General features: G+C 51.9%; 50 protein-coding genes (1 of these 50 running past the window's edge). 24 read left to right on the forward strand and 26 right to left on the reverse strand.

The annotated features are described in order from the left end of the window. Nucleotides 1-2259 precede the first annotated feature (2259 nt). Both ACTUJZ_RS13050 and ACTUJZ_RS13055 read right to left on the reverse strand, forming a co-directional pair. Nucleotides 2260-4617, reverse strand: a complete 2358-nt coding sequence (locus ACTUJZ_RS13050) for a DNA polymerase II (protein ID WP_463636772.1) — start codon at nt 4615-4617, stop codon at nt 2260-2262. After that, entirely contained in the window at nt 4614-6398 is a 1785-nt protein-coding gene (locus tag ACTUJZ_RS13055) for a GGDEF domain-containing protein (RefSeq protein WP_463636773.1), read from the reverse strand. The genes ACTUJZ_RS13050 and ACTUJZ_RS13055 overlap by 4 nt, the downstream gene beginning before the upstream one ends. A 390-nt stretch (nt 6399-6788) precedes the next feature. On the opposite strand from ACTUJZ_RS13055, the gene ACTUJZ_RS13060 reads away from it, so the two are divergent. Continuing rightward, nucleotides 6789-7799: a patatin-like phospholipase family protein gene (locus ACTUJZ_RS13060; protein ID WP_463636774.1), complete on the forward strand. Its 1011-nt coding sequence runs from the start codon at nt 6789-6791 to the stop codon at nt 7797-7799. 3 nt (nt 7800-7802) lie between these two features. On the opposite strand, the gene ACTUJZ_RS13065 is transcribed toward ACTUJZ_RS13060, so the two are convergent. From ACTUJZ_RS13065 to ACTUJZ_RS13110, 10 genes are all read right to left on the reverse strand, one after another. Then, complete coding sequence (locus tag ACTUJZ_RS13065) at nt 7803-8870, reverse strand: HupE/UreJ family protein (protein WP_463636775.1); 1068 nt, start codon at nt 8868-8870, stop codon at nt 7803-7805. Nucleotides 8871-9485: 615 nt separating this feature from the next. Beyond that, complete coding sequence (locus ACTUJZ_RS13070) at nt 9486-9974, reverse strand: Ig-like domain-containing protein (RefSeq protein WP_463636776.1); 489 nt, start codon at nt 9972-9974, stop codon at nt 9486-9488. A 9-nt stretch (nt 9975-9983) separates the two neighbouring features. Beyond that, on the reverse strand, nt 9984-11567 hold the full coding sequence (locus tag ACTUJZ_RS13075; RefSeq protein WP_463636777.1) for a DUF4331 domain-containing protein: 1584 nt from the start codon (nt 11565-11567) through the stop codon (nt 9984-9986). Between the two features lie 132 nt (nt 11568-11699). After that, the gene (locus ACTUJZ_RS13080) at nt 11700-12101 is read right to left on the reverse strand and encodes a CheB methylesterase domain-containing protein (protein ID WP_463636778.1); all 402 of its coding nucleotides are present in this window, start codon (nt 12099-12101) and stop codon (nt 11700-11702) included. Beyond that, a complete protein-coding gene (locus ACTUJZ_RS13085) occupies nt 12007-12387 on the reverse strand; it encodes an Hpt domain-containing protein (RefSeq protein ID WP_463636779.1) in 381 nt (126 codons plus the stop codon). The genes ACTUJZ_RS13080 and ACTUJZ_RS13085 overlap by 95 nt, the downstream gene beginning before the upstream one ends. Before the next feature lie 15 nt (nt 12388-12402). Then, the gene (locus ACTUJZ_RS13090; RefSeq protein ID WP_463636780.1) at nt 12403-12768 is read right to left on the reverse strand and encodes a response regulator; all 366 of its coding nucleotides are present in this window, start codon (nt 12766-12768) and stop codon (nt 12403-12405) included. A gap of 37 nt (nt 12769-12805) precedes the next feature. Further along, on the reverse strand, nt 12806-13975 hold the full coding sequence (locus ACTUJZ_RS13095) for a methyl-accepting chemotaxis protein (RefSeq protein ID WP_463636781.1): 1170 nt from the start codon (nt 13973-13975) through the stop codon (nt 12806-12808). A gap of 306 nt (nt 13976-14281) precedes the next feature. Continuing rightward, nucleotides 14282-15031: an endonuclease/exonuclease/phosphatase family protein gene (locus tag ACTUJZ_RS13100; RefSeq protein ID WP_463636782.1), complete on the reverse strand. Its 750-nt coding sequence runs from the start codon at nt 15029-15031 to the stop codon at nt 14282-14284. After that, nucleotides 15019-17202, reverse strand: coding sequence for a VTT domain-containing protein (locus ACTUJZ_RS13105; protein WP_463636783.1), 2184 nt, complete (start codon nt 17200-17202; stop codon nt 15019-15021). The genes ACTUJZ_RS13100 and ACTUJZ_RS13105 overlap by 13 nt, the downstream gene beginning before the upstream one ends. A gap of 317 nt (nt 17203-17519) precedes the next feature. Continuing rightward, on the reverse strand, nt 17520-18119 hold the full coding sequence (locus tag ACTUJZ_RS13110; protein WP_463636784.1) for a porin family protein: 600 nt from the start codon (nt 18117-18119) through the stop codon (nt 17520-17522). Nucleotides 18120-18753: 634 nt separating this feature from the next. On the opposite strand from ACTUJZ_RS13110, the gene ACTUJZ_RS13115 reads away from it, so the two are divergent. Both ACTUJZ_RS13115 and ACTUJZ_RS13120 read left to right on the forward strand, forming a co-directional pair. Beyond that, nucleotides 18754-21600, forward strand: coding sequence for a TonB-dependent receptor domain-containing protein (locus ACTUJZ_RS13115; RefSeq protein WP_463636785.1), 2847 nt, complete (start codon nt 18754-18756; stop codon nt 21598-21600). Nucleotides 21601-21751: 151 nt separating this feature from the next. Next, a complete protein-coding gene (locus ACTUJZ_RS13120; RefSeq protein WP_463636786.1) occupies nt 21752-21970 on the forward strand; it encodes a VF530 family protein in 219 nt (72 codons plus the stop codon). Between the two features lie 53 nt (nt 21971-22023). Here the strand turns inward: ACTUJZ_RS13120 and ACTUJZ_RS13125 are convergent, their stop codons facing one another. Continuing rightward, nucleotides 22024-23745, reverse strand: a complete 1722-nt coding sequence (locus tag ACTUJZ_RS13125) for an AMP-binding protein (protein WP_463636787.1) — start codon at nt 23743-23745, stop codon at nt 22024-22026. A 301-nt stretch (nt 23746-24046) separates the two neighbouring features. On the opposite strand from ACTUJZ_RS13125, the gene ACTUJZ_RS13130 reads away from it, so the two are divergent. Further along, the gene (locus ACTUJZ_RS13130; protein WP_463636788.1) at nt 24047-24202 is read left to right on the forward strand and encodes a hypothetical protein; all 156 of its coding nucleotides are present in this window, start codon (nt 24047-24049) and stop codon (nt 24200-24202) included. A gap of 84 nt (nt 24203-24286) precedes the next feature. Here the strand turns inward: ACTUJZ_RS13130 and ACTUJZ_RS13135 are convergent, their stop codons facing one another. After that, a complete protein-coding gene (locus ACTUJZ_RS13135; protein ID WP_463636789.1) occupies nt 24287-24838 on the reverse strand; it encodes a hypothetical protein in 552 nt (183 codons plus the stop codon). Nucleotides 24839-25071: 233 nt separating this feature from the next. After that, complete coding sequence (locus tag ACTUJZ_RS13140) at nt 25072-26034, reverse strand: carbohydrate kinase family protein (protein ID WP_463636790.1); 963 nt, start codon at nt 26032-26034, stop codon at nt 25072-25074. A 134-nt stretch (nt 26035-26168) separates the two neighbouring features. Here ACTUJZ_RS13140 and ACTUJZ_RS13145 point away from each other — a divergent pair, with 134 nt between their 5' ends. Both ACTUJZ_RS13145 and ACTUJZ_RS13150 read left to right on the forward strand, forming a co-directional pair. Further along, the gene (locus tag ACTUJZ_RS13145) at nt 26169-27347 is read left to right on the forward strand and encodes an ROK family transcriptional regulator (protein ID WP_463636791.1); all 1179 of its coding nucleotides are present in this window, start codon (nt 26169-26171) and stop codon (nt 27345-27347) included. A gap of 99 nt (nt 27348-27446) precedes the next feature. After that, nucleotides 27447-27737, forward strand: a complete 291-nt coding sequence (locus ACTUJZ_RS13150) for a putative quinol monooxygenase (RefSeq protein WP_463636792.1) — start codon at nt 27447-27449, stop codon at nt 27735-27737. Nucleotides 27738-27767: 30 nt separating this feature from the next. Here the strand turns inward: ACTUJZ_RS13150 and cyoE are convergent, their stop codons facing one another. From cyoE to ACTUJZ_RS13185, 7 genes are all read right to left on the reverse strand, one after another. Continuing rightward, nucleotides 27768-28652: a heme o synthase gene (gene cyoE / locus ACTUJZ_RS13155; protein WP_463636793.1), complete on the reverse strand. Its 885-nt coding sequence runs from the start codon at nt 28650-28652 to the stop codon at nt 27768-27770. 51 nt (nt 28653-28703) lie between these two features. Beyond that, nucleotides 28704-29060 carry a cytochrome o ubiquinol oxidase subunit IV gene (gene cyoD / locus ACTUJZ_RS13160; RefSeq protein WP_463636794.1) on the reverse strand — a complete coding sequence of 119 codons (357 nt, stop codon included), beginning with the start codon at nt 29058-29060 and terminating at the stop codon, nt 28704-28706. After that, entirely contained in the window at nt 29060-29695 is a 636-nt protein-coding gene (gene cyoC / locus ACTUJZ_RS13165) for a cytochrome o ubiquinol oxidase subunit III (protein ID WP_463636795.1), read from the reverse strand. The genes cyoD and cyoC overlap by 1 nt, the downstream gene beginning before the upstream one ends. Continuing rightward, on the reverse strand, nt 29692-31680 hold the full coding sequence (cyoB, locus tag ACTUJZ_RS13170; protein WP_463636796.1) for a cytochrome o ubiquinol oxidase subunit I: 1989 nt from the start codon (nt 31678-31680) through the stop codon (nt 29692-29694). Before cyoB ends, cyoC begins: the two co-directional genes overlap by 4 nt. 2 nt (nt 31681-31682) lie before the next feature. Continuing rightward, the gene (gene cyoA, locus ACTUJZ_RS13175; protein WP_463636797.1) at nt 31683-32633 is read right to left on the reverse strand and encodes a ubiquinol oxidase subunit II; all 951 of its coding nucleotides are present in this window, start codon (nt 32631-32633) and stop codon (nt 31683-31685) included. A gap of 168 nt (nt 32634-32801) precedes the next feature. Continuing rightward, entirely contained in the window at nt 32802-33218 is a 417-nt protein-coding gene (locus ACTUJZ_RS13180) for a hypothetical protein (protein WP_463636798.1), read from the reverse strand. A 355-nt stretch (nt 33219-33573) separates the two neighbouring features. After that, on the reverse strand, nt 33574-34881 hold the full coding sequence (locus ACTUJZ_RS13185; RefSeq protein ID WP_463636799.1) for a mechanosensitive ion channel family protein: 1308 nt from the start codon (nt 34879-34881) through the stop codon (nt 33574-33576). A 523-nt stretch (nt 34882-35404) separates the two neighbouring features. Between ACTUJZ_RS13185 and ACTUJZ_RS13190 the strand changes: the two genes are divergently transcribed. Further along, nucleotides 35405-36208, forward strand: coding sequence for a PEP-CTERM sorting domain-containing protein (locus ACTUJZ_RS13190; RefSeq protein WP_463636800.1), 804 nt, complete (start codon nt 35405-35407; stop codon nt 36206-36208). A gap of 66 nt (nt 36209-36274) precedes the next feature. On the opposite strand, the gene ACTUJZ_RS13195 is transcribed toward ACTUJZ_RS13190, so the two are convergent. After that, the gene (locus ACTUJZ_RS13195) at nt 36275-37048 is read right to left on the reverse strand and encodes a hypothetical protein (RefSeq protein WP_463636801.1); all 774 of its coding nucleotides are present in this window, start codon (nt 37046-37048) and stop codon (nt 36275-36277) included. A 192-nt stretch (nt 37049-37240) separates the two neighbouring features. On the opposite strand from ACTUJZ_RS13195, the gene ACTUJZ_RS13200 reads away from it, so the two are divergent. Together ACTUJZ_RS13200 and ACTUJZ_RS13205 are read left to right on the forward strand one after the other, a co-directional pair. Beyond that, entirely contained in the window at nt 37241-38932 is a 1692-nt protein-coding gene (locus ACTUJZ_RS13200) for an acyl-CoA dehydrogenase family protein (protein WP_463636802.1), read from the forward strand. Continuing rightward, on the forward strand, nt 38922-40487 hold the full coding sequence (locus ACTUJZ_RS13205; protein WP_463636803.1) for an AMP-binding protein: 1566 nt from the start codon (nt 38922-38924) through the stop codon (nt 40485-40487). The genes ACTUJZ_RS13200 and ACTUJZ_RS13205 overlap by 11 nt, the downstream gene beginning before the upstream one ends. Before the next feature lies 1 nt (nt 40488). Here ACTUJZ_RS13205 and ACTUJZ_RS13210 read toward each other — a convergent pair whose 3' ends face one another. Next, nucleotides 40489-41349 (reverse strand): helix-turn-helix domain-containing protein, encoded by an 861-nt coding sequence (locus ACTUJZ_RS13210; RefSeq protein WP_463636804.1) that lies wholly within the window; start codon nt 41347-41349, stop codon nt 40489-40491. A gap of 131 nt (nt 41350-41480) precedes the next feature. On the opposite strand from ACTUJZ_RS13210, the gene ACTUJZ_RS13215 reads away from it, so the two are divergent. The 4 genes from ACTUJZ_RS13215 (at nt 41481) to ACTUJZ_RS13230 (ending at nt 45290) form a co-directional block, all read left to right on the forward strand. Then, complete coding sequence (locus ACTUJZ_RS13215) at nt 41481-43286, forward strand: acyl-CoA dehydrogenase (RefSeq protein WP_463636805.1); 1806 nt, start codon at nt 41481-41483, stop codon at nt 43284-43286. A gap of 20 nt (nt 43287-43306) precedes the next feature. Continuing rightward, nucleotides 43307-43789 carry a MaoC family dehydratase gene (locus ACTUJZ_RS13220; RefSeq protein WP_463636806.1) on the forward strand — a complete coding sequence of 161 codons (483 nt, stop codon included), beginning with the start codon at nt 43307-43309 and terminating at the stop codon, nt 43787-43789. Then, nucleotides 43779-44699 (forward strand): SDR family NAD(P)-dependent oxidoreductase, encoded by a 921-nt coding sequence (locus ACTUJZ_RS13225; RefSeq protein ID WP_463636807.1) that lies wholly within the window; start codon nt 43779-43781, stop codon nt 44697-44699. Before ACTUJZ_RS13220 ends, ACTUJZ_RS13225 begins: the two co-directional genes overlap by 11 nt. Before the next feature lie 129 nt (nt 44700-44828). Beyond that, nucleotides 44829-45290 (forward strand): host attachment protein, encoded by a 462-nt coding sequence (locus ACTUJZ_RS13230; RefSeq protein ID WP_463636808.1) that lies wholly within the window; start codon nt 44829-44831, stop codon nt 45288-45290. Nucleotides 45291-45330: 40 nt separating this feature from the next. Here ACTUJZ_RS13230 and ACTUJZ_RS13235 read toward each other — a convergent pair whose 3' ends face one another. Both ACTUJZ_RS13235 and ACTUJZ_RS13240 read right to left on the reverse strand, forming a co-directional pair. After that, a complete protein-coding gene (locus ACTUJZ_RS13235) occupies nt 45331-45825 on the reverse strand; it encodes a hypothetical protein (protein WP_463636809.1) in 495 nt (164 codons plus the stop codon). After that, entirely contained in the window at nt 45822-46076 is a 255-nt protein-coding gene (locus ACTUJZ_RS13240) for a hypothetical protein (RefSeq protein WP_463636810.1), read from the reverse strand. The genes ACTUJZ_RS13235 and ACTUJZ_RS13240 overlap by 4 nt, the downstream gene beginning before the upstream one ends. A gap of 141 nt (nt 46077-46217) precedes the next feature. On the opposite strand from ACTUJZ_RS13240, the gene ACTUJZ_RS13245 reads away from it, so the two are divergent. From ACTUJZ_RS13245 to ACTUJZ_RS13295, 11 genes are all read left to right on the forward strand, one after another. Further along, the gene (locus ACTUJZ_RS13245) at nt 46218-46724 is read left to right on the forward strand and encodes a Dps family protein (protein WP_463636811.1); all 507 of its coding nucleotides are present in this window, start codon (nt 46218-46220) and stop codon (nt 46722-46724) included. Nucleotides 46725-46890: 166 nt separating this feature from the next. Further along, nucleotides 46891-47025 (forward strand): hypothetical protein, encoded by a 135-nt coding sequence (locus ACTUJZ_RS13250; protein WP_463636812.1) that lies wholly within the window; start codon nt 46891-46893, stop codon nt 47023-47025. 384 nt (nt 47026-47409) lie between these two features. Next, nucleotides 47410-48591 (forward strand): acetate kinase, encoded by a 1182-nt coding sequence (locus ACTUJZ_RS13255; protein WP_463636813.1) that lies wholly within the window; start codon nt 47410-47412, stop codon nt 48589-48591. Between the two features lie 14 nt (nt 48592-48605). Continuing rightward, the gene (pta, locus tag ACTUJZ_RS13260; RefSeq protein WP_463636814.1) at nt 48606-50744 is read left to right on the forward strand and encodes a phosphate acetyltransferase; all 2139 of its coding nucleotides are present in this window, start codon (nt 48606-48608) and stop codon (nt 50742-50744) included. A gap of 167 nt (nt 50745-50911) precedes the next feature. After that, complete coding sequence (locus ACTUJZ_RS13265) at nt 50912-51088, forward strand: hypothetical protein (RefSeq protein ID WP_463636815.1); 177 nt, start codon at nt 50912-50914, stop codon at nt 51086-51088. Between the two features lie 288 nt (nt 51089-51376). Continuing rightward, a complete protein-coding gene (betT, locus tag ACTUJZ_RS13270; protein ID WP_463636816.1) occupies nt 51377-53443 on the forward strand; it encodes a choline BCCT transporter BetT in 2067 nt (688 codons plus the stop codon). A gap of 234 nt (nt 53444-53677) precedes the next feature. Then, nucleotides 53678-54607: an esterase/lipase family protein gene (locus ACTUJZ_RS13275; protein ID WP_463636817.1), complete on the forward strand. Its 930-nt coding sequence runs from the start codon at nt 53678-53680 to the stop codon at nt 54605-54607. Next, a complete protein-coding gene (locus ACTUJZ_RS13280) occupies nt 54607-55545 on the forward strand; it encodes a lipase secretion chaperone (protein WP_463636818.1) in 939 nt (312 codons plus the stop codon). The genes ACTUJZ_RS13275 and ACTUJZ_RS13280 overlap by 1 nt, the downstream gene beginning before the upstream one ends. A 106-nt stretch (nt 55546-55651) precedes the next feature. Then, nucleotides 55652-55861 carry a hypothetical protein gene (locus tag ACTUJZ_RS13285; protein ID WP_463636819.1) on the forward strand — a complete coding sequence of 70 codons (210 nt, stop codon included), beginning with the start codon at nt 55652-55654 and terminating at the stop codon, nt 55859-55861. A 179-nt stretch (nt 55862-56040) separates the two neighbouring features. Beyond that, nucleotides 56041-57273 carry an MFS transporter gene (locus ACTUJZ_RS13290; RefSeq protein WP_463636820.1) on the forward strand — a complete coding sequence of 411 codons (1233 nt, stop codon included), beginning with the start codon at nt 56041-56043 and terminating at the stop codon, nt 57271-57273. Nucleotides 57274-57379: 106 nt separating this feature from the next. After that, nucleotides 57380-57671: the 5' portion of an amidase gene (locus ACTUJZ_RS13295; RefSeq protein WP_463636821.1), read on the forward strand. The gene runs 1340 nt beyond the window's last position; the window shows 292 of its 1632 coding nt (coding positions 1-292); it begins with the start codon at nt 57380-57382; its stop codon lies off the right edge, out of view.

Raw genomic sequence — 57671 nt, forward strand, 5'->3', positions numbered from 1 at the left:
TCGCCCAGTGTGGGCCCAGCCCCATGTGAGAGCTTATCTGGCTTTATACTACTAAGTTTCATCCACAAATTAGGGCGGTCATCGCGGCGCAGGCCGCGATCTCCTACAGTACTTAGGGTGTTTCAAACATCCCCGTCATCGCGGTGAAAACCGCGATCTCCTACAGTACTTAGGGTGTCTCTAACTTGAAGAGTTCATAGCTGAAGATGGTAGTAAACCAAGGAGATCCCGGCTGCTGCCGGGATGACGAATGGCGGGATGAAGAATAGTAAGAATCGGGATAACAAACATCCTCGGCATCGCGGTGACAACCGCGATCTCCTACAGTACTTAGGGTGTCTCAAATAACAAGAGGGTGTCTCAAATAACAAGAGGACAGGGTTGGTCATGGCAGTAGCCCAAGGAGATCCCGGCCTGCGCCGGGACGACTAAAATTATAGCCGGAATGACAAACATCCTCGTCATCGCGGTGAAAACCACGAGCTCCTGCAGTACTTAGGGTGTCTCTAACTTGAAGAGTTCATAGCTTAAGATGGTTGTAAACCAAGGAGATCCCGGCTGCTGCCGGGATGACGGCTATGAACTTAGGGTGTTTTCAATTACAAGCGGATGTGGCGGACCATGCGAAAAACCCAAGGAGATCCCGGCCTGCGCCGGGACGACTAAAATTATAGCCGGAATGACAAACATCCTCGTCATCGCGGTGACAACCGCGATCTCCTACAGTACTTAGGGTGTCTCTAACTTGAAGAGGTCATAGCTTAAGATGGTTGTAAACCAAGGAGATCCCGGCTGCTACCGGGATGACGGCTATGAACTTAGGGTGTTTTCAATTACAAGCGGATGTGGCGGACCATGCGAAAAACCCAAGGAGGTCCCGGCCTGCGCCGGGACGACTAAAATTATAGCCGGAATGACAAACATCCTCGTCATCGCGGTGAAAACCACGATCTCCTGCAGTACTTAGAGTGTCTCCAACATGAAGCGTTCATGGCTGCCAATGGCAGTATTCCAAGGAGATCCCGGCCTGCGCCGGGACGACTAAAATTATAGCCGGAATGACAAACATCCTCGTCATCGCGGTGACAACCGCGATCTCCTACAGTACTTAGGGTGTCTCTAACTTGAAGAGGTCATAGCTTAAGATGGTTGTAAACCAAGGAGATCCCGGCTGCTACCGGGATGACGGCTATGAACTTAGGGTGTTTTCAATTACAAGCGGATGTGGCGGACCATGCGAAAAACCCAAGGAGGTCCCGGCCTGCGCCGGGACGACTAAAATTATAGCCGGAATGACAAACATCCTCGTCATCGCGGTGACAACCGCGATCTCCTACAGTACTTAGGGTGTCTCTAACTTGAAGAGTTCATAGCTTAAGATGGTTGTAAACCAAGGAGATCCCGGCTGCTGCCGGGATGACGGCTATGAACTTAGGGTGTTTTCAATTACAAGCGGATGTGGCGGACCATGCGAAAAACCCAAGGAGGTCCCGGCCTGCGCCGGAACGACTATTATTTATAGCCGGGATAACAAATATCCTCGTCATCGCGGTGACAACCACGATCTCCTGCAGTACTTAGGGTGTCTCTAACTTGAAGAGTTCATAGCTGAAGATGGTAGTAAACCAAGGAGATCCCGGCTGCTGCCGGGATGACGAATTGCGGGATGAAGAATAGTAAGAATCGGGATAACAAACATCCTCGTCATCGCGGCGCAGGCCGCGATCTCCTACAGTACTTAGGGGGTCTCAAATAACAAGAGGACAGGGTTGGTCATGGCAATAGCCCAAGGAGATCCCGGCCTGCGCCGGGACGACTAAAATTATAGCCGGAATGACAAACATCCTCGTCATCGCGGTGAAAACCACGATCTCCTGCAGTACTTAGGGTGTCTCCAACATGAAGCGTTCATGGCTGCCAATGGCAGTATTCCAAGGAGATCCCGGCTGCTGCCGGAATGACGGCTATGAACTTAGGGTGTTTTCAATTACAAGCGGATGTGGCGGACCATGCGAAAAACCCAAGGAGATCCCGGCCTGCGCCGGAACGACTATTATTTATAGCCGGGATAACAAATATCCCCGTCATCGCGGTGGAAACCGCGATTTCCTGCAGTACTTATGGTGTCTCAAATAACAAGAGAAAAGGTCTGGCCATGCCAGCAACCCCAAGGAGGTTCCCGTCCTGCGCCGCGACGTCGAATGATGGAGCCGGGAGAACTGACTAGTGGAAACCAACCTACGCTGGAAGAAAATGGCCTTAAAACAGTCCTAGCTGGTCGTTGATGATAGATTCAAAACTGATGCCGATGCTGGGCAGTATGCTTTCGGCGATGGGGCGGATCTGTTTTTCAATATAATGCTCATAATCCAGCGGAGCGTGGGCGAATTCCTGAGTTTGCGGACCGGCTTGAGTGATGACATAGGTAACCGCTGAGCGATTTCGATACAACGCTTTGCCGGTTTGTTGTTCGGCCCACTGGGCTGCTTTGACATGGGGTGGAGTAGAGCGTGTATATTGATTTAACGGTTTGCGCAGCCGTTTGCGGTAGACCAAGGCGTCGTTGGCTTCTCCCTGCCTGATGCTATCAAGCACGTCGCGGATGTAGGCCTCTACCGGTTGGTTATTGAACACTTTTAAATACAACTCCTGCTGAAAATCTTTGGCCAGTTGTGTCCAGTCTGAGCGTACATGCTCCAGCCCTTTAAATATCAGTTGCTGGCTGTCGCCGTCAACAATAAGGCCGGCGTAGCGTTTTTTACTGCCTGTTGCTGCCCCACGTATCGTGGGCATAAAAAATTTATCAAAGCAGGTTTCAAATTCCAGCTCTAAAAAGCAGGGCAGATCAAAATCCTGCTTTAATTTATCCTGCCACAACTGATTGATATCCTGCTGCAACTGCAGGCCGATTTGCTTGGCTGTCTGGGCATCAGCCACGCCGTCTAAATGCACGAAGGTGGAATCGGTGTCACCATAAATAACCTTATGGCCACGAGCTTCAATCCACTGTGCGGTTGTTTGCATAATCTGGTGCCCTCGCAATGTAATACTGCTGGCAAGACGAGGATCGTAGAATGGGCATCCTCCACTGCCCAGTACCCCGTAAAAAGAGTTCATCAGGATCTTGATGGCCTGAGAGCGCGGCGCATCCTGCTGGCGTTTGGCTTCATCTCGCTGGGCCCATAAGTTGGCGATAATATCTGGCAAGAAGTGCTGATCTCGTGAAAAACACGCGCCTTTAAATCCTTCAATACTGTGATCAGGATTTTTTAGACCTTCGGCTAAGCCCATGGGGTCGATCTTGAAGGTGCGGATGATTGAGGGGTACAGGCTTTTAAAATCTAATACCAGCACGTAATCATACAAACCGGGGTGAGAGCTCATTACATATCCGCCGGGGCTGGCCAGCCCACCGTCTACAGGGCGGATACCGCTGATATATCGGCGCCGGTGAAGTCGGGGCAAATACACATTAATAAAAGCAGCCACAGAACCGCCTGGCCGGCTCATATCCAGTCCGGTCAGGGTACCGCGCAGGACCAAAAAATCGATGAAGCGAGTATGGGCTGCAATAGCGTTGACTAATACACAGTCATGGTGATTGTAGGCAGCCAGTTGAGCCGGATCGTTGGCATAGAGTGCCTTGATCGCACTAAGCTGGTCCTGATCATGTACCAGTTTTTGCTCACCCAGCAGCTCCTCTGCCACCGCATTGAGAGAAAAGCTGTCGAAGTGATAGGTCATGGTTTTAAGGGCGTCAATGCCGTCAATAATGCATCGGCCGGGAAGATCGATGCTGCACTGACCACTGTCCCACTGCCTGACCTGCATTAGCGTTCCGCCGCGCCCCATTTCCAATGCCACATTGTGTCGGGCGGCGCGTCTGGCCAGAATAGCACAATCAAATTGCTTGACGTTCCAGCCTAATACTAAGTCTGGGTCAAAGGCAGTGATGCGCTGGCACAGCACCCGCAATAAACTGGCTTCATCATCGACACAGCTCAGCGCAAAGGACGCACCAGCCGGCGGCGTGACCGGGTGCTTGGAAATTAAAATAACCTCATTCAGGATATCGCCGGCCAGCGCTACCGAGAACAGCTGCTCGTGCTCATCACATTCGATATCCAGACTCAGCGCAGATAATGCTGGCTGATAAGGACTGCCTTTGACCTGCGCATCGACCAGTCGCCCGGTCTGTTTTATGCCCCGAAACTTGATACTGCCAAAGGCAAACCGTTCCATCAAAAAACGATCAGTGAGACGGATATCGCCCTCGTAGATGACTAGCCCGTTTGCCTCAAAGGTTCGTCGTAATTCATAGCCGGCATGCTCGGTGGCCAGCCGAATCAGCGAGACAGGCTGTTGTTCCAGTGTTTTAAATTGACTACTTTCAAGGGTGGCGGCCAGTTGGTGCTGCTGAATTAATCTCTGCGCTTCAGCCTGCGCGCTGGACAAAATAAAACAGACATTGGTTTGCGGCGGTGAGATTAAACAGAGTGGGCCGTGATCTGTGGTCAGCCACAACTCAACGCAATCCTGGCCTGCCTGACGCACCAGACGACGGCTGAGAATGTAGCCGCGACCAGTTTGCCACTGGCTTGAGTTATCTGCATTCATTGTGACCGGGCAGGGTGCCGGTATAAGCAGATACGGTCACGGCCTGCTTCTTTAGCAGCATACAAGGCTTCATCGGCCATCGCCATCAGGGCCGAGCCAGATTGAGAGTGTTCGCCACTGACCAGGCCAATAGACACCGACAAGGTGATTTGTTCACGATCAATCAGCGCAGGTACGTTTTTTACCGATTCGGCAAAGCGGGCCAGAAGTTTACGTGCATCCTCCAACGAGGTATGTGGAAAAGCAAATAAAAACTCTTCGCCGCCAATCCGACCCAGAATATCGGTGCCACGAAAGGTTTGACGCGCAAGGCTGGCAAAGCCCTTTAGAATGTCATCACCAGCCTGATGACCATACTGGTCGTTAATTTGTTTGAAAAAGTCGAGGTCCAGAATCGCCAGGCTAATATAATCATTGTGGCGGTGGGCAAGATGCAGTTGCTGGTCAATGTCTTCCAAAGTTTTGCGGCGGGTCAGTAAACCGGTCAAGCCATCATGATTGGCCAGATTTTCGAGGCGTCGGTGATGACGTTTACTGATTCTGTGCTGCCAAAACAGCAACAAGCTGATGATGATCAGCAAGAACGCCACGATTGCCATGTACTGCTGTTGTTCACGCTCCTGTTCCAATTCAGCTTGCTGGCGCAGGTTTTGTTCTTGCAACAAGGCATTTTGCGCACGTTGTTTTTCTGTTTCAAAAGCCGTTTTCAGCTTGATCAGCCGCTGGCTGTTTTTTTCCCGTTGTAGGCGCTGATCATCTTCCATCATGGTCAGCAACAACAAATAGGCATCTTCAAAATCACCACGCGCAGCCAACACTTCTGCTTTGAGGTTATTGATTTGGATCTGATGCGGCAAAAACGCATCACCCTGAGCAATTTCGCCAGCAGAGCGAATCAATTCCATCGCTTGTTCATTCTCAGCAGTGATTAAGGCAATTCGTGCTTGTAACAGTAAAACGCCAATTTGCTGGTAGGGATTGTTGGCTTCTCTGAACAGGCGTAACGCGTCGTCCAGATAGGTTCGGGCCTCGGCCAAATCGCCACGTTCAATCAATTGTTCGGAGATTTGCTGATAGCTGTATGCGGCGCCCTGTATATCCCGGATATCGATGGCCAGGCGAGCCGATTCTATTAATAAGCGTAGACCTTTTTGGCGGTTGTTGAGTTTCAGATGGCTGCGGCCCAGACCAAACAGCGTATTGGCCAGTTCAAGGCGTAAGTTGCTCTGGCGATAATATTGCTGAGCGGCTTCAAAATAAGGAATAGCCAGCGAGGGCTCATCCCGGTATTCGTACACCAGTGCAATCATGCCGCTAAAATCCTGCGGCCGGATGCGCAACGCTTCACGTTCAGCCAACCGGTAACCAGCCTGAAACTTAGCCAGCGCTTCGTCGGTCTCGCTTAAGGTCAAACTCATATAGCCAGCCACGCTAAAAGCATACGCCAGCAATTCAAACGACTGATTGTGCTGCGCCCATTTAATTGCATCGGTGACCTGCATCTCGCCCTCACGCGCTCTGCCCAAGCCCTTTAGCGCCTCGGCCCGGGCAAGTTGCAGATACGCATGCAGCCAGGGTTGTGCATCTTTTTCTACCAGGGTTAAACCGGCGTTGCTTTTTTGCAGCGCTTTTTCGTGCAGCATCAGTGATGAATAAGCTCGGCTGGCTACAAAGTGTAGCCCGGCAAGGTGAAGCAGCGAGTGCTCCTGGTCCAGTTGCGGCAAAATGGTATCCAGTACCTGCTGTGGATCATCGCGTACTTCTTTTAGATGTTTCAACACCGGAACGGGCCATTCTGTTAACGGCCGCTGGGCCGCGCTGGCCGGAATGCTATGCCAGGCCAAGCAAAGCAATAACAATACTGCAATAAAAGATGAATTTGTGGCTGATTTTATCAAACCTACTACTCTGGCCGGCCGAATACGGCTTCGTATAATAGAGGGGTGATGCGCACCATACAATGCTTTGTACCGTGTTTCTGGCTGTTGAATTTGCAATATAGGTACCGGCACCGATAAGTGATCCAGGCCGGGTTAAAAACTATGCAGCCGGAGGTGGGCAGAATGACAGCCGGGAGGCCATCTTTTACGGTGACCATCTGTACCAAAGGCGGGTTGACTGCTAAACCGGTCAGCGTATGGTGGTGATAATACCAGGCCAGAGAATAAACCATGAGCAGAGTCATATTAGCGATTGATGGCGGAGGAATACGAGGGGCTGCGGCTACTCAGTTTTTGACGCGGGTCGAACAGCGTTTACAACGTGAACACGACACCAGTTTGCGCCATTGTGTGGATTATTATGCTGGCACCAGTACCGGGGCCATTATCGCGCTGGCGCTGGCCACCACCACGATGCCGATTGACAAAATTAACCGGTTGTACAATCCACGCAGCGGGCGCGCAATTTTCTCGCCTAATCGCGGCTGGTTTGAAATTGACGGGATCAATGCGCCGCGTTATGCCGGCAGCGGCAAAACACGGTTTTTAAAGCGCTGGTTTGGTCAGGCCTCGCTGGCTGGCGCCGGGCAAACCGGGCGACATGTGCTGTGTGTCTCGTATAGCGTTGAGCAGAATCGGCCGGTGGTGATCAAAAGTCATCATCCTGACCATCATGAGCTAACCAGTTTTGCGGTTGCCGATGCCTCCTCGGCAGCGCCCACCTATTTCCCCAGCCGACCACTACCAAGTTTGCCCGGAAAGCGTCAGCAATGGCTGATTGACGGTGGGGTGGTGGCGAATAATCCTACCTTATGTGCCATTGCTGAAAGCCAGCGATTATGGCCCCAGATCCCTATGAGCGATGTGCGGGTATTATCGATAGGTACCGGCAAACGCACCCGAAAAATCAATGGTCCCGCCACCCAGGACTGGGGTGCGCTACAGTGGATGCGCCAGGGCGATTTAATTGATGTGTTATCAGATGAACAGCTGATTGCTTATCAGGCCAAAGCGATATTGGCAGAGGGTCATTACATTCGGGTCAACTCGGCGATGGAAAAGCAGCCGGGGTTATCCCACCCGCCCGACGATGCCATGGATGATGTCAGCCCGGATAATCTGACATTGCTCAAAGCCATGGGGGATTTTTGGTATCAGCACTACGGCGACCAGGTGGTTGCCTTTTTGCTGGGTGATTATCAGGGCCCGTCGTTGGATGCCATTCCTGCGCCGGGTGGCTGAGAATCACCACTGGGTGTAAGCCAGGCCAACCGCTATCAGCGCCAGCACCGCTGAACAGGTTGGCATCATCCAGCGCGCGTACCAGCGATTATTTCCCAACAACAGTAACATTGGTATAAGCAGAGCGCAGATCACTAGTAAGCCCGCTACCAGCCCCAAACAAAAGGCCAGGATGTTGAACAGGACGGGCAGGGTATTGCTGGAAAATGAGCTGCTCACCCCAACGCTGTGCTGAACAAAGCTGATGGCATGCAGCAGGCCCAAGGCAAAGGCCAGCATGGCATTGTATTTAAGCACCGGCCAGATGTTATTGGCGGCTACCAAAATTACCGACAAAGCAATAGCGACCGACAGCCAGTGGCCGGGCGCTGGCTGCCACCCAGCAGAAATCATGGTTAAGACGGCCCCGTGGGCTGCAGTGAAAGCCAGTGTTATCACCAGGGCTCGCCAGACCAGACTTGCTGGCTGTAAGCCCGGCTTCCAGCGAATGCCATGGCGGGACAAATTGAGGGTCAGCAGCGCTACGATGAAAAAAATCAGCTGCTGGGGGCCGGCCCATACATGCAACAGGCCTTGTTGGATGAAGTTGATCTCCTGTTGTATCCACATAAGGTTGGCAGGGCTGTTCACCACAAATGTCGAGCGAGCATGCTTGAGGGTAAAGGAGGCGGCCTGGCCGTCAAATGTTGTTTGGGCGAGCACTTGGTCATGCTTTTGCAGCGCCGGGTAAGACACCGCGAGCGGGCCTGGTTGCCGACACCCCACTGTAAATGGCTGGCGGATGAACAGGCGGCCATCCCGTTGCGCCAGGCCGGGCGACTGCATTGAATACGCACAGGCAATGTTGCCAGAGCGCATGCTCACCTGCTGGCTGACCAGCTGATGCAGCATGGTCGCCCGGGCGCGCAGTTCAGCGGGGGATACAATGTTGTCTTGATTGGTATCAAGACTAAACTGTTGTTCAACAGTGGTCGAGGACAACCACACCTCGGCTTTAAACTCACGGGTCGACTCCCCCTCCACCGTGAGGTAAGTGGTGTCTGCACTAACGGTATGGCTAACAAGCACCATTACCCATGCCAAAAGCCAGCTTACAATTGCTGCAGAGATATAGCTAGGCACAAGCAGGCGCCTGCATCCGATCGGGGAAGTGAGGGCACTGTCCAGGCAACCCAAGAGTTACCAGCGGGCCGAGTTTCGCAACCCAAAGCAAGAGCTGTGGAGGTGTCTGGGGTGGCCTGGTATTGACAATATTCATCTTTATAATTTGCCCTGGGTAAACACAGGCCTTTAAAAAATGGCGACTTCACCCAGCAGGTAATTCGCATGCTGGATACCTAATTGGTAACCATATCGTGTATTCGTCGCAAATGAGTTTTATTCTCATTAATATTGTGTAACTTTCACTACGAAAGCAGCCTGCCGCGGCAGATTTATGGGTTCAACTGGCTGATAGTTATAGCCATTTCTTATCAGAGATGATGTGTTAAACATTTTACAGCTTAATCAATAATGTGTGCTCAATAGCCAACTATGCTCATAGTTGGAACAGTTGTTTGTCAGATAGGGAATCACGGGAGGGGAGCTGTCAGAACAAAGGGCAGTGCAGTTTAACGTGATTATCGAAAGTGGCGCGTACGAAAATTATTGCTCAAATAAACAGGGCCATCCCTGGCCCAGGTTTTGTTATTGATTTATCAGGTCATCAAACGCTGTAGGGTCTTCAACATCCTGTTGAAAGTCACGCCCATTGACTGGCAACGGAGTATCGGTTGCAGATTGTGCAAACGCTGCCCGCACATAGCTGGATACTGCCACCTGCTGCGCCTCTACGGTGATGGTCACAGTGGCTTCTACAGGATCATTCACACCATCTGAAACGGCAAATACAAAGCTGTCTTCGCCAGTTTGCTCATCACCGGGTGTATAGGTAAAGCTGCCATCTTCATTGAGCGTAACGCTTCCCAATGATGGCTCCTGGACTACCGAGAAACTCAGCGGATCACCATCAGCATCGCTGGCAGTTAACTGGTCAGAAAAAGCAGTTCCCACCTCGGTAGCAAAGCTTTCGGATACCGCATCCGGAGAGGTGTTGACCGTATCATCGTCATCGTCGCTATCAAAGCACCCAGTCAGCAGCAAAGGTGTTAGGGCCAGAAAATAAACTTTTTTCATACCGCCTCCTTATTCTGCCGAGCCAGAAATTGGGGTAGTCAGATACGGGAAGCTGGTATCAAACATACTCGCATCGATAGGTGCGCCATCGGTAAATGACACATTACCGACACTGGCATCTTCAGGGGCACACAAACCCAGGTCAGTATCCTCACCATTTACTGGTACCGGGTAACACAGACGGCCCATCACTACACGAAGTGCGATATCTACCACATCATCACCAGGACGACGGCCATTGGGAAAACCCGCCAAATCATCACCCACCACGCCAAATGCTGATTGCTGGTCAGCCGGGGTAGCCGCAATACCGGTGTTTAAACGTAGTACTTCTGAAGAGGTTACCGTGGCTTGCTGGTTTACCCCTTCCACGCCAGTTAAAAATGCGGCAATCAAGTCATTACGCGGAAAGTTGGTGGGCGCCAGAGTTTCGATATTGGCATTTAATGTTTGGTTAACTGGCTCTTTGAATAAGATATTGAGCAGTTCGGGCAGAGCAGGGTGAGTCACATAATCTGCAAACTGACCGTCACCGGATGGCGCAGACGAGGAAAAGCGATCTTTATCCGCGATACCAATCACTAATTCGTTGACTAACGGGCTGCCCAGCCGGGAGACCTGTGTCATGGCTCCGCCGTTTACAGCAGGTTTTTCATAGGTGGCGTTAGGGTTAAGGATGCGTGCCTGCGGCAAACTTGCCGTGGTCCAGCCACCAATAACACCATTGCCGTCACCGGTGACACAGTTGGCTGGTACTTCCACTGCAATTGACGTGACATTTTTATCCTGTAGGTCATCGTTTACTTCGGCCTGGGTAATACCGCCTGGGAAGCCGCCTGCATCACCGGCTCCCGGCGCACTATCACCCTCAATGGGCACATAATTCACCAGGTCAAAGGTATCTCCCAGGTTTACCACAAAGGGATCTTTACGCTGGCCGACAAACACCCGGCCCTGGGTATCACAATTTTCAATGGAGAATGAGTAAACAAACTGGCCGGCATAATTTTGGTAAGCATTGTCACCAGCAAAGGTTTTATCACCAATGTAATCAAGCGGCTTTTTGAAGCTGTCACCTTCAGCGGGCATTATTTCGCTGCGCGTGCCATTGCGAACATCCCCCTGGATCATGGTCATCGTGTACGATTCCATAAAATTAGCTGCAGAGGCATCCTCAGCTGAGACCGGGCCGACATTTTTCAGCGGCACCTTAATCATTTTCTGGTCGCCTTCCGGGCCCACCGGCAGAGCAATGCCTTCGCCGTCAGCGCCTAATGACTTGCTAAAGTTGAACACAAAACTGATGTCTTCCACAGCATCGCCATCATTATCAATATGAATAGCGTAGCTGGCGGCCGGATCCATCGGGAAATAATTCGGACCGCCGTACGCATCTTGCAGCGGAATATAATTCGCGATCATGGTTACAAAGCCTTCACGACCACTTTCATAACTGTTAAACATATAAAAATCTGTGGCATCGACCGTGGGCATCTGGGTCAGATGAGGGGCTTCGCGGTGGCTGGAAGCCTGAGCCGCTGTAACAATAAGTGCACTACTTAGGGCAGCAGCGATGGTAGTAACTTTGTGCATGGTGTGTCCTTTTTATTAAGGGTTCACTACACAGTAACGTACGGGGTCGCAAAAAGATGTGAAAATCGTTAACGATTGGGTTAAGTTTTCTTAACCTTCGGCTAGGTGTAAATCCCTATTGCCAATGGGTATTCATAGCCTGCTAGCCGCACTAACTTTGTTAAAGTGCGCCTCAAGGTGAGCCGGAATAGCATTTAAATCCAGCTGCTGACATGCAGCGCCAGCTTCCCAGGCAACTTTCGGCATCCCGTATACCACGCAGGTGGCTTCGCTTTGGCACAGGGTGTACGCGCCTTTGGCTTTTAGCGCTAACATGCCCGTTGCGCCATCCTTACCCATGCCGGTAAGAATCACCGCAACGGCATTGCTGCCAGCACTTTCAGCCAGCGTGGTAAACATTACATCTACCGACGGTTTGTGGCCGCTAACCCGGTCGCTGTCAAGCAAGGCAATACGGTAATCGGCCCCGCTTTTTACCACTGTCAGGTGACGATCGCCCGGTGCGGTAAGCGTGTAGGATAGCTTTGAGCACATCCGCCGTGTTGAGCAGCAGATCAATTTCTGCCTGGCCTAAATGAATACGCTGATGGCGCGCTTCATCGAGCAGGTTTTTCATCACATGGGTCAGTCCGGTCAGCGCGTCAAAGCCAAAAATACCCGCGCCGCCTTTTATCGAATGGGCCGCGCGAAAAATGGTATTGAGCTGCTCGGCGTCCGGCTGTGCAATATTCAGATTCAGCAGTTCCTGCTCCATTACTTGCAGGTGATCGCTGCTTTCATCAAAAAACGTGCTCTGAAATTGCTCGATGTCTATACTCATGCGCCGCGGACTCCGTTAGTTCAACACTTTGCTGGCCACAGCCAACAGTTTGTCCGGATCAAAGGGTTTCACCATCCAGCCAGTGGCGCCGGGAGCTTTGCCTTTTGCTTTCATGTCATCGCCGGCCTCGGTGGTCAGCACCACGATAGGGGTGGCGGTATAGGCGCCCAGTTTGCGCAGTTCGCGGATGAGTGAGAGGCCATCCATGCGCGGCATATTCTGGTCGGTGAGCACAAAGTCAAAGCGATTAAATTTGCACTGATCCAGCGCATCCTGGCCGTCCACCGCGGTGCTCACAGTGTAGCCGGCAGATTGCAGGGTGACCTCAACCATCTGACGGATAGAAGCAGAGTCATCTACGGCAAGAATTTTTTTACTCATAACAAACAACCTTCGGGGCTTAAATGGTGGAAAAAAGTTAAAACAGTTCCACTTCACCAGCGGCGATGCTGGTGGCAGAGACCGGGTTATGACCCGGGTTGCCCCGGGCTTTGAGTTGCTGCTGGTGGTCGGCCAGCCGCTGGGTAACGCGCTCCACGGGTTCACGTTGCAGCGCCAGAATTTGTTCGTTGGCAAAACACAGGGTTTCGTGGGTATACCGCAGATTCTGGCCATTGATATCGCCAAATTGTAAGCCGCGTACAGAGTCTGCCAACGCGCGGTCCAGGCGGGTGCCGATTTGCTCCAGCTGCTGGGTGGTATGGCTATCGGCTTCCGCTTTGGCAATGATGTGGTCCAGTTCGGCCTGAATGGTATGTTTGGCGCGATGAATATAGGTGGTGTCCTGAGCCGCTAGCTCGCGCACATCCCGGGTCAGTTCATCAATCTGGCTGCTCATCGACTCCATCTGTTTTTTGATGACCCCGCTAAACTGGGTCGAGCGGGTGGATAATGCCCGTACCTCATCCGCCACCACCGCAAATCCGCGGCCAGCCTCACCGGCCCGGGCTGCTTCAATGGCCGCATTTAATGCCAGCAGGTTGGTTTGTGCAGAGATATCGTCTATGTCAGCGAGGGCCTTGCGCACGGTAGGCATGGTCTCGTACATCTTATTGACCTTCTCCAGGATAACTTCCGTGTGCGAGGCAATTTGCTGGATAGAGGCTAAAAACTGGTCGAGCGAGGTTTCGGTCGCCGCGGCAAAGTCTCGCATACGGTCTGCGTAGATCTCCTGTGAATCGCTGCCGGAATGGATCAGGGCACTGATACTGGTATTCTGTTTTGTGACCATCGCTTGCAAGGTGGCAAATGCTTCGCTTAGCGTCTCAACAGCACTGTTTTGCGTGCTCAAAACTGCGGTCAGGTTGGCCTCGCAGCCGCTGATCACCTCGTGCAGCTGTTGGTAACAGGGGGACGGAGCGGTTGTGGCTGGCGCTGGCGCTGCAGTATCCTTTTGTGGTGCAGGACTGGCAGGACCTTGCACAATCAGTGTGATTAACGCACCACTACTGCTGATTAATACTGCCACGTAGGGTAGACCGAGGTACACCAACACCACGCCGGCGATGATACCGGCAAAAAGCAGGCTGACCGCCACGCTGGACGCGGCTTGCCCGGATTGTTGATGCACATGTTTGCTGCTGAACATAAAGTCACCTGTACGGTTACCACCTGGTAAAACGATGCTGGGGAACATCGCTAGCGTCATTGCTTGAGGCCGGCTGGGGGCCGGGCCACAGGTTCACTTCTTTATCGGCCAGCAAAACTCGCTAGATAAGCCTGCTGCCGCTGAAGAGGTACTTTAAAAGTTATAGCTAAGATTTAATGTATTGGTAGGCAGGCATTTGAAAAAGATCCGGCAACAGACTGAAAAATGCCGCGTAAATGCAAGATAAACGACGTAAAAACAGCTTCTTAAAACAAAGAAAAAAAATTTTTTATGCGTTGCCGTTTGTCAGGCACAGTGAATGGTTGCTGCTGCGGGTGGGGCCAGCGCCGGTGTTTGCGGTAATTCTACATCCACCAGTACCGGCAGATGATCCGACAACACCCGGGTTTGAGCGCTGCGAATACGTTTGACACGTTTAACCCGGATATCATCGCTGGTCCAGATACGATCTAACGAAAACATCGGAAAGTGGGCCGGAAAGGTGGCGCCGATTTTATGGGCATTCAAGGTGTGATTAAGTTGCTTAAACGCGTTAGTGAAAAATTGCCACTCATTGAAATCGCCGCCGACTATCAGCGGGGTAGGCTGCTGATGCAGACGCTCGGCAATATACTCATGCAATAAGGCAAACTGGCTGCGGCGCTCGTGTTTTTTCAGCCCCTTGTGGGTATTGATTACTGTCAGCGGGCCCTTGGGCGTATCTAATACAACCGCCTGGATATTGCGCGGCTGAAAACCGGCTTTTGACACATCAATGGTCTGATTATTTAAAACCGGATAGCGGCTTAAAATGGCGTTTCCATACCAGCCGTTGGGTTCACTTAGCGCCGGCGAGGCCACCAGATGGTAGATACTGCCAGCGCAGATATCGTGAATATCTTGCTGCACCGCCCGTTCCTGCGGGCGGGTGTCCATTTCTTGCAGTAAAACAATGTCCGCATCCTGTTGGGCCAGAAAATTACCGATACGACGATAATCTTGATGCTTGTCCCGGCCCACGCCACTGTGAATGTTATAGCTGATTATGCGACACATTCTTCTGCCTTTGCTTTGTTTTGTTTGCGCTCCTGATACCAGCGAGCAAACTTTTGTGAACCCCAAATCATCAGGCCCCACAACACAATCCCACCGGCCAGGTATGAAATCGTTTCTACCGACGGGTTGCGGAAAATCTGAGTGATAGAGTCACCCACCAGGCCTTTAGCAATCATGGGCGGAAACATGCCTAAAAAAGTGCCGACCAAAAACTGAAAAATACCAATTGAAGAAATCCCTGCTACCAAATTCACCAGGCTAAAAGGCGCGATAGGCAACATACGAATGGCCGCCACACCCACAATCCCACTGCTTTTAAGCTTTTGGTCTAGCGCTTCTACCTTTGGTCCGCCAATTTTTTTTAAACCAGCATTGCCCAGCAATTTACCCACGCCAAACATTGTCGCTGAGCTCAACAGTGCACCCAATATGCCGTAGATAGGCCCCCAAATAGGCCCGAACACCGCCGCAACTGCAATCGACAACACGGTAACCGGGAAAAACAAAATGCCCCCGACCACATACACCAGTAATACGGTGGGTAGCGCAAAATAGGTGCCTCGACTTTCTTCCAAAAAGGCATTGATGCTGTCTGCATTAAGCCATGGGATTGCCTGGCTGGCCCAATACATCAGGCCACCAAGGATAGCGAGTACCAGCACACCCAGGCCAATCATGATGGTGCGGCGTCGCGGATTTTTTGCAGGCATAGTGTCTCCGTCCAGGGTTGGAATAGCGATGAGCGGTTCTTCCGGGTCTGAGAATGATCGGAACAGGTTGTCTGATGGCTGATCGGTGAAGATTTCATCATTGACCTGGGTCAGCACGTAACCGTGCGCAAGTTGCCCTTCCATGATGGCCCGGGCAGGATTGGCTTCTTTCATTAGGCGGGCTGTAGTGGGCAGATCGCGGCCGGTATGCTCAGCCAGTAAGTCGTCGCGCACCTTAGCAATCTGGCGGGAATTGTGCTCATTATTGCCGAAATAAACCGTGTCGATTTCAGTGTCCAGAGTCATTGAACGGTTGCTGAGATTGGAGGAGCCAATTACCAGATATTGCTCATCAATGGTCATCACTTTGGAGTGAATACGCTTATAAGCTGAGCGCCCCTGTTCATCGGTAATAGAGGAATAACTCATAACAATACGGTCAGGATCGACACCCTTGAACAGGATCTTTTTAAACTCAATCCGGCTGGCCCAGAAAGCCTCACATTCAAACCGGCCCTTGGGTTCATACGAACTGACGATAATGACGTTTAAGTCCGGACAGGTTTTGAGCCGCTTATTCAGCGCCTCGGCAATTTCCTGCCGACTGGTGAACTGGTTTTCGATATAGATCACACGTTCTGCCTGATTAATCAGGTCGAGCAACATATTTCGAACTTCCTGGACCGGTTCGACCTCATCCATAAACGGAATCGTGCGCGCCAGCGCGCAGTCAACTTTTTCAAACCAGGGATCAAAGCCATCCGGCCAGGCATCCGGTAGACTGTCATCCAACCCGTTGCGCGGATTGTCGCGAAACTCAATAGGCTCAGACTCGGCTACCCGCAACCAACGCCAGCGCACCAGTTCGGCAAAATCTTTGACAATAGGGCCGGCATACACAGCCTGCACATCATGCAGCGGGCCATATTCGCCTTCAGGGCCATCACGTTCATCAGACTGAGGCGGGTGATCGCGGGTATCCCAGCGGTTGGTCGACACATCCATGCCTCCGGAAAATACTACCTCGTCATCCACAATAACGATTTTCTGATGCTGGCTTCCGCCCATGGGGATGGTATCGTCGAGCATGGTTTTAACATTGTCGGGGGTGTTCTCATCCCACACTTCTTTGGCCCACATCTCACGCTGGGCAAAAAACGCTAACGAGGAATCCCAGCGCAGCAAATACACTTTGAGATCAGGGTTTTGCTCGGCTTTCCAGGCCAGTAATTCGCTGATGACCGACGGCGCTTCACTGCGCGCTTCATCTTCGCCATGCAACAGCCGGATCCGGCTGTCGATATCCCAGCCCACAATAAAAATAGAGTGTTTTGCCTTGGCAAGCGAAGAATGCAAAGCCTTGTAATAATTGGCACAATCAATCAGGGGAGCGGCATAGCTGGCTTTACTGCTGACCCAGCAATTCTCCCCCTGTCTGAATATTGAACCTGGTGCCGACATGACTCCTCCTGACTTTCTTTCAACGGGCCTGATAGGTTTAGGTTAAACAGTGTCGTTGCACATAATGTTCCATTTTCGTTCCGTGCGCGGCCTGGCCTAACTTGTTGAATTAAAGGTTTTTTATAAATTTACATTAAGCAGCATTTAGCGTGTGATCGCGGTGCGATAGAAGCAATGGGCTGCTTGCTTGTAGTTTTTACGCAGCGACTGGGCTACGAGTGCAATAAGAAGGGAAGGAAGCGGGGTAGCAATTAACCCGTCAGAAACGACAGCGCCACTGACGGGTTGTTGATGTAAAACAGATTTTTAGCTGTTACTTAGAAGCGGTATTCAATACCTACACTGGCTTGCTTCAGGTCGGTATCAAAGTCTGAATCAGTGATGTTTTCACTGAGCTCGTCTGCATCTAGATCCGCATCATACATAGTGTATTCGGCATTGATACTCAGATTACGGGTGATGGCATAGTTGACACCGGCACCGATAAACAGGCTTTCGTCATCAAATTTGCCCGACAAGCCCTGTACATTGTAATCGCTTTCCCACCATAGCTGACCACCTTTAACAAATACTGAGAAGTGTTCGCTAAGCGGTAACATACCTTTCACTGCGGCTGTATAGCCATCGGTGTCTGCATTAGATAAATCACTGCCATAGTCACCGAAGTCGATAAAGCTACCCTCAACGGCTACATACCGGTTAAAGCGGTAACCGGCCAACGCTTGATACATATCATTGTCGTCATCGAAGTCATCCTGGCCATCGACTTTGACCCAACCATAATTACCACCTACATAAAATCCTTCATGATCTTGTAGTGTGTTGTTGGTTACCTGAGCAGACGCTTGTCCAACAAACATACCTGCGGCCAACAGACTGGCTGAAATACCCGTTGCTAGTTTTGTTGCTGTTTTCATAAACGTGTCCTCTTATTTGAAGTGAGTGTTGCTTCAGTTACGACACTTATCACTATTCAAAAGGTGTGCCTTCTTGATCATGCCTATTTTTCAAACAATAAGTGTGAAAAAAATTCAAATATGAGCATCTAAATTACGCAAAAAACATTTTTTTAACAAAACTTGCATGCGATTAAGTGAATTTATTGCATATGGTCTGTAACTTGTTCTAATTCGTCCCACTGTTCTGCCAAATCGCTCATTTTGCCAAGATGAATGTTCTTTATTTAATCTAAAGTTTTAACTTTCAATAACAAAAAAACTGTTTTTTTGTCACATACCCTCCCTATTTTTAAGGCCTTTATGGGTGGCTGCATTTTGTTTTTATTTAATAATCAATTATAGAAAATGCATGAATATTTATTTTTCTGCTGGAATTTTGTGCATGTAAAATAAAATATATATTTAATAAGTGTTGGCTTTTTAAGCAAAAAATAAAATCTAAATTTAATTTTAGGAAAAAGTTGAGTTTTACCATTGATGCTTATTAAAATGCGCTCGGAAAACATGCACATAATTATTAAAACAGCACTAGAATAAGGCCTGAATGTAAATTAAACAGGCCAGGCTATTTACAACTCTCTAGGAATTGAAGATGAAAAAATTAGCTTATGCCGTTCAGCTTGCGCTGGTCGGAAGCGCCGCTGTTGCCTCTGGCGCAGCCATGGCTCAAGACCAAACTGCCGATGCCGCTGTCGAAAAAATCCAGGTAACCGGTTCTCGAATTTCTCGTCAGGGTGCGATTGCGCCCTCACCCGTGACTGTCTTAAGTGGCGAATCACTGATGAACACCGGTGCGCTGAACATCGGTGAAGTGCTTAACGAATTACCTGCGCTGGCCAATACTTACTCACTGGCTAACTCTGGTCAGTTTATCGGTACTGCCGGGCTGAACATCCTTGACCTGCGCGGTATGGGCGTTGACCGTACCCTGGTGCTGGTGGATGGCAAGCGCCACGTGTCCAGCTCTGCAGGCAGTGCCGCGGTTGACACAAACACCATTCCTACCAGCTGGATTGAACGGGTTGAAATTATCACTGGGGGTGCATCGGCGGTTTACGGTGCCGATGCGGTAACCGGTGTGGTTAACTTTGTACTGAAAAAGAATATCGAAGGCTTCGATATCAGCGCGACCCGCGGTTATGCTAACGACAACGATTATAAAAATGAAAAATATCAGGCGTCGTATGGTCTGAATTTTGACAACGATCGCGGTAATGTTGCGGTGTCTGCTGAATACAATAGCCAAAATCGTTTAAATGCGCTGGACAACCCGTGGACAGCCACCTCCTACCGCAACATGAGCTACGAAAGCATCATGGGTGTGGAACGCACAGAAGAGCAACTGGACTCACTGGCGTACCCTGATGACATCTACACCGCCAATGCCGGCTACTACGCCATCAATAACCGTGGTGTATTTGGTGACAATCTTGACCAAACTTTTAATAGTGACGGTTCGCGGGAAAATCTCTACCTGGGCGACAGTGTAGATGGCCTAGCCTGTGCCGGCCCGTGCGACTTTTACAATCTGCGCCAGTTCACTGATTTACAGCCCGCGTTTGATCGCACCAACTTTAACATCAAGGGTAACTACGATGTAAACGACCAGACACAAGTGTATGCTTCTGCCAAATTCTCACGCACTCGTGCAGAAAGCTTAGGTCAGCCAGCATTTTTCTTCTTCGACAATGAAAATGTGATCAGCCGCAACAACGGCTTTTTGACTGACTCTGTGGCGGACTATATGGATGCCAACGGCCTGGAAAGCATTCAGGTTAACCGCATGATGGCCGATCTGGGCCGCCGCACCGAAAATGATACGCGTGAGACATACCGTTACGTGGTCGGTGTAGAAGGTGTATTTGCCGATTACTGGGAATATGAAGCATTCCTGAACTACGGCAAAACCGATTTGGAGCGTGCTAACAGCAACAACATGATCATGGCCAACTACTTCAATGCGCTTAACGCGGTTGCGCAAGAAGACGGTACCATTGTCTGCGCCGATGAAGAAGCTCGCCAGAATGGCTGCCAGCCAGTCAATATCATGGGCTTTGGTGCGCCAAGCCAGGCTGCCACTGATTACATTAACACCACGTCTGTGGGCACCAGCACCATAGAACAGCTGAATGCTGGTGGTACGGTATCTAACTCGGGCATTTACGAGCTACCAGCCGGTTATGTTGGTGTGGCTGCCGGTGTGGAATACCGTAAAGAAGAAAGTGAAATCAACGAGCCGGAAAATGCGGCCGGTACCTTCTTCAACGCTCTGGGCGAAGACAAGGGCTACTATGAAGTATCAGAGGTATTTGCCGAAGTGACAGCACCACTGCTGTTCGACCTGCCAGGTGTTGAGCTGCTGACCGTGGATGGTGCTATCCGTATCGCGGATTACACTTCTATCGGTAATGCTACAAGCTGGAAGTTAGGCCTGGACTGGCAGGTGGTTGAAGACCTACGCTTACGGGCTACCCGTTCGTCTGCACTGCGTGCACCGAACATCGGTGAATTATTCGGTGAAGCCAGCCAAACCTTCTTTACTGTTGATGATCCGTGCCGTGAAGAAAATCTGGCCAACCTGGCCGATGACGAACTGCGCCGCAACAACTGCGCCGCCCTGGGTGTGCCTGTTGGTTTCAACTCCAACTATGATTCGCAAACCCTGGAAGGCGAAACCGGTGGTAACCGTGCCCTGGGTGCTGAGCAGTCAACTTCTGAAACCATTGGCTTGGTTTACCAGCCATCGTGGTTTGAAGGTTTCACTGCCACCGTCGATTACTGGAAAATCGAGCTGACTGACGCCATTGCCACAGTCGGAGCGCAAACCATTGTTGACCGTTGTGTAGATTCACAAACCGGTATCAATAACGAATACTGTGGTCTGATTGACCGCAATGGTGCCAGCGAAATCACCTTGATCCGCAGCTACGCGCTTAACCTGGCTGGCCAGGAAGCCGAAGGGGTGGATTTTGAGTTTGGTTATGACTTTGACGCGTTAGGCGGTGCAGTACGCACCAACCTGATCGCTACCTATCTGGATGAGCGTAAAGAATTCCCGTTCCAGGATGACCCGACTGATTTTTATCAGTATGCAGGCACCGCCGGTGAAGCAGAATGGCAGGGCACCTTTACCTTAAACTATGATCGTGGCGACTGGCAGGGCAGCTGGAAGACACGTTATATCGACGAGGTAAGCCTGTACGACAACCAGGAACTGGCGCGTAACCCTAACCCAAGCAGCCGCATGTCATTTGCCTCGTATGCGGTAACTGATGTCACAGTTGCTTACAACTTTGACAATGGCGTGAGCGCCACTGTGGGTGTGGACAATCTGTTTAACCGTGCATTGCCGCTGGGTACCACAGGTACCGGTGCCAACGATGGCGCGTATGACAATATCGGCCGCTTTGGTTATGTGACCTTAAGCTACTCGATGTAAGTATCTGCACATAACACGCAGATGTTGTGAAAAAGCCAGTCAGGTTCGCCTGACTGGCTTTTTTTATGCCCATCCCGTTACGGGGTAAAATTTGCTACACTGACGAGCTACGCCACTTGCGTGGCATCTCCAATGTACAACAGGACTTTACATGAGCCAGACACAGCCAAATAATCCGCTTCACGGGCTGACCTTAGAAAAAATCGTAACCCGGCTGCAGGCGCACTATGGCTGGGACGGGTTGTACAGCCGTATTCGCGTAAACTGCTTTAGTAATGAGCCGTCGGTGAAGTCTTCGCTGAAATTTTTGCGCAAAACGCCGTGGGCCAGAGAAAAAGTCGAGAAGCTGTATATCGAAACATTTGGCTAGGGTGCATGTGAATCGAGCTGCCAGACCCGCCCACGGGCCCGGCGCTATGTCGGCTAGCCCGCCAGGGCTGATTGCTCTTCTAAGCTGGCCACCATTTGCTCGCGCATCTTAAATTTTTGGACCTTACCGGTGACGGTCATCGGATAGCTGTCCACAATGCGGATATATTTGGGAATTTTAAAATAAGCCAGATGTTCTTGCAGATAGGCCTTAATCGCCTGCTCGGTGGTCGCGCGGCCGTCTTTTACTGTGAGCCATAAACATACCTGCTCACCAAATTTGTCATCCGGAATGCCAAATACAGCGGCATCGCTGATATCTTCATGATGATACAGCAGCTCTTCGATTTCCCGCGGGTAGATATTTTCCCCACCGCGGATGATCATATCCTTGATGCGCCCGACGATGGTCACATAGCCTTCTTCATCCATCACCCCTAAATCGCCAGAATGCAGCCACCCGTGCTCATCAATAGTGGCCTGGGTCTTTGCCGCATCGTCCCAATAGCCCTGCATCACACAGTACCCGCGGGCGCAAATCTCACCCGGCTCACCCAGCGGTGCGATATTGCCCTGACTGTCGACGATTTTGACTTCGGTATGGTCCATCGCCCGGCCTACGGTTTTCACCTGCTTTTCCAGTGGCGAGTCGATATCGGTAATATGGTTGATAGGGCTGCATTCGGTTTGCCCGTAGCCAATCACCACCTGGTGCATATGAAATAATTGATGGACTTTACGCATCAGCTCTTCCGGGCAGGTGCTGCCGGCCATTACGCCGGTGCGCAGGGAGCGCAAATCATACTGGTCAAAATCAGCCAGCTCTAGCTCGGCAATAAACATGGTGGGCACGCCATGTAAGCCCGTGCATTTTTCCTCCTGTACAGTTTGCAAGGTCAGCGCCGGATCAAATGCCGCAGATGGAAACACTGCACAAGCGCCCACGCTCATACACACCAGGTTGCCCAATACCATGCCAAAACAATGATACAAAGGCACCGGGATACAAATTTTATCCTGCTGGGTAAGGCGCATGGTGTGTGCCACCAAATGACCATTATTGAGAATATTATAGTGGCTTAGGGTCGCCCCCTTTGGATTGCCGGTGGTGCCCGAGGTAAACTGGATATTGATGGGATCACTGGCCTTGAGGGTGGCTTCGATAGCCTGCAGCGCGGTGTATTGCGCTGCCGTGCCTAATTCATAAAGCGCTGAAAATGGCAGCATGCCCGCCTGTGGTGTGGGGGCGGTGAGGACCACCTGCTTCAGCGATGGCAAACGGGAAAAAGTCAGCGTGCCAGCGGCCTCGTCGGGTTCGTCAGCCAGTTCCTGAATCATCTGCACATAATCTGATTGCTTGAATGACTCGGCCATGACCAGGTATTTTACCCCAACATTGTTGATGGCAAATTCCAGCTCATGGGGTCGGTAAGCCGGATTCAAACAGACCATCACTGCGCCGATGCGGGCGGTAGCATATTGAACCAGTGACCACTCAATGCTGTTGGGCGACCAGATTCCCACCCGATCGCCAGAGCGTACACCCAGTGCCAATAATCCGGTGGCAACCTTTTCAACCTGTTGCCATAGCTCACGATATGTCCAACGGATGGCTTGGTGGCGCACCACAATCGCTTCCTGATCAGGGTGTTTGTCGACAATGCTGCGAAAATGCTCACCCAGAGTTGCATTGGTCAGCGGCACACCTTCGGCCCCTTTAAAATAACTTTGAGTCAGAGGAAAATCACTGGATGATGATGTGTTGGTACCTGGCATACTCTGTCTCCATACTTGCAGAATCTATGATGCAGATAATATGCACTGCACCGAGATGGCACTGGCCGAGTTATACTTTTGGCTAACTCGGCTGTCTTTGGCAGAGTAATCAAGACGTAGGTGGCAATCAACCTTTTCTTAACATGTTTAACAAAATAGACAAATATGTCGACAGTCAGGCAGTCTTACGGAATTAGTTGTCGGCTAAGATTAGAGGCAGCTTGAATCGACAGGCAGTGCTTACGCTAGCGGCGGGCGTTTGCTACACTGCGCAAAACCATGATGAACAGGATATCCGTATATGTTTGACGACGAATTTGATTTTGATGATATTGATTTTGACGCTGTAGAAAAATCTGTAGAAGCTACGCAGCATGCTAATGATAAAGCAGCCAATGCTGAGGCTGACGCCTTGCGTGACGGTGCCAATGATTGCGGTGATAGCTGTACTATTTAGGGTCGCAAGCTCGCGGCTCAGATAACGCGAAATGAGAAGATTGGCGAAGCCTTGGGTGCCAGAATTTGGCACCCAAGGGTTTTATCAGGCCGCAGCGACCAAGCCTTTATTAATCTGCGCCGCATCTGCCAAGCGGGTAAAAAAGGATTCTGCATTATCATCGGATGAATTACCCAGCTGCGCCTGCTGTTCCAGATAGGTGCGCTTAAACACCACAGCTTCAATCTTTCTGGCAGCAAGCTGCTGAGCGCCAGTCTGGGCTTGCCATTCCGGGTGCGTCACCAGGGCATCCTCGTTAAATTCTTCAGACAACCCCAAAGCGGTGAGGGCTTCATCCACCTTGCCGCTATTATATCGAAAGGCGACATAGTCTCGTGAGCTATGCTGCAATGCCTGTTGATAGCAGCTGTAGCGGCAGCCTTCGTCACAATCAACATAAACTGCCTGATGTCCCAGTAATTGCAATGTGTCATATAATCGCGAACCTTGCTTGTACTCGTCACTCGAACTGTCGGCGACGATTACCCTGGCGCGGGGAAATGCCGAGGAGATGGCAGAAACCCGTGACAATGCACCGGCATCGTCTTCACAGGTTGCCACGATAAAATCAATATTTTGCCCTTTGTGTGCTGCCATTGCCTTTCCTTTTTGTGTTGCCTGTCTACTGGCGTGCATGCTAACCCAATGATATTAAAAAAGGTTCATGCAAAGGCTGTGCACAAGTGAACGCGCTACTGTAGACACCAGGCATCGCGGGGCCTATAGCAGCACTGAGCAAAGATTGAGGGTGTTAAGGCAACGCAGACCGGGCAGTCTTTGCCCGGTATGTTGCAAGATTGCACCAGCATGGCGCAATGTGGCGTTAGGGTTTAGGGCAGGGCCACATCCTGGGACGTGGGCAAAGCATCAAAGGCTCCGAAGCGGGACACTGCCACCGCACCACACTGGCTGGCAAAGCTGAGCAAGGCATGCAGGTTTTCTGCTGAATCGGTCAGGCGGCTAAGTTCGCCAGCTTCAGACAGGGTGGCTGCCAGGTAATAGAGTAACCCACCGATAAACGCATCGCCGGCGGCGGTGGTATCTACCACCTGGGGCGCAGGCACTGGGTGCGAAATGCGATGGGTGGGGGTGATGCACTGCACCGGGTTGGCCCCGTCCGTGATAAGAATCAGCTGTACACCTTGCTTGATCCACTGCTCAATCATGGTGTCAGCCTGGTCACCGTACAACTCATCCAGTTCTTCGGCGCTGGCTTTGATGATGTCCATGCGACCGGCGGCCCGGCCAATAATACCTGGCCCGTGCGCCGGGTTGCGCCAAAATCCTGGCCGCCAGTTAATATCCATGCATAACAACCCATGATTAGCCCGGGTGCGCTCAATCAATAGCTCAGCGCTACTGGTGAGTAACTCAGTGGAAAATGACCCGGAGCATAAATGCACCACACTGTGGCCATCTACAGCCACCGGTTCGATATCTTTTTCCTGCAAATCCTTATGCGCCGCGTTATCGACATAAAATTCAAAGGTGCGCTCGCCGCGGGCATCCAGATCTACAAATGCCAGGGCGGTTTTGCCTGTGGCTGTGGTGACATACCGGGTATCGACCTGATAGCGTTCAAGGGTATCGGTTAAAAAACGGCCAAACGTATCTTCACCGACCTTAGAGATCAGCTGGCTGCGCCCACCCAACCGAGCAACCGCCACTGAGACATTAGCCGGCGCGCCGCCAGCAAAGGGCCGGAACACTTTTTGCTCGGTCCCATCCGGGGTGGTTTGTAGCTGACCAAGCATATCGACCAGCACCTCACCCAGACATAATACATTTAACATAGCCAAACCTTTATACAGTTGCGCATCAACATGAGAAAATGACTTATACGTCAGATTGCAGTATGGGAAACATCTTGCATTAAATCAACTTTGTTTATTTAATTAATTCATGCATGTCGTCAAAGGAGTAGACAATGACAGCAACACACCGGCACCACCGCGGGCAGCAACGTATTCGCTTTGCCAATGATCGCCAGGTGATTGAACTGATGCGCCAGCATCAGGCCTTATCAAAAGTAGAAATCTCAACCCGCACCGGCTTATCAGCGCAAGCTGCAGCGCAGGTGATAGCCCGCTTAGAAGACCAGCGTTTGGTGGTCAGAGGTGCTAGCCGACAACGCCTGGCAGGCCGCGGTAAGGGCCAGCCCCGGGTGCCCTATATGCTTAACCCGGATGGGGCGTACAGTTTAGGCCTGAAGATAGGCCGGCAGCAGATGGATCTGACGCTGGTGAATTTATGTGGCGAGGTGATTGGCTTTCACAGCAGTGTGGCCCAGGCTCCGGATATTGTTCAGCTACAAGAATTTTTGGCTGCAGCCATGGCCGTGGTCTGTGCACCGCTAAGTCCGGCGCAACGTCAGCGTATTTGCGGGGTTGGGGTAGCGATGCCGTATTTTGCCGGGCAATGGACAAACCCGGCTACTGTCCCTGACCCGGTAGCAAAGCCGGCGTTATATGAGGACCCGGCTGAACTAAACCGATGGCTACGAGAGTACTTTGCGCTGCCGGTGGTGATTAGCAATGACGATAATGCCGCGTGCGTGGCCGAGCTGTTTTGCAGTAACCGTACGGTCCATAGTCATTTTGCGTATTTTTTTATCGGCACCTTTATCGGCGGGGCGGTGGTCATCGATGGTGCGCTGCATGCTGGCAGCACCGGCAATGCCGGGGCAATGGCGTCGCTGCCCGTGACCGGGCCCCACGGCCAGCTGGCTCAGTTGCACGAGTTAGCCTCGGTGTACGGGTTGAAGCAGCAACTTGGCCAGCACCATTGGCACCAGGTGCGACACAGTCAGGGCCCGGAGCCCGCCTGGCAGGATAAGGTGCAGCAGTGGATAGAGCAGGCGGCTAAAGCCATCGCACAGGCCAGTGTGGCCTTGCAGGCTGTATTAGATACTAAGACAATGATCATCGATGGCATCGTGCCAGGCTGGTTATTGCACGCGCTGGTCAGCGCCATCAACCACCATCTCAAGGGTCAGGATTGGCGGGGCATACACCCAATTACCGCCGAGCCAGGCGGAGTGGGGGCTCAGGCGCAGGCGTTAGGCTGTGCTCATCTGCCGTTGCTGGAGCATACTTACCTGTTGTGATACTCCCATCGGGTAAGAGCATGAAATCTGTGCAAGGGTAAATCGGTTCTGATGCCCTTGCGTACAAAATGGCTGGGTTCAAAGAGACAGGAGAAAACTATGATTGCGGTGATTGCCACACTGCATTGCCAGGAAGACAACCTTGAGCATCTGGAGAGTGCGTTAAAAACTCTGCAATTTCATTCGCGCCAGGAAAATGGTTGCCAGCGCTACGACCTTTTGCGCCGTACTGACGGGGATAAAATAGAACTGGTAGTCAATGAACTGTGGGACAATACTGAGGCGCTTGATGCGCACTTTAATGCTGGTCACTTTCGCCGTTTCAGTGAACAGGCGACCGAGATTGTGGAAAGCAGCGAGATCCGAAAATACCGGATCATTGAGGATTAAAAAAGGCTCCGCGATGGAGCCTTTTTTGTTTTAATTGAACGCAAATATTTGCGGTGCCACGGTGTGATAATCCACTGCCATGGCCACGCTTAATAATGTAATGTTCAAGATTGAGAAACCAAACACCTGGCGGGCCCAGCCATTGATATCCACATCGCTGCGATAGCCCTTTAAGGCCATCACCAACCACCAGATACTGGTGGTTGCCGCCACGGCCATAAAGCCTAAACCTGTATACCCACCTAATGGCAGTAACATGGTCACCAGGGCATAAACCGCGATGTACAGCACAATGTGCAACTTGGCGCGTTCGATACCTTTGGCTACCGGCAAAACCGGAATATTGGCAGCCTCGTAATCCTTATAGCGAAAGATCGCGATGGCGTACGAGTGTGGCATTTGCCACAGGCTGAACATCAGCAGTAGGATCGCCGCGCCGGCATCAAACTGGCCGGTCACCGCACAATAGCCTACCACTGGTGGTACAGCCCCTGACAGGCTGCCCACCAAAGTGCCATAGATAGAATTCCGTTTCATGTACAGGCTGTAGACGCCTACATAAATCACGTAGCCGAACGCAGCAAAAAAGACTGCCACAGCATTGGTGAAAGCCGCCAGCAAGGCAAAGCCTGCTACGCCTAGCACAATGCCGTGGGCCAGCGCTGCTTTCACTGACATCTCGCCGGTCACGGTAACCCGGGTCTTGGTGCGCTGCATGCGGGCATCAATATCGCGGTCGATACAATTATTAATTGCACAACCTGATGCCACCACCAGCGACAACCCAACCAGTGTTGCTACCATTAGCAGGCCATCTATATCCCCGCGCGAGGCCAGCAAAAAGCCGCCAGCCACAGAGATCAGATTGCCCATAATGATGCCGGGTTTTGTCACCTGTAAATAACGTCGGAACATCTAACTTGTTTCTCCAGATACAACTTGGATAATGATATACCAGCCAGCCGGCTAGTACATCATCATTGCGTTAGCTTCGTAAATGATCCACACCGACAAGCCAACAATCATCACAATAACCAGCGCACTGAATAAGAACGAGAAGGTACTGGCCCGACCGTCTTCAGTGACAAAGTTAAGGTGTAAAAAGAACTTCAGGTGCACCCAAAGCTGCACGATTGCAGCTACAACCACCGTCCAGATGGTGGTGGTTTTGGAAAAGTCACCTTCCATTACAGCCCAGAATGGGATCGCTGTCAGGATCACTGACAGTACAAACCCAATCACGTAGGATTTTACATCTCCGTGATCCGCAGAATGTGCTTCTGTTTCACCCGGGGTAGTAGAATGTGAATGGCTATGGCTCATTACATCGCTCCCATCAGATATACAACAGTGAATACACAGATCCAGACGATATCCAGGAAGTGCCAGAACAAGCTTAAGCAGCTCAGGCGTGTGACAGTCTGGGTACCCAGGCCACGACGCAGCACTTCAATGATCATGATAGTCATCCAAATCAGACCGGCGGTCACGTGCAGGCCGTGCAGACCTACTAGCGAGAAAAACGCGGTTAAAAAGGCACTCTCACCCGGGCCGTTACCATTTACGATCAGATGATGGAATTCATAGATTTCCATGCCAATAAAGGCAGCACCAAATGCATAGGTGACGGCAAGCCAGGTCAGGGTTTGCGCTTTGTTTTGCTTGTGCGCACCGATCATGGCGAAGCCAAAAGTAATACTACTTAACAGCAGGGCGGCTGTTTCCACAGCCACAAAATCCAGTTCGAAAATATCTTTACCAGATACCCCGCCAGCGGTGTTCATAAACAACACCGCGTAGGTGGCAAAAAACGATGCAAACAACAAGCAGTCGGTCATCAGGTAAACCCAGAAGCCGAAAATCGTATTGCCGCTCGTATCGTGGTGCTCGTGGTCATGGCCGTCGCCATGACCTCCGACATCACTGTTAGGATTTAAGCTTGCTGGAATTGAACTCATGCTGTTACCTCTTTTGGCGCATTTTTCAGATGTTCATCCTCGATTTTCTCAATCTCATCCGGCTGCACGTAGTAATCCACGTCCTTGGTGTAGCAACGCTTGATGTAGAACGCGATTGCGCCAACCAGGCCAACAATGGCCAGCCACCAGATGTGCCAGATCATGGCAAAACAGAATACTGTCAGGCTGCCGCTGATGGTCACACCGGCTGAGGTGTTCTTCGGCATATGGATAGGCTCATAGCTTTCGTAGCGCTTATAAGCTTCGCCTTCTTCCTTCATGTCAGTCCAGGTATCGATGTCCTTCACATAAGGAATTTTGGCAAAGTTATAGAACTGCGGTGGAGAAGCTGTTGACCACTCCAGTGTATGACCGTTCCAAGGATCGCCAGTTTTGTCATCCAGCTCTTCGCGCTTCATGAAGCTGACAATCAGCTGAATCGCCTGGAATAGAATACCAAAGGCAATGACCACAGCACCCAGTGCCGCGATATACAACCAAATGTTCCAGTCTGGATTATTGGTTGAATTCAGACGACGGGTCATGCCCAAGAAGCCCAGTACGTACAGAGGCATAAAGGCCAGTAAGAAACCGATCTGCCAGCACCAGAAGGCACGCTTGCCCCATTGCTCGTCCAGTTTGAAGCCCATGGCTTTCGGGAACCAGTATACAAAGCCGGCCAGGTAGCCAAATACCGCACCACCGATAATGGTGTTGTGGAAGTGGGCAATCAGGAACAGGCTGTTATGTAATACATAGTCAGCACCTGGGATAGCCAGCAGTACGCCAGTCATACCACCGATGGTGAAAGTACAGATAAAACCAATGGTCCACAGTACCGGTGTGGTGATGGTTAACCGGCCACGATAAATCGTGAAGATCCAGTTGAACAGCTTAACCCCGGTGGGTACCGCAATAATCATGGTCATGATGCCAAAGAAGGCATTCACATTGGCGCTCGACCCCATGGTGAAGAAGTGGTGCAGCCATACGACGAAACCTAAGATGGCAATCGCGCCACTGGCATAAACCATCGACTTATAACCAAACAAACGCTTGGCAGTAAAGGTCGAGATAATTTCTGAAAAGATACCAAAGGCTGGCAGAATCAGAATGTAAACTTCAGGGTGACCCCATGCCCAGAACAGGTTGATGTACATCATGGAGTTACCACCGGCTTCGTTAGTGAAGAAGTGGAAGTCCATGTAACGGTCCAGAGTCAGCATCGCCAGAACCGCAGTCAGAATCGGGAACGATGCTGCGATCAGGATGTTGGCCCAGGTACACGTCCAGGTAAAGATTGGCATTTGCATCAGCTTCATACCCGGTGCACGCATCTTAAACACAGTTACCAGGAAGTTAACTGCGGTGAGTAGCGTACCGAGCCCGGATATCTGCAAGGCCCATATATAGTAATCAACCCCGACGGTCGGACTGTATTGCAAGCCTGACAGCGGCGGATACGCCACCCAGCCAGTCTTGGCAAATTCACCTAGACCTAACGATAAGTTGATCAGGATGGCACCACCAGCTGTCAGCCAGAAGCTGAGGTTGTTCAAAAACGGGAACGCCACATCACGAGCACCAATTTGCAGAGGCAAAATGATGTTCATCAGACCAACCATGAACGGCATGGCCATGAAGATGATCATAATAACGCCGTGCGCGGTGAAGATCTGGTCATAATGGTCTGGCGGCAGATAGCCTTCGGCCCCATTGGTGGCCAACGCTAACTGTGAGCGCATCATGATGGCGTCGGCAAAGCCGCGCAGCAGCATAATCAGCGCCAGGATGATATACATGATACCCAGGCGTTTGTGGTCGATGGATGTGATCCAGTCATTCCACAGCACGCCCCACTTTTTGTATTTGGTAATCAGGGTGGCAAGTACCACACCCAATATCGCTACCACCGTGAGCGTACTCATGATTATCGGATCATGGTACGGCACGGCTTCAATAGATAGTTTACCTAAGAAAGACATGATTACTCCTTGGCCCCCATTTCATGTGCGCCGTGGTCTTCCATCTGCTTAGAAGCAGATTCGTGACGGCCCTGAACAGCACCTTCAGGCTTGCTGTAGTAGTCCATTTTTCCGTGATCTTTCATGAACTTCATGATGATCGTGTGGAACAGGTTATCTTCTACATCGGCAAAATATTCAACAGGGTGCGATTGTGTGGGTTCTGCCAGCTCGTTATAAGAAGCTTGATTCAGCTCACCACCTTCGCGCTTAACTTTTTCTACCCACTCGTCAAATCCTTCTGCGGTTGGCGTGGCAATGGCGTCAAAATCCATACCGGTAAAACCTTCACCGCTATAGTTGGCCGAGAAACCGTAGAACGTGCCCGGTTCATCAGCAATCAGATGCAGCTTGGTTTCCATGCCTGCCATTGAGTAGATTTGACTACCTAACTGGGGAATGAAAAAGGAATTCATGGTGCCCTCAGAGGTAATTTTGAACGCCACCGGTTTACCAGCCGGGAACACCAGCTCGTTGACTGTGGCAATACCTTGTTCAGGGTAAATGAATAACCATTTCCAGTTCAGTGACACCACTTCCACGGTGAGGTGCTCGCCCTTGCCTTCAAGCGGCTTATAAGGGTTGAGCGCGTGGGTGGATTTCCACGTGATGACACCCAGCACGATGATGATCAAAATAGGAATCGACCATACAGCCGACTCAATCTTCACCGAGTGAGCCCATTTAGGGGTATAGACTTCAAAATCCCGACTGGCGCGATACTTCCAGGCGAAGAACAGGGTCAGCACGATAACCGGAATAACAACAATCAGCATCAAAAGTGTACTGATAATAATCAGCCACTTCTCTTCAACACCGACTTGTCCTTTCGGATCGAGTACCCCGCCACTACAACCTGCTAGTGTCATCACGACGGCGGTAAGAGCAATTGTACAAAGGTTACGAATAAGCAAAGGAATTTTCCTACAACCCAGAGGTTTACTATCCTGCCGCCCCAGAACAACCAGGACGACGCTCATGTCCGGGATTCACCCCACGGGTGGCTCCCAGCTAGTTTAAGCACACCCGCGTGCCTGCTATGTTATTCACCTGAAACAACAGCTGAATAACAAACAAGCGCGCTAGGCAGCACTTAAAGGGGGTGCGCGCGAGCCATGTGATAATTGAACACGTTGACTTGCGGCAAATTCGGTATGAGTAAGTGATGACTTACTTAAAATAACACCTGCACGGCGTGCAGATGTTGGTGTAAACAGAAGATTAACCAGGGCATTTTTAAACGCGTTGTACACCAGCTTGCAGGCGACTAACAGCCCTAGTGATGCAACAGTAACCGGACCAATAAACGGGTTTTCAATTACCGCAGATACTACATCGGTCGAGTCAGCCAGGGCACCGCACAGCAGCAATGCCACATTTAAAACAGAAATAAACAAGGTGGCGCCCACGCCTTTGCATAACCAATGAGCGTACGCGTCGGCTTTCTGACGAAGCAGACCGTTTTTGCTGATTGTAAACAAAGAAGTCAAAAGGACCATCTCACTCTCGCTTAATGAAAAACTTGGTTAAAAATTCGCCTGGGAAGGGAATTTGCCGGCAAAGGATAGCAAAATCCGCGACCAAGTAAAATCTCTATTAGCGTTAGAAATCAAAGCGGGTGAGGTGAAAATGTTAACCAAAAGTTAATTTATTTGTAGGTTGTTGATTATATTATATAATTATTTTGTTTAAGTTATTTAATGATAAAAATTTAACCAAGTGTCAGGCTGCAATATGCAGGATTAAGAGATGCTTTTGGTGTGTAGGTGGTTGATTTTTGTTCAGCTTGAGTTTTACGCTTAAGGGGGCCAATCAGTGCTTAAAAAATAAGGGCTGTCGCCAGCCCTTATTTATTTATTCATTGTTTTGATTGAGGATTCTGACTTCCCGCTGAGGGAACGGAATACTGATATCATGTTCGCGCAATGTTTCAAAAATCAGTAGCAGCAAATCGCCGCCGACACGGTTTTTACCATCATCAATACCTTCCATCCAAAACTCCACAAACATGTTGACGCCGGAGTCGCCAAAACTGTCGATTTCGCAATCCGGGCGTTCTTCCAGCGGCACCGCATCGCCACTTAATACCTGCGGGTGTTCGCTCACTACTTCTTTGATAATATCTACCATGGCACGGATGTCAGTCTGGTAAGCCACACTAAAGTCAATCCGGTAACGCTGCTTCGGGTCTTTGTGGGTCCAGTTGACCAACAGACTGCTGATAAACTTTTCATTGGGCACCAGAATATCTTTGCCGTCATAGGTTTCCAGTACGGCATAGCGCATCTTAAACTCGCGCACAAAGCCTTTACTGCCATCCTCCAGTTCCACGTAATCACCCACAGTGAGTGAGCGGTCCAGCAAAATGATGATGCCTGAGATAAAGTTAGAGGCAATGCTTTGCAGGCCTAAGCCCAGGCCCACACCCACCGCACCACCGAAGACCGCCAGGGCAGTGAGGTTGATGCCCATGATATTGAGCAGCAATAAGAAAATGACACAGAACAGCGCCACTTCATACAGCTTGGCAAACACCTCTTTGGTGGTGATATCCATCGTATTGTGATTGCGGATGATGTTTTGACCAACATGATTAGACGCCCGCCCCATCCAAAACAGTAATGCACCAAATACCAGTACTCGTGCAATCCCGTAGGCCGATACATCTACATTTCCGACTGATACAGATATAGATTCTAATGCGGTAATGACTACTGGCAGAACCCCAATCATATGTAGAAAAACGATAGGCAAGCCGACCCAACGCAAAAAGATGGCCATCGAGCCGCCTTTGACGAAGGTATTGATGCAACCGGATAAGAAGATCATTACGGCCAGCACCAGCGCAATATCCAGCAGCCAGGGGTCAAGCAAAAACAGGCTGCCCAGTCGGGTGGTCAGCAGCAGTAAAAAGATAGTAAATAACGGAAACAACATATTGCCCAGCCGGTAACCCAGCAGTTGGAGCGTATGGTTTCCATCTGGTGGCGGGTGGCGTAAAAATGGCACGGCTTTGCGTACCTGCCGGGCCACCAGGTAGCCCAATAAATAGAGGGTGAGGATCAACAACAGTTGATACAAAAAATCGGTGCTAAATACCGCTTGCTCTAAGCGGGACAGTTGTTGCTCCGCCCGGCTAAACAGCGCATCCAAAAACGGCATGAAGATATCCTTGTGATACAAAGCAACCAGTACGTGGCTTTGCCTGGCAATTCGCTCAGTGACTTTCCCTATGATGGTGGGCTATTAACCAGCGATTGCGATTGTTTTAGAGGGCAAAAAGCATAGCAAAAAAGGTGGAGCAGAGGAAAATAAACTAATTAGTAAGAGAGTAGCGGCTGTCTATTAATTCATACTTAAGAGCTTGTTCTAAACGGTTATCTCAGATGTAATTTACGTCTATCAACGTAAGCTTTTGTAAACTGATAAGTTTTCGGTACTTTTGATAGAATCTCCCAACCTGAACATTAACTTTTTCTAATGTTTGGGTGATTCAGCTCCTATGAAAAAGTAGTGTCAGGTATTTTTACACATAAAAAAGTAACCAGTATTTAAATGTGATGTTTCAGTCACCTACACAATGGCGCTGATTATGCAACCCTTTAATATGCAAGGGATTTGTGATGTAAGCATGAAAAATGGCAACGCAATTACACTTGTATAAAAATTTTCGGGAGATACGAAAATGAAGCTTAAACCTCTATTATTAGGCAGTGGCTTGATAATCACTCTTTCCACCCAGGCAGCTGTTATTAAACTTGAAGCGGAGGACTTCGAGGACAGCGCCAATCTAATCACTTTTTCAGAATTTCCGTTGGGTACACCTAACCCTACTTACACATCTGCAGACTACGGTGGTGATCCTGGCGGTCCAACCGTGACTTTTGATGGTTGGTTTATGGGGCAGATGCTTAGCCCAACTCCCGGAGCTGACTGCCCCGGAGCGGCAGCGTCAGCGTGTATTATCGGGCCCCCAGATGATCCGCTAATGTTAGATCCTGCTGCTCCTGACACGTTTATCACCGGTGATGGGTCAAACCCGACTTCGCCAGTGTTATCCGGAACACCTAGGTTCAATGGCGGTATTGCCGTTTTGTTTAGCGAGGATCAGGCTGCAGTAGGCTTTGACGGCGGCTTTTTTAACGCTGTAGAATCAACAGCCATTACTGCCTTTGCCCGCGATGGCAGCTTACTGGGCTCGGTGAGCAATGATGAAATTGGTATCGAGTTTTTAGGCTTGGTACTTGATGATGGCGCTGCGGCAATCGCTGGCGTTTTTTTAAACCTGGTAGGGGCCGAACCGGCAGGGTTTGCGATTGATAATATCCGCTTTGGTCTATCTGGAGATATCGATCCGGATATACTGCCTGATGATGATGATCAGCCTCCCAGCCCACCTCCCCGGGATGTCAACGAGCCCGGGTCTGCACTGTTATTTAGTGCTTTGACCTTAGGACTATTCTACCGCAGATGGCGAAGCCGTAAGTAATCCTATTGCGGCAACCAGGAGAGCCGTGCAGTCCTCCTGATGCCTTTATTTACTAACTAGTACGCTTTAAAACCGCCACACCCCAAGCAACTGCAATGCACTTTCATCTTCATTGGTACCCAGCTTATTATTCCAGTACTGATACTCTACACCGACAAACAGCTGTTCCTGCTTTGCCCACAGGGCCTGGCCAAGATCCCAACGCAGCTGAACTTGCGCCAGAACCCAGTCTTTTACCCGTACACCCGGTATTTCACTGTCACGGGCTCGGATATATTCGGCATGCCCTTCCACAAAAAACTGTTGCTGATGCACATTTAACGGCAGACGCCAGGCCATATCGAACATGGCACTGTTTCCCTCTTGTGGTGCACCGTCGCCAGCCAGTCCTTTACTGTCATCAATATAGGCGGTTAGCAGGGTATTAAAAAAACTAAAGCCGGGCACCGCCCAGTTGACCTGCACACCCGGTAAGTACTTCACCACCTCGGCATCCGGGGCGGCGTTAACCCCCAATACCAGACCAATATCCTGAATCGGCCCGCTGTATTGACTGCCTAAAATCTGCTTGCTGCTGAAGAAGGGATACCACTCACCGTAAAGTTCATCGCCATCGGCGGTACGGGCATAATCAAAAAAGAAAAACTGGCTACCATAATCCCAGCCGCTGGCGTGCTGCAGGGTGAAGATAGTGGTATCGATATCAGTATTACTCTGCGCAGCAAAAGGCTGATTCAACTGGCCATGTTGAATATGCAGCTCTGTTTCGCTCCAGTTGGCGGCCAGGGCGAGCGGACTTTGAAAAAGCAGGGTCAGCCCTGCAACAACTGCCAGTTTCATGATGGATCCTTGTAAATAAAAAGCGCGCATTATAAGAATTTTGCACGAAATTGACAGTCAGGAAAGAATTGCCCGCAACGAACTTTTAGCGCGCTGGACGCTAACATTAGTGTAAGTTAAATGTAGGTATTGTGAATGGGGTGTTAATTTGGGTAAGCTGGTCACTGGTCCGCGCAGCAATTAAGGAAGCTAATGGCGCAACAGGAATTTGGCTACGACACCCATACTGTGTTTAATCAGCCTCACCCGCTGGCACACTACAATGCATACAGCGCTGATAGGGTGCTGCAATACTGGGTAACGCAGTTTGGCGGTGACTGGGGTACTGACAAGCTCACTCAATTTGGCCAGCGTATCGGCGGCGATCTGCAAGAGGCCGGCTTTCTGGCCAATAAGCACACGCCAGAATTTGAGCCGCATAACCGCTTCGGCCAGCGTGTGGATGAGGTCATTTATCATCCTGCCTATCATCAGTTAATGGGCCATGCCATCGCAGCGGGTCACTGCGCACTGCCATGGTCAGATCCCACCCCGGGCGCCCATGTGGTACGCGCTGCACTAGCAGTGCTACACACCCATGCCGATCCCGGGACCGGCTGCCCGCTGACCATGACCTTTTCTGCGGTACCGGCTATTGCTGCCGAGCCTGCTCTGGCCTCAGCCTGGCTGCCCAAATTGTTATCTGGCGTGTATGACGGTAGCAACCGGCCCTGGTATGCAAAAGAGGGCGTGACCATCGGCATGGCCATGACCGAAAAACAAGGCGGCAGTGATGTACGCGCCAATACCACCACGGCCATCAAAGCCACGGGCGCGTCAGACAATGTCTACACCCTTACCGGCCACAAATGGTTTTGCAGCGCCCCCATGTGCGACGCTTTTTTGGTACTGGCCAATATCGACCAGCAGCTGTCCTGTTTTTTAGTGCCACGCTGGCGCGAAGATGGCAGCAAAAACCCCATGCAGATCCAACGACTGAAAAAAAAGCTGGGCAATCAGTCCAATGCCAGTGCCGAAATTGAATTTCGCCAGGCCCAGGGCTATTTGGTCGGCGCGCCGGGGCGGGGCATCAACACCATTATTCAGATGGTGGCGCTGACCCGCTACGACTGCATGCTGGGTTCTTCGGCACTGATGATGCAAGCGGTCAAAGAAGCCATCTGGCATACCCGCGAACGCCAGGTATTTGGCAGGCCCTTACATGAACAACCACTGATGGTAAATGTACTGGCCGATCTGGCGCTCGAAGCAGAAGCAGCGCTGGCCATTAGCCTGCGCGTAGCCAGGGCACTAGATCAACCCGACAACCCGGCAGAAGCCGCGTTGATCCGCAGCACCACCGCGATCGGCAAATACTGGATCTGCAAGCAAGCCATGCAGCATATTTACGAGGCCATGGAATGTGTCGGTGGGGTAGGGTATGTAGAAGACAATGTGCTATGCCGCCTGTATCGCGAAGCGCCGGTCAATGCGATTTGGGAAGGCTCGGGCAATGTGCAGTGCCTGGACTTTTTACGTGTCTTGCGTAAAGAACCCGAAGCCTTGCAGGCTTTGCTGGCCGAGCTCAACCAGGCCAGCGGGCGGCATGTCTGGTACGACCGTGAGCTGGATGCTGCCATCCACTTACTGGCCGACACTGACCACCTGGCTAGCCATGCCCGCCGCATTATGGAGCAGCTGGCGCGCTGCTGGCAGGCTGCCACATTACTCCTCTATGGTGAGCCGCTGATCGCCCAGGCATTTATCGACAGCCGCTTTAATCCCGACCAATTCCACCAGTACGGCACCCTGCCTGCCCACATTGATAGCCAGGCTATTATTGCCCGGGCTTTGCCTGCTGTTTCTTTTTCTTCTACTACACAGGACTCTACCAATGGCGTTTAATGCACAATACCCGAATTTATCTGCGTTTTTTGAAGAAACCTTTGCCCGGTTTGAGCACCAGCTAGCCTACCGCTGCCTGGGTCAATCAATGCTCTACAGTGAGCTGGCCGGGCATGTAGATGCTATGGCGCGCTTTTTTCAACACGAACTGAAGTTGTCCGCCGGCGATCGCATTGTGATCCAGCTGCCCAATCTGATCCAGTATCCGGTGGCCATGTGCGCCGCGGTGAAAGCCGGGCTGGTGGTGGTAAATACTAACCCCATGTACACGCCGCGGGAAATGCAGCATCAATTTTCAGACTCTGGCGCGGTCGCGCTGGTGATTTTAGGCGATCTGTTACCCAAGTTTGAGCAGATCAAAGCCAATACTCAGATCCGCCACGTGGTAGTCACCCAGGCCGCCGACTTTATTCAGCCTGCCAGCCAGGATGGCGAGTACTGGGCCTTTACCGACGCACTGGAGACCGGTGCGAAGCATGCTGCGGTCAGCCCCAGTCAGGCCCAGCGCGTCGATATCGCGGTGCTGCAGTATACCGGCGGCACCACGGGTGTCTCCAAAGGGGCAGTACTGACACATGCTAACTTGTTAAGCAATGCCGGGCAGATGACCGAGCGCCTGCAGGCACGTTGTGAAGGGCGCGAAGGGGTATTTGTCTGCCCGCTGCCGCTGTATCATATCTATGCGTTTACGGTAAACATGGTGGGCCTGTTTGGCATGGGCGAGGCTAACCTGCTGATCCCCAACCCTCGCGATATGGACCAGTTTATCGATGCGCTTAAAGGTGTGCCGTTCAAAGGCATTGCCGGCATCAATACGTTGTTTGTCGGGCTGTGCCGACACCCGGCCTTTAAGCAGCTCGACTTTAGCCCGCTGTGTATCACCTTATCCGGTGGCGCAGCGTTAACCCACGCGGCTGCACACTTGTGGCAGGAAACCACGGGCTGCACCATCACCGAAGGCTATGGCTTATCAGAAACCTCGCCGGTGGTGTCTTTTAATCATTTTGGTGAAGAAGAACTGGGCACCGTGGGCAAACCATTGACCGACACCCAGGTGGCCATCTGGGACGATCAGCAGCAGCCGGTTGAGCCGGGCACTGTGGGCGAGCTGGTGGTAAAAGGCCCTCAGGTAATGCAGGGCTACTGGCAGCGCCCCGAAGAAACCGCCAAATCACTGATAGACGGCTGGTTTCGAACCGGTGATATGGCGCTGATCCAGGCTAACGGCAATATCAAAATTGTCGACCGGCTCAAAGACATGGTGCTGGTCTCTGGCTTTAATGTGTATCCCAATGAAATTGAAGATGTGCTGTGCGAGCACCCGGCGGTCAGTGAAGCGGCGGTAGTGGGTAAGCCGGACGAACACACCGGCGAGGCGGTGCACGCATTTGTGACCCTGCATGAAACTGTTAGCACCGATGAACTGCTTAAACATTGCCGCGATCAGCTTACCAATTACAAGGTGCCAAAGGCCATCACGGTGCTGGACGAACTGCCTAAATCCACAGTGGGCAAAATTTTGCGCCGTGAACTTCGCCAGCATGAGGCGCTGTAATCTAGTAAGGCAATAACGGGTGGGCGAGCGGCGTGCTGGTTGATGCATGATCAGATACCGCACGATGCCCGTCCTGCAGATACAGGGTGTAAAGAATCAGGCGCGGCTCAGACACAAATGCCGTAGGTCCCAGCGCGCCCACATTCTGGCTGACATGCAAAAAAGGTTCGACGGCGCTGTTTAGCGGAACCGGCAACTTGAAACTGGCCATGGGTTCAAGCCTGGCCGCGCGCTGCGCCCAGTTTGCGGGTACACCGACGGCTGCCTGTAACTGCGTCAGCTTGGCTGCCACCGCAGTGGCCGGCGGGCGCAGCAACACTTCCTGCTGCATGCTCATCAGGATAAGAGCGATGGCATCCTGCCAGGCAGGCGGGGCATCGTCGGGCCCAAACAGGCTGAACAAAAAATCAAAATGGTTGATGACCGACGGTAATGCTTCAGCAAAATAGCAGGTCATAAAGTTGACCCAGCTGCGATTGACCATCAGCAAATCACCCGCCGGGTTAATCAGCACCGTGGGGTGGGGGTCGAGCGCCTGCAGGGTACGGGTCATGGCTTTGCGCAACCAATGCAATTCGGCGGCCTGAAAGTCCTGGGCGGGTGGCTGTGGCACAAAGCCGGCGGCAATCAGCAAATGTTGGGTATCACGATCAAGCAGGCCCAGGCTGGCGGCAATCTTTTGCACCATCTCGCTGCTGGGCCGTACATGGCCGTTTTCCAGCCGGCTGATATGGCGCGGGGATGAGCCAATCTGGAAGGCCAGCGCTTCCTGGCTAACCTCGTGCACGTTGCGCCAAAAGCGCAGCAAGCCGGCAAAGCCAGCCGGGCTGTCAGGGCTAGTGATGGAGGTGGTTAACGGCATGAGGGTCCTATGGGTAGTTAAGACAAGAGCATGACCTGCCAGGTCATGTTTTCTTACCTCAAATACCGCAACAATAAAATGGAATCGGAACCGGCGCAATCTTTGGCGCCACCCAGCATTACGAGGACTGTATGGCTACATCACTGATTAATGACCGCGATCTGCATTTTATGCTGTATGAGCTATTCGACGCGCAGCAACTGACCGAGCGCGAGCGCTTTGCTGATCACTCGCCGGAAACCTTTACTGCCGCCATGGACACCGCCAAACAGGTGGCAGCACGCTATCTATTGCCCATTCGGCAAAAAACCGACCAGGTAAAACCCCATTTTGACGGCCAAAGAGTGCATCTGTTGCCAGAAATCAAAGATGCTATCCAGGCGGTTACTGATGCCGGGCTGGCATCTGCCACTGCCAGCTATGAGGTGGGCGGCATGCAATTACCGTCGCTGGTGGCCTGTGCCCTGGGCACCCATCTCACCGCTGCAGGCATGAGCATTATGGGCTACACCACCTTAACCAATGCCAACGCCAATCTGATTGAAGCGCATGGTACTCAGGAGCAGATTGAGACATGGGTGCGGCCGATGCGTGAAGGGCGCTATACCGGTACCATGGCCATGACCGAACCGGGCGCCGGCTCTGGCCTGGCGGATTTGATCACCAAAGCGGTCAAACAGGATGATGGCACCTATCGCATCACCGGCAACAAGATTTATATTTCCGGCGGCGATCATGACTTAAGCGAGAATATCGTACACCTCGTATTAGCGCGGGTGCAGGGTGCGCCTAAAGGGGTGAAAGGGATCTCGCTATTTATCGTGCCAAAATTTTTACCGGCTGAAGAGGGTCAGCCAGCCACTCGCAACGATGTGGCGCTGGCCGGGCTGTTTCACAAGATGGGCGGTCATGCGATCACGTCCACGGCGCTGAGCTTTGGTGAAAATGGCGGCGCCACCGGCTATCTGGTGGGTGAAGAAAATATGGGCTTAAGCTACATGTTCCATATGATGAACGAGGCGCGTTTGTTTGTGGGCATGGGCGCTACTGTGATGGCGCTGGCCGGTTTTCAGTATTCGCTTCATTATGCCAAAGAGCGCCCGCAGGGGCGGTTGTTATCGGAAAAAGATCCCCACTCAGCGCCAGTGAATATCATTGAGCATGCCGATGTCAAACGCATGCTGCTGGCGCAAAAAGCCTATGCCGAAGGCGCGCTGGCGCTGTGCTTGTTCGGCGCCCGGCTGCATGATGATGCCAACACCGCACCAGAGCAGTCAGACCGTGAAGCAGCCTTTACCTTGCTGGACTTTTTAACTCCGCTGATTAAAACCTGGCCTTCAGAATATGGCTTAAAAGCCAACCATTATGCGATCCAGGTGTTAGGCGGTGCCGGTTATACCGACGATCATCCGGTGGAAATGTTTTACCGGGAAAACCGCCTTAATCCCATCCATGAAGGCACCACCGGCATTCAGTCGATGGATCTGCTGGGCCGAAAAGTACCGCGCAATGATTTTGCCGGTTTTAAAGCCTTTATGGCTGCGGTGAACACCACCATCGTTGAGGCCCGGGACCATGCAAGCCTAGCCGGCTACGCCGACAGCCTGTCACAGGCAGTGGCTACTGTGGAGCGTACCACTACCGCTGTGATGCAGGCCAGCCAGCAACACAATCCGGATGCGGTTTTTTCCAATTCGGTGAAGTATCTGGACATGATGGGCCATGTGGTAGTGGCCTGGATGTGGCTGAAACAAGGCATTGTGGCCACCCAACAATTGGCCGGCCAGCCTCATGCCAGTGATAAAGCCTTTTATCAGGGCAAATTGCAGGCGCTGCAGTTTTTTTATCGCAGCGAGTTGCCTGAGATTGAGCATTGGGCGCGGCTGGTGCGCGAACTGGATACCACCAACTTTGATATGCAGCCTGACTGGTTTTAGGCTCGCTTTTAGGAACTCTGATGAAAACACAGACCACCGAGCAGTTATTTGAACAGATTGGCCAGGCTCTGCCGGCTACCGACTGGTTCACCGTGACCCAGCAGCAAATCGATCAGTTTGCTGCCTGCACCCATGATCACCAGTTTATTCACGTGGATGTCGAGAAAGCCCGCCAGACCCCGTTTGGCGGCACCATTGCACACGGCTTTTTAAGTTTATCCATGCTGTCTTATTTTGCCCAGAGCTTTGGGGTGCAGCTGGCCGGGGCTACCATGGGCATTAACTACGGCTTTGATAAAGTGCGCTTTGTCACCCCGGTCAAAGCCGGTAGCCGCATCCGTTGCCATGCCACGCTGGCCGATGCAGTGCAGGTTCAGCCCGGCCAATATAAACTTACCTATGACATCAGCGTGGAAATTGAAGATGAGCCAAAACCGGCGCTGGTGGCACGCTGGCTGGGTGTACAGATAACCGAACAATACGGAGCAAAAAATGAGCATTAAATTTACCGATCAAGTGGCCATTGTCACCGGGGCTGGCAACGGGCTGGGACGCTCACACGCGCTGGCCCTGTCAGCCCGGGGTGCTAAAGTGTTAGTCAACGATTTTGGCGGCGCCCGCGATGGCAGCGGTGGCTCCAGTCAGGCGGCTCAGCAGGTGGTTGAAGAGATCATCGCCGCCGGTGGCGAAGCCATGGCCAGTGGGGCTAATGTGGCAGATTTTAACGAAGTCAACGCCATGGTTGCACAGGTGATGGAGCGTTGGGGCCGGGTGGATATTCTAATTAACAACGCCGGGATCCTGCGCGATAAAGCCTTTACCAACATTGACTTGGCTGATTTTCAGGCGGTCATGGATGTACATGTAATGGGTGCAGTGCACTGCACTAAGGCAGTGTGGGAAATCATGCGCCAGCAGCAGTACGGACGTATTGTGATGACCACCTCGTCAAGCGGCTTATACGGCAACTTTGGCCAGAGTAATTACGGGGCCGCCAAAATGGCTTTGCTGGGGCTGATGAATACCCTGGTCATTGAGGGCGCCAAATACAATATTCGTATCAATGCGCTGGCGCCCACTGCGGCCACCCGCATGACCGAGGATGTACTGCCGCCCGAGCTGTTTGAACGACTCAGTCCGTCAGCGGTGAGTGCCGGCGCGCTGGTGTTGTGTCAGCAAGATGCACCCAACCGGCTGATCTTATGTGCCGGAATGGGCGGTTATTCGGTGGCGCGTATTGTCGAAACACCGGGAACCTACCTGCCCGAACATGAGCAATCCCCTGAAGCAGTGCAAAAAGTATTAGCCGCTATCAGTGCGCCGGAAGGCCAGCAGGAGCTGAGCCAGGGCGCTAAACAAGGCGAAAAGTTTTTGCACATGGCGAGGGCGGCGGTAGACGGCGAGTCACGGTAAGGGGAAATCCACGGGCTGTTATTTTTTTGGTGAAAATTTCACCCGTCACCTAACAAAGCGCCGGGGCGAGCAATCTTTTTGGCCGGCGCTGGCTTATAAACCACTACCTAACTAACGCGAGGTGCAATCATGATAGGAAAATCGTATCTTGTAGTGGCAAACCAAACCGAAGCAAAAATCTTTGTGGAAAAAGGGGGCGCGACAGAACTCGAACCGGTAGTGGTATTGCAAAATGCAGATGGCCGAAAGACTGACAGCGATCTGGTGACCAATAAGCCGGGCGCCATCTCAGCGCCCAGTGGCGCAGTGCAGGGCGTGGATACCATGAGCCGCAAAGACGCAGTGGAAGTAGAAGCCGAGCGCTTTGCCAATACTGTTACCGATTGGCTCGACAAGCGGCGCAGCAGCGAGAAAGTACACCGCATCGACATTATCGCAGAGGCGAGCTTTTTAGGTAAATTACGCAACCATATGAATAAACAGACCCTCGACCTGGTGGACTGCACGGTCAATAAGGATGTGGTGCGCGAAGATGAGCAGGTCTGGATAGATTATCTTAAAGACGCCGGCCGCGGCTCTTCATTGCAATAACAGCAAACCTGACACCGGCGCCTGCCGGTGTCGTTGTTTTTCAGCAACCAGCTAACAACCGACATCGAATTTTCTGGTCAGCCATAACCGCATACCCTGCCAGATAGCTAATTGCTCCCAATATAGTCGCGACCATATCCAGATGATCATAGGTGCGCCCGGGCAATACCAGTTGCCACAGTTCATAGCCAATAAGCCCCATAGTGACTGCACACACATTCTGCACCTGTCGATTCTGGCGGCCAGCCGAAGGTTTTAAGCTGTACCACGCACTGAGTGTGATGATGACTGCTAAAAAACTGGGTGCGTGATTAACTGCCAGGCTGGATAGTGTCGGCCATATATTCTTCGGCAGTACCAGCCAGCTCACTGGCTCACCCAGGCGCGCGACAATTATCTCGCCATACAGCCAATAGCTGGCTAAAAACAATGTAACATGGGGCAGGCGAGCAGAGCACTGATTCGCCGCGCTATGCCGCAAATAGCGAAGCAGGCAGCGTAACTGGATGGAGCCCAGCAAGGCGGGGCCTATCATGGCCAGGCGCGCTGAAAACGGCGTTGCCAATATTTTACCGACGAACTCGCAGATGCCCAGCTATTTGCAAAATAATTATCAATGCCGGCTTTTCCGCCCATCGATTCATACAGGTAGGAACTCCCGATACCTAGCGCTACAGCACCGAGTATTGGGTTACCGCCACTTACTGCGCTGACTTGTTCAGAATTAATGGTTTGCATAACAAATATCCTTATTTGGTTAAAATGCAAAATCAGTATAGCCTCCATCCGCCCCCCTGCCTGCTGATCCTATGGCCGGTTTTTGACGTGATTAATTTTGTGTAACTGACAAATCGCTTTGAAGCAGCAGGCGTAAGCATTGGTGTATTTTCGTTGGATAATTTTCATCGCAACAAGAGGACACAATGTATGGCATCACTTGATGTTTCTTCGACAAAATTTAACCCTGATACCGGCATGACTGATGAAGCTCGTACCAAGGTGGCAGAGCATCTTGGCCGGGTACTGGCCGACAGCTATATTCTGTTTATACAAACTCAGGGCGTGCACTGGAATGTTACCGGTCCACTGTTTGTGTCGGTGCACGAGTTGACCGAAGCGCACTATGGCAATATCTACGAAGCCATTGACGAAATTGCCGAGCGTATTCGTGCGCTGGGACTAAAAGCGCCAGCCTCGTATCGCAAGTACGGTGAGTTGTCTGATATTGAAGATGGCGATCCGAATCCGGAAGCCTCGGTGGAAGAGCAGTTAGAGCTATTGATCAAGGGGCACCAGACCGTGGTCAAAACCATGCGCTCTGCGATTGAACCTTGCGAAGAACAGCGCGATTTTGTAACCGCCGACATGCTCATTGACCGCATGAGCTGGCACGAAGAAGCCATCTGGATGCTGCGTTCAATTATTGCTAAATAAATAATCACTGCATCGCTCATTGCCGCCCGCCGCTTGGTGGGCGGTTAGCTTTCCTGCCTACTCCTCCGCTATTTTTTCCGGATAATTAGTTTTTCACCATAAGGTTTTGTTTCGCCTGCATAACCGATAGTGTTGCCCTTTTCGCTATGAAGGGAATCATTCGAACATGTCCTTAAAATTTACCCTGATTGCCGCGCTGCTTGGCGCTACCAGCCCATCTATTCATGCACAAACCTTAGCCCAGGCGCATCAGGCCTCCACCAAGCATTTTATTCAGCTTGATTTCAAACTGGAACGCTAATCAGCGCTCGCTACAGTATATGGCTCACGCGGGCACGATACGACTCGACTATCGCCCCCGGGTTTCGCCAAGCCCTGCTTTTAAAGTCTACTCCACATACACCTAGGCTCGCGATACCCGCCTGGGAGAACAATAGTTGAAAGCCCTGCCGGGTCAGAAAGTGCTAACCACCGGCCAACAGCAGTAGTCCGCTTTTTTCTGTTCAACGTAGGTTCAATGAGGTTTACCAATATTCAGCCAGCCGGGCGATTAGCAATTTGCGCCGGTAGCCGCTTACGCTATAATTTTGGCTGATTCACGTAGCCGCTACGCCGGCTGTTTTCTTGCCTGATGTGGCCGCCATGTTAGGCGCGCTCATATTCCTGACTGTTAGACTGAGAAGCCATGAAAAAAGAAGTTGTTGTGTTGAACTGTGGCAGTTCATCCGTGAAATTTGCGATCATTGATGCCGACACCGGGGCCGCAGGATTATCCGGTATCGCTGAAAACCTGGGCAATCCGGATGCCAGCCTGACGGTTAAAACCCACGGGCAAAAACAACAGCACAGCCTGCCGGTCAAGGCCAATCACGAACAAGCGCTGGAGGCCATCCAGGCCATCATCAGCCAGTCCGGTGTCAAGCCTATTGCGGTAGGGCACCGTGTAGTGCATGGCGGCGAAAAATTCAAGCAAGCCGCGTTAGTGGATGACTCGGTGCTAGAGGCAATCGAAGAGTATGCCAGCATGGCACCGCTGCATAACCTGGCGAATCTCAAAGGCGTGGTGACCGCGCAGCAGGCGTATCCGGATCTGCCCCATGTGGTGGTGTTCGACACCTCTTTTTTCCAGAGTATGCCTTCGCGCGCCTATATGTATGCGCTTCCCATGTCGCTATACCGCGAGCACGGTATTCGTCGCTATGGCTTTCATGGCACCAGTCACAGCTATATTTTAGATACCATTGCCGCCATGCTGGATAAGCCGGTGAATCAGACCAGTATCATCAGTGCACACCTGGGCAATGGTTGCAGTGTGACCGCCATTGAACAAGGCCAGGCGGTGGATACCAGCATGGGCTTTACCCCGCTGGACGGGTTGGTCATGGGCACCCGCTGTGGTGATATCGATCCCAGCCTGCCAGTCACTCTGCAACAAAAACTGGGCAAAACTCCAGAACAAATCAATGATTTGTTGAACAAAGCCTCCGGCTTGCTGGGCATTTCTGAGCTAAGCAATGACTGTCGCACGCTGGAAGATGCCGCCGAGCAGGGCCATGAAGGCGCGCTGCTGGCCATGGAGATGTTCTGCTATCGGCTGGCCAAATACATCGCCGGTTATATGGTGGCGGTGCCTTCGCTGGATGCCATCGTGTTTACTGGTGGGATAGGCGAAAATTCCTCGTTTGTGCGTGAACGCACCATGGCCTATTTTGCTCACATGGGCATCACAGTGGACGAGGCGAACAACACCGCCATGCGCTTTGGCGCAGCAGGAGCCATCACCGCGACGGACTCGCGCACCCCGGTATTCGTGGTGCCCACCAATGAAGAGTGGGTGATTGCGGCCGAAGCCGCAAAATTTGCATAACCACAGGAGTTTTTATGTCGCGCAGAATTATGCTCATTCCGGTGGGCACCAGTGTCGGACTGACAACCGTCAGTATGGGACTGGTGCGGGCGCTGGAGCAGCAAGCCATCAAACTGAATTTTTTCAAACCGGTTGCTCAGCCGCGCCGCGGTGATACCGGCGAAGAGCGCTCCACAGCCATTATTACGCACCATGCCAGTGTCAAACCCATCCAGCCATTTGCACTGGATTATGTTGAGCGCATGATCAGTAACGACAGCATGGATGAGTTGCTGGAAGAGATCATCGAGCGGTATGAGCAGCATCAGGAAGACGATGCGGTCACCGTGATTGAGGGTCTGGTGACCACCCGCCATCATCCTTATGCCGAACGCCTGAACCTGGAGATCAGCCGAGCGCTGGATGCCGATATTGTGTTTGTGTATGTGCCGGGCAATGATACGCCTACCGATATCAATCACCGGTTGGAGATTGTGCTGGACACCTATGGCGGCCATAAAAGTAAAAAGGTGGTGGGCTGCATCTTCAATAAAGTCAATGCGCCGTTTGATGACAACAACCGCCTGCGCACCGATATCGGCGCCACCGACACCCCCGAGGTAGATGCCTCGCGGATTGCGGCGCTGCAGGCGCTGCCCATCTTTTCCAAAGGGTTGGCACTGTTGGGGATGGTGGACTGGAGCGCCGAGCTGATGTCGCCCCGGGCCATTGATCTTGCCCGCCATCTGCATGCCACGCTGGTCAACGAGGGGGATATTGCCTCCCGCCGGTTAAGCAGTGTGACCTTTTGCGCCCGTGAAATTCACAACATGGCGCATACCTTAAAACCGTCCTCCCTGCTGGTGCTGTCCGGCGATCGCAGTGATGTGTTTGTATCCTGTTGTCTGGCCGCCATGAATGGCACCAAACTGGGCGCCATATTGCTGACCGGTGGTTACGAGCCGGATGAGCGCATTATGGCATTATGCAGCCAGGCGCTGGAAACCGGCTTGCCGGTGATGCTGGTCAACAGCAATACCTGGCAAACCGCGCAGAATTTGCATAACTTCAATCAGGAAGTGCCGGTGGATGACAGTGCACGTATCGAAAAAGTGATGCTGCACATCGCCGAGCGTCTGGACAGCAACTGGGTGACATCGTTGACCCAAAAAGTATCGCGTCAGAAAAAATTGTCGCCGTCAGCCTTTCGTTTTTATCTGACTAACCGTGCCCGCCAGGTTAACAAGCGCATCGTGCTGCCTGAAGGCAGTGAGCCTCGCACCGTCACCGCAGCTGCCATTTGCGCCAAGCGCGGGCTGGCCCGACCGGTGTTATTGGGCGATAAGCATGAAATCCTACGGGTAGCAGAGCAGCAGGGCGTGGAGCTGACCGACGCAGTGGAAATCATCTGCCCGGACGATATTCGCGCTCAGTATGTGCCGGCGCTGGTGAAATTGCGCGAGCATAAAGGGGTGACAGAGGTCATCGCCGAAGAGCTGCTGCAGGATACAGTCACCCTGGGCACCATGATGCTGCAACAAGATGATGTGGACGGGCTGGTGTCTGGCGCGGTCAATACCACCGCCAACACCATCCGCCCGGCATTGCAGCTGATAAAAACCGCCGACAATGCCAGCTTGGTCTCGTCCATTTTCTTTATGTTGTTGCCTGACCAGGTGCTCGTATACGGCGATTGTGCCATTAACCCGGACCCCAACGCCCAACAACTGGCGGATATTGCCATTCAATCGGCCACCTCCGCGCAAACCTTCGGCATTGAGCCTCGGGTTGCCATGATTAGCTACAGCACCGGCTCCTCCGGCGTGGGCAGCGATGTGGAAAAAGTGCGTGAAGCCACTGAGATTGCCAAAAAATTACGCCCTGATCTGCTGATCGACGGCCCGTTGCAATATGATGCTGCGGCAATTGAAAGTGTCGGTAAAAGCAAAGCGCCCAATAGCCCGGTGGCTGGCAAGGCCAACGTGTTTGTGTTCCCTGACTTAAATACCGGCAATACGACCTACAAAGCTGTGCAGCGCAGTTTTGATTTGGTGTGTATTGGGCCCATGCTGCAAGGTATGCGCAAACCGGTGAATGACTTAAGCCGCGGTGCACTGGTGGATGACATTGTGTTTACCATCGCCCTGACCGCTATCCAGGCGGCGTCAGCCTAAATCTTCTCATCTCTTAATCTGTACACCGATTCACCGCCCGGGCCAGCCGGCCCGGGCGATCAGATCGTTTTTAGTGCTTCAGGCCAGTGGTGCGCCGCCTTATCGATGGGCATGCTGTGCTTAACGTATTCACGGCGGCACGGAAAACCCTGCCTCAGGAGCCTGACATGATTAACTCGCGTTTTTTACTACAATGTGCCGCCGGCCTGTGTTTGGCCAATGCGCTGTGGGCGCTGCTAAGCCAGGCGCCGTCGGCTGATTTTTTTCACAGTTTGCAGGCTGGTGTGCTGTTTTTAATCTGGCTTACGTTGATGAGACAGCAAAAAACGCCCCACAGCGACTAAACTTAATGGCGAGTGACTGATGGGTTGTAACCAAAGTTGTAAACCGCTGGTTAAGTTAAGGCGTACAGCTTTAGGTATATGAGAAAAAATGCATGGCGTTGAGGGCTGCCCACCGGGCCTGCCTGGAAGCGCTGCCTCATCCCTCAACATGCTGTTGTTGCTATCAAAAGCAGAGGATGTCACAGCATGGTCGACACGGAGTGTCAGTCTCTGCAGAAGTAGGCGTAGCAGAACGGCCAGGAAAGGAGAAGAATAACGATTCGCATTGGATAACGCGAGGAACATCCCATGGCGGAAACCATTCAACGAGACCAACGGGCGGACGATCCACCCGAAAAGGTCAAGGTCAACCCCATCCCATTTTATGGGTCTGTCTTTGGCATCACCGGCTTTGCAATTTGGGCCATCTTTTTTACCGAGTCAGCCAGTAGCCTGATAGGCACTGCGTTGTCCTGGATATCATCCACTTTTGGCTGGTTTTACTTCTTGGCCATCTTTGCATACCTGGTCTTTGTTATTGTGGTGGCATTATCCCCGTGGGGCAAGATACGTCTGGGCCAGGAACATACCAGGCCGGAGTTTCATGTGCTGACCTGGGCGGCTATGCTGTTTGCAGCCGGCATCGGTATCGACCTGTTGTTCTTCTGTGTGGTGGAGCCCATTACCCAGTATCTGGCACCGCCGGTGGAAATGGGCGGCGATGCCGAAGCAGCCCGCAATGCGATCAAACAAACCTTGTTCCACTGGGGCTTGTCTGGTTGGGGCGTCTATACCCTAGTGGGTATGTCGCTGGCTTTTTTCAGCTATCGGCACGGGTTACCGCTGGCAATACGCTCAGCGCTATACCCTATTTTTGGTAAAGGCATTTATGGGCCCATCGGCCACACCGTAGATGTGGCGGCAGTGCTGGGCACGGTGTTTGGGCTGGCCACCAGTTTGGGGATAGGCCTGATACAGCTTAATTACGGGCTTAATCATGTGTTTGGTGTGCCTGAAGGGTTGATGACTCAGGTGGGACTGGCGGTGCTAGTTATCATCTTTGCGGCTATCTCGGCGGTGACCGGGGTGGAGCGGGGTATCCGTCGGTTATCCGAATTTAATATGCTGTTGGCGATATTGCTGATGTTCTTTGTATTGTTTGTCGGCGATACGCGTTTTTTGCTCAACGCTGCGGTGTTAAATATCGGGGACTACCTGGCCGATTTTGTCAGTATGTCGCTGAACACCTATGCCTTTGATCCGCCTACCGACTGGCTCAATGCCTGGACCTTGTTCTTCTGGGCCTGGTGGATTGCCTGGGGACCGTTTGTGGGCCTGTTCCTGGCACGTATTTCACGGGGCCGCACCATTGGTGAATTTGTTGCCGGTACGCTGATCCTGCCTCTCACCTTCATGATGGTGTGGATGTCTATCATGGGTAACAGTGCCATCGATATGGTGATGTCAGGCGCGCAGGAATTTGGCCAGCAGGCCATGGATAACCCCGGCTCGGCTATCTATATGTTTTTAGAGCGCATCCCCTGGGCCGGGCTGACCACCATTCTGGTCAGTATTCTGGCGTTTGTGTTCTTTATCACTTCAGGCGATTCTGGCTCGCTGGTGCTATCTAACCTAACCTCTATCCTGCGCGACCCTTACAGCGATGCACCAGCCTGGATGCGGGTGATGTGGGCAGGCATCATTGGCTTGCTTACCATCGCGCTATTGCTGGCCGACGGGCTGACGGCCTTGCAATCTGCAGTGGTGGTCACCGGGTTACCGTTTGCCATCGTGTTGTGCCTGATGATGGTGGGGCTGTTTAAAGCCTTACGGATCGAAGGGCTTAAACAACAGAGCGCCGATGCCGCCTTGTCCAGTCGCACCCGCACCGAAGAAGCGGCGAAAAACTGGAGTACCCGCTTGCACCACTTTATCAGCTTCCCCAGCCTCAAACAGTGCCGGGAGTTTTTGAAAGAGGTGGCTACGCCAGCAATGGATGAGGTCAAACAGGCGCTGGAAGAAAAAGAATTGGATGTGCATATTGTGCATAACACCGACGGCGATTATGAGTATCTGGCATTGACCGTGGATTTGCACACTGCGCAGAATTTTTATTACGAACTGCGCCCGCGCAAATACCAAATGCCATCATTTGCTACCCGATCTGCCAAATCCGATAGCCATTATTACCGGGTCGAGGCGATTCTGGCCGAAGGTGGCCAGGGCTACGACCTGATGGGCTATTCCAAAGGGCAGGTGATTGAGGACATCCTCGACCAGTTTGAACGCCATATGCACTTTTTGCATACCCAGCGTCAACAACCGGGGGCTAACACCAATCTGTTCCACAGTGGCGAAGAAGAGGATAAAACCTAGCTTATTCATTCCTCTATCTTCCCAGATATTTGTATCAAGCTACCCACTCAGCGGGTAGCTTTTTTTTGTCTATTACGACTGCAAGGTAAGCATTTAGCGTTAGTCCTATCTTTATCTGCCTCATTCTTTTGTCGTAAATCTGGGGGCCAGCATTGACGGCGGTCCATTTATAAACATAATGTTCACATTAATTTAACAAGGTCTGACCTCAGACCAATTATTAATGGAGCGATTATGAAAAAAATAAGCCTGATTCTTGTGTTGCTGGCCTCGGTAGTAAGCAGTCAGGCGCTGGCCGGAACGTACGCAAAAACCAAGCATCCTATCGTATTAGTACATGGATTATTTGGGTTTGAGGATGTCCTGTTTGTGGATTATTTTTATAAAGTGCCACAAAATCTTTCTCGCAATGGCGCCACGGTGTATATCGCCGAAGTGTCACCCGCTAATTCCACCGAGGTACGTGGCGAACAATTGCTTGCGTATATCGATGAGGTGTTGGCGTTATCCGGCGCCAGTAAGGTCAACCTGATTGGCCATAGTCACGGCGGCCCCACTGCGCGTTATGTGGCCAGTGTCGCCCCCCATAAAGTTGCTTCAGTCACTTCGGTCGGTGGCGTCAACTGGGGTAGTAAGGTGGCCGATGTACTGCGTGGTAATTTAAAAGAAGGCTCGTTTTCTGAAGCCACTGTGGGTCTGATCACCAATGCTTTTGCCAATATTATTGAGCTGGCGTCTGGATCCAACCCCTATGACAAACCCACCGACTCGGTGGAAGCCATGAACTCGCTGACCACCGCCGGCACACTGGCGTTTAACCAACGTCACCCTGAGGGGTTACCCAGTGGCTATTGCCGTAATGACGGCAAGATGCTGGAAGATAACGGGGTATACTATTTTTCCTGGAGCGGCAGCAAAACCTTTACCAATGCGCTGGATCTGGTGGATCCGTTTTTGGTGACCACCGGGCTGGCGTTCAGTGAACCTAGTGATGGCCTGGTCTCGGCCTGTAGCTCACACCTGGGCAAGGTCATCAAAGACAACTATAAGATGAACCATCTGGATGAGGTAAACCAAACCTTTGGTATCACCCACTGGTTTGAAACCAACCCGGTGTCGGTATATGTCGACCACGCTAACCGGCTTAAAAATATGGGCCTGTAATGCCAGGCCCCGCTGCCAAAGCCAGCCTCGTGCTGGCTGTCCTCAGTGCGCTGATCGCCTGGTGGTATCATCAGGCGGCGTCCCAGCCATCTGCCGTAAGCATCTCTGCTGGCACACCGCCAGCAGCGGTTGTTCCTGACTCGAAGCCAACGCCTGGTGGTGCGACACAAAATCCTTCCACCGCAGCACAGACAACTGCCATGCTGGCCGAGTTTCAGCTGCATCATGGAATCAAGGATACTTTTGATCAATTTATTTTGGCTGCTGACGAGCCTGAACCGGCGCGGATGAAACATCGTTATAAAGCGCACGCCCAGACCCAGTTTAGTCGTTCCTCTGCCAGCTATGCGCTGGATGTTTTTAGCCGGTACGTGAACTATAAGGTAGCGCTGGCCGATGCCGATATGGAAGTGAATACCGACTATCTGGAGATTCAGGATATCGCATTGCGGCTGGATGCCCGCGAGCAACTGCGCTTGCAGTTTTTTTCTACCCGTGAATATGACTATCTATTTGCCCGAGATGCCAGCAGCGATCGCCATGCGCTGGATCGCCTGCAAATTGCCCGGGATCCCGGATTGGACAAAGCCGCGCGTCGCGAGGCGATATTAGCTCGATTAGACACATTACCTGAGCAGGAACGCCAGGCTTTTGCCCCCACCTTGAATATGCACACCCTCTCGCAAATCAAACAACAGTTTGCCGACAGTACCAGCCGCTACAATGCCATTGCAGCAGAATTCGGGCACGCCGTTGCCGAGCGGTTCACTGCATTGTGGGAAAAGCAGGCAGCCTGGCAACGCAAACAAGATGCCTATCAGGCTTACCGCCAGCAGCTCGCCGACACCGATTGGTCACCAGCTCGCCAGCAAGCCGCGCTGGCCGAGTATGTACAGCAGCATTTTAGCCCGGCTGAGCAAAAGCGCTTACCGCGCTAGCTCATTTTTGGTGCTATAAAAAACGGGTACAAAGGCCAGCTGCGGTTGGCGCTCTCCGGCGCTATGCTGAGCCAATCAGCTAGCGATATAAGATACGGAGAGCAACATGAAGCTGGTATCCCGCCTGCAGGCAATCGGCCTTGGCTTGGGTCTGATAGCGGGTTTGGTCACTGTAAATGCCGTACTCATTGGCCGGGTGCTCCCTGGGCTGGGGCTGGTAACAGGTATAGCAGAGATCCTGATAACAGGGCTGATCATCGGTGTCACAACGTACATTTTTACCGGGCTGGCCAAGCGGACAGGCATCTTTGATTAGCCCCTCACCGCCGCGACGTTGCTTTTTTTCCTCACCGCCGATTGCGCTGGACGCGCCCGCCAGTCAACGTATGATGCATAAACCAGTGCCAGGTAAAGCTTGAGACACTGGCTTAGTTTGAAGGGAAACATCAACACCACAAAAGGTGTTGGTTTTTATGTGCATCACAGGGAAGCGTTGTGAACAAAAATATTGTATTGCTGTGGCAAGGTCAACTTGCCAGTCAGCTGGGTATGCAAGCGTACACCGTGGCCATGATGTTTTATCTGATGGAGCATACCGGCTCGGCTGCATTGATGAGCGTGTTGATGACCTTGTCTGTCCTGCCGGCGGTCATCCTTGGGCCGTTAGCCGGGGTAGAGGCTGATAAATTATGCCGTAAACGCATCATGGTGGCAGCAGATGCGGCCCGGGGGCTTGCAGTCTTAGCGCTGGCCGGCCTGCTGTTTTCCGGCGTGGCCGCACCGGCGACGGTGAATGTAGCTTTTGGCATTGTGGCTGTGATTTCCGGCACCGGCCGGGCGTTTTTTCAGCCAGCCAGCGAGGCACTGGTACCGGATTTGGTTAGCCCGGCCTCTTTGCCACGTACTGTGGCCTGGCTGCAATCTTCCACGCAGGTGGCTATGGTGGCAGGTCAGGCGGCGGGTGGGCTAGCCTACCGGGTGCTGGGCGCGCCAGTATTGATTGCTGTCGATGGGCTGACCTATTTGTACAGCGCAGTATCACAACTATTTATTCGTACTCCACAACTTGCCGCTAAACCTGCCACCCAGGCGCCCCAGAGCTGGGCGCAACGCTATCGCCAGCATCTTGCAATGCTGGCAGAAGGGATACGCTTTGTCCGGGCGCAGCGCGGCATGACAGTCACCCTTTGTTTTGCCGCTTCACTTAATTTTTTTATTGCACCTGTCATGCTGATGCTACCGTTTTATGTCACCGGCCGGTTGCAGCAAACTGCCATATGGTATGGCTTATTACTGGCCGCGATGGCGCTGGGCAGCATTTTAGGGATGGCGTTGTGTAGCCGCTATGTGCCTGTGCCCCGCACCCGTTGGTTACTTGGCGCCATGCTGCTGTTAGCCGCAAGTACAGCCGGTCTTGGCCTGATAAGCGCGGCTTCAACAGCTCTATGTCTGATGGGGCTGGCCGGCGCGGCAATGGGGGCATTTAACCACCAGGTGATGGTGTTATTTCAGCAGCGCGTTGCGTCAGCGCATCGCGGCCGCGTCATGAGCCTTTTAATGACCTTATCGGCCAGCCTGTTGCCGGCGGGATTACTGAGCGCCGGCGCCTTGAGTGAGGCTACCCAGCACAACACCGCTTTATTGTTTAGCTTAAGTGCCGCCGGTATGGCCATGGTCACACGTGGCGCAGCAACCAGCTCCGCGTTGCGTGAGTTTGTGCGCGGGTAAACAATCTGCCACAGAGTAGGGCCACCCACTTTGTTGTGAGCATTGCCTTATTCCAGCAGATTTTTTACCGTAACAATTCGGCATAGGGAAATTTGGAACAATAACAATGAAACAATGCGCGTCTGTACTGGTGGCTCTGGCCACATTAGCGGGGTGTGCCTCGGCCCCATCCTCTCAGCCTGAGCCAGCGACAGCGCCGCAAGCTGCCTCATCGCAATGGCAGGCCGGCGAGCTGCTGGCGCGTTCGCTGCCTGAAATCAGTGCCGCTCTGGATCGTGGTGAAACCACATCCTACGCATTGGTAAAACAATATCTGGCGCGAATAGAAGCTGTAGATCGTAAGGGACCGGCCCTGCAGGCGGTATTAAGTGTTAACCCGGATGCTCTGAAGGTTGCCC

The sequence above is a fragment of the Alteromonas sp. WD8-37 genome (assembly GCF_055326825.1).

What these genes read in the sequence shown, in the direction of transcription:
- ACTUJZ_RS13080 (WP_463636778.1), bottom strand. Translation starts at nt 12,101, where the DNA reads ATGTGCTCAAAGCTATCCTACACGCTTACCGCACCGGGCGATCGTCAC.
- ACTUJZ_RS13190 (WP_463636800.1), top strand. Translation starts at nt 35,405, where the DNA reads ATGAAGCTTAAACCTCTATTATTAGGCAGTGGCTTGATAATCACTCTT.
- ACTUJZ_RS13135 (WP_463636789.1), bottom strand. Translation starts at nt 24,838, where the DNA reads ATGGCAGCACACAAAGGGCAAAATATTGATTTTATCGTGGCAACCTGT.
- ACTUJZ_RS13185 (WP_463636799.1), bottom strand. Translation starts at nt 34,881, where the DNA reads ATGCCGTTTTTGGATGCGCTGTTTAGCCGGGCGGAGCAACAACTGTCC.
- ACTUJZ_RS13255 (WP_463636813.1), top strand. Translation starts at nt 47,410, where the DNA reads ATGAAAAAAGAAGTTGTTGTGTTGAACTGTGGCAGTTCATCCGTGAAA.
- ACTUJZ_RS13110 (WP_463636784.1), bottom strand. Translation starts at nt 18,119, where the DNA reads ATGAAAACAGCAACAAAACTAGCAACGGGTATTTCAGCCAGTCTGTTG.
- ACTUJZ_RS13065 (WP_463636775.1), bottom strand. Translation starts at nt 8,870, where the DNA reads ATGGTGCTTGTTAGCCATACCGTTAGTGCAGACACCACTTACCTCACG.
- ACTUJZ_RS13265 (WP_463636815.1), top strand. Translation starts at nt 50,912, where the DNA reads ATGATTAACTCGCGTTTTTTACTACAATGTGCCGCCGGCCTGTGTTTG.
- ACTUJZ_RS13250 (WP_463636812.1), top strand. Translation starts at nt 46,891, where the DNA reads ATGTCCTTAAAATTTACCCTGATTGCCGCGCTGCTTGGCGCTACCAGC.
- cyoB (WP_463636796.1), bottom strand. Translation starts at nt 31,680, where the DNA reads ATGTCTTTCTTAGGTAAACTATCTATTGAAGCCGTGCCGTACCATGAT.
- ACTUJZ_RS13105 (WP_463636783.1), bottom strand. Translation starts at nt 17,202, where the DNA reads ATGTCGGCACCAGGTTCAATATTCAGACAGGGGGAGAATTGCTGGGTC.
- betT (WP_463636816.1), top strand. Translation starts at nt 51,377, where the DNA reads ATGGCGGAAACCATTCAACGAGACCAACGGGCGGACGATCCACCCGAA.
- ACTUJZ_RS13075 (WP_463636777.1), bottom strand. Translation starts at nt 11,567, where the DNA reads ATGCACAAAGTTACTACCATCGCTGCTGCCCTAAGTAGTGCACTTATT.
- cyoD (WP_463636794.1), bottom strand. Translation starts at nt 29,060, where the DNA reads ATGAGCCATAGCCATTCACATTCTACTACCCCGGGTGAAACAGAAGCA.
- ACTUJZ_RS13120 (WP_463636786.1), top strand. Translation starts at nt 21,752, where the DNA reads ATGAGCCAGACACAGCCAAATAATCCGCTTCACGGGCTGACCTTAGAA.
- ACTUJZ_RS13095 (WP_463636781.1), bottom strand. Translation starts at nt 13,975, where the DNA reads ATGTTCAGCAGCAAACATGTGCATCAACAATCCGGGCAAGCCGCGTCC.
- pta (WP_463636814.1), top strand. Translation starts at nt 48,606, where the DNA reads ATGTCGCGCAGAATTATGCTCATTCCGGTGGGCACCAGTGTCGGACTG.
- ACTUJZ_RS13180 (WP_463636798.1), bottom strand. Translation starts at nt 33,218, where the DNA reads ATGGTCCTTTTGACTTCTTTGTTTACAATCAGCAAAAACGGTCTGCTT.
- ACTUJZ_RS13220 (WP_463636806.1), top strand. Translation starts at nt 43,307, where the DNA reads ATGAAAACACAGACCACCGAGCAGTTATTTGAACAGATTGGCCAGGCT.
- ACTUJZ_RS13060 (WP_463636774.1), top strand. Translation starts at nt 6,789, where the DNA reads ATGAGCAGAGTCATATTAGCGATTGATGGCGGAGGAATACGAGGGGCT.
- ACTUJZ_RS13115 (WP_463636785.1), top strand. Translation starts at nt 18,754, where the DNA reads ATGAAAAAATTAGCTTATGCCGTTCAGCTTGCGCTGGTCGGAAGCGCC.
- ACTUJZ_RS13195 (WP_463636801.1), bottom strand. Translation starts at nt 37,048, where the DNA reads ATGAAACTGGCAGTTGTTGCAGGGCTGACCCTGCTTTTTCAAAGTCCG.
- ACTUJZ_RS13225 (WP_463636807.1), top strand. Translation starts at nt 43,779, where the DNA reads ATGAGCATTAAATTTACCGATCAAGTGGCCATTGTCACCGGGGCTGGC.
- cyoC (WP_463636795.1), bottom strand. Translation starts at nt 29,695, where the DNA reads ATGAGTTCAATTCCAGCAAGCTTAAATCCTAACAGTGATGTCGGAGGT.
- ACTUJZ_RS13100 (WP_463636782.1), bottom strand. Translation starts at nt 15,031, where the DNA reads ATGTGTCGCATAATCAGCTATAACATTCACAGTGGCGTGGGCCGGGAC.
- ACTUJZ_RS13215 (WP_463636805.1), top strand. Translation starts at nt 41,481, where the DNA reads ATGGCTACATCACTGATTAATGACCGCGATCTGCATTTTATGCTGTAT.
- ACTUJZ_RS13050 (WP_463636772.1), bottom strand. Translation starts at nt 4,617, where the DNA reads ATGAATGCAGATAACTCAAGCCAGTGGCAAACTGGTCGCGGCTACATT.
- ACTUJZ_RS13205 (WP_463636803.1), top strand. Translation starts at nt 38,922, where the DNA reads ATGGCGTTTAATGCACAATACCCGAATTTATCTGCGTTTTTTGAAGAA.
- cyoE (WP_463636793.1), bottom strand. Translation starts at nt 28,652, where the DNA reads ATGTTCCGACGTTATTTACAGGTGACAAAACCCGGCATCATTATGGGC.
- ACTUJZ_RS13235 (WP_463636809.1), bottom strand. Translation starts at nt 45,825, where the DNA reads ATGATAGGCCCCGCCTTGCTGGGCTCCATCCAGTTACGCTGCCTGCTT.
- ACTUJZ_RS13140 (WP_463636790.1), bottom strand. Translation starts at nt 26,034, where the DNA reads ATGTTAAATGTATTATGTCTGGGTGAGGTGCTGGTCGATATGCTTGGT.
- ACTUJZ_RS13210 (WP_463636804.1), bottom strand. Translation starts at nt 41,349, where the DNA reads ATGCCGTTAACCACCTCCATCACTAGCCCTGACAGCCCGGCTGGCTTT.
- ACTUJZ_RS13070 (WP_463636776.1), bottom strand. Translation starts at nt 9,974, where the DNA reads ATGAAAAAAGTTTATTTTCTGGCCCTAACACCTTTGCTGCTGACTGGG.
- ACTUJZ_RS13130 (WP_463636788.1), top strand. Translation starts at nt 24,047, where the DNA reads ATGTTTGACGACGAATTTGATTTTGATGATATTGATTTTGACGCTGTA.
- ACTUJZ_RS13240 (WP_463636810.1), bottom strand. Translation starts at nt 46,076, where the DNA reads ATGGAGGCTATACTGATTTTGCATTTTAACCAAATAAGGATATTTGTT.
- ACTUJZ_RS13125 (WP_463636787.1), bottom strand. Translation starts at nt 23,745, where the DNA reads ATGCCAGGTACCAACACATCATCATCCAGTGATTTTCCTCTGACTCAA.
- ACTUJZ_RS13280 (WP_463636818.1), top strand. Translation starts at nt 54,607, where the DNA reads ATGCCAGGCCCCGCTGCCAAAGCCAGCCTCGTGCTGGCTGTCCTCAGT.
- ACTUJZ_RS13085 (WP_463636779.1), bottom strand. Translation starts at nt 12,387, where the DNA reads ATGAGTATAGACATCGAGCAATTTCAGAGCACGTTTTTTGATGAAAGC.
- ACTUJZ_RS13230 (WP_463636808.1), top strand. Translation starts at nt 44,829, where the DNA reads ATGATAGGAAAATCGTATCTTGTAGTGGCAAACCAAACCGAAGCAAAA.
- ACTUJZ_RS13275 (WP_463636817.1), top strand. Translation starts at nt 53,678, where the DNA reads ATGAAAAAAATAAGCCTGATTCTTGTGTTGCTGGCCTCGGTAGTAAGC.
- ACTUJZ_RS13285 (WP_463636819.1), top strand. Translation starts at nt 55,652, where the DNA reads ATGAAGCTGGTATCCCGCCTGCAGGCAATCGGCCTTGGCTTGGGTCTG.
- ACTUJZ_RS13200 (WP_463636802.1), top strand. Translation starts at nt 37,241, where the DNA reads ATGGCGCAACAGGAATTTGGCTACGACACCCATACTGTGTTTAATCAG.
- ACTUJZ_RS13150 (WP_463636792.1), top strand. Translation starts at nt 27,447, where the DNA reads ATGATTGCGGTGATTGCCACACTGCATTGCCAGGAAGACAACCTTGAG.
- ACTUJZ_RS13090 (WP_463636780.1), bottom strand. Translation starts at nt 12,768, where the DNA reads ATGAGTAAAAAAATTCTTGCCGTAGATGACTCTGCTTCTATCCGTCAG.
- ACTUJZ_RS13145 (WP_463636791.1), top strand. Translation starts at nt 26,169, where the DNA reads ATGACAGCAACACACCGGCACCACCGCGGGCAGCAACGTATTCGCTTT.
- ACTUJZ_RS13245 (WP_463636811.1), top strand. Translation starts at nt 46,218, where the DNA reads ATGGCATCACTTGATGTTTCTTCGACAAAATTTAACCCTGATACCGGC.